The 48,661-nt window shown below is 72.7% G+C and carries 44 protein-coding genes, 1 tRNA gene and 1 pseudogene (1 of these 46 cut by a window edge); 18 read left to right on the top strand and 28 right to left on the bottom strand.

Annotated features, from left to right (window positions below):
• Positions 1-174, bottom strand: the 5' portion of a protein-coding gene (gene trpE, locus ACFOY6_RS01020; protein WP_379648406.1) for an anthranilate synthase component I. 1,347 nt of this gene lie to the left of the window's left edge; the window shows 174 of its 1,521 coding nt (coding positions 1-174); it begins with the start codon at positions 172-174; its stop codon lies off the left edge, out of view.
• Complete coding sequence (locus ACFOY6_RS01025; RefSeq protein WP_379648408.1) at positions 171-2,066, bottom strand: peptidylprolyl isomerase; 1,896 nt, start codon at positions 2,064-2,066, stop codon at positions 171-173. Before ACFOY6_RS01025 ends, trpE begins: the two co-directional genes overlap by 4 nt.
• Positions 2,067-2,214: 148 nt before the next feature.
• On the opposite strand from ACFOY6_RS01025, the gene tpiA reads away from it, so the two are divergent.
• Positions 2,215-2,949, top strand: a complete 735-nt coding sequence (gene tpiA / locus ACFOY6_RS01030) for a triose-phosphate isomerase (protein ID WP_181378247.1) — start codon at positions 2,215-2,217, stop codon at positions 2,947-2,949.
• 97 nt (positions 2,950-3,046) lie between these two features.
• Positions 3,047-4,444: a dipeptidase gene (locus ACFOY6_RS01035; protein WP_379648410.1), complete on the top strand. Its 1,398-nt coding sequence runs from the start codon at positions 3,047-3,049 to the stop codon at positions 4,442-4,444.
• Positions 4,445-4,513: 69 nt separating this feature from the next.
• On the opposite strand, the gene ACFOY6_RS01040 is transcribed toward ACFOY6_RS01035, so the two are convergent.
• The 13 genes from ACFOY6_RS01040 to hutC form a co-directional block, all read right to left on the bottom strand.
• Positions 4,514-5,578, bottom strand: a complete 1,065-nt coding sequence (locus ACFOY6_RS01040) for a threonine aldolase family protein (RefSeq protein WP_379648412.1) — start codon at positions 5,576-5,578, stop codon at positions 4,514-4,516.
• Positions 5,579-5,609: 31 nt separating this feature from the next.
• Positions 5,610-5,798 carry a hypothetical protein gene (locus ACFOY6_RS01045; RefSeq protein ID WP_379634314.1) on the bottom strand — a complete coding sequence of 63 codons (189 nt, stop codon included), beginning with the start codon at positions 5,796-5,798 and terminating at the stop codon, positions 5,610-5,612.
• A gap of 67 nt (positions 5,799-5,865) precedes the next feature.
• Entirely contained in the window at positions 5,866-6,351 is a 486-nt protein-coding gene (locus tag ACFOY6_RS01050; RefSeq protein ID WP_109518599.1) for a type II toxin-antitoxin system RatA family toxin, read from the bottom strand.
• Entirely contained in the window at positions 6,351-7,397 is a 1,047-nt protein-coding gene (gene lipA / locus ACFOY6_RS01055; protein ID WP_379648414.1) for a lipoyl synthase, read from the bottom strand. The genes ACFOY6_RS01050 and lipA overlap by 1 nt, the downstream gene beginning before the upstream one ends.
• A gap of 114 nt (positions 7,398-7,511) precedes the next feature.
• On the bottom strand, positions 7,512-8,909 hold the full coding sequence (gene lpdA, locus ACFOY6_RS01060; protein WP_379634312.1) for a dihydrolipoyl dehydrogenase: 1,398 nt from the start codon (positions 8,907-8,909) through the stop codon (positions 7,512-7,514).
• Positions 8,910-8,937: 28 nt separating this feature from the next.
• A complete protein-coding gene (locus ACFOY6_RS01065) occupies positions 8,938-9,420 on the bottom strand; it encodes a GNAT family N-acetyltransferase (RefSeq protein WP_379648415.1) in 483 nt (160 codons plus the stop codon).
• A 10-nt stretch (positions 9,421-9,430) separates the two neighbouring features.
• Positions 9,431-10,780, bottom strand: a complete 1,350-nt coding sequence (locus ACFOY6_RS01070) for a pyruvate dehydrogenase complex dihydrolipoamide acetyltransferase (RefSeq protein WP_379648417.1) — start codon at positions 10,778-10,780, stop codon at positions 9,431-9,433.
• Positions 10,781-10,796: 16 nt separating this feature from the next.
• Complete coding sequence (locus tag ACFOY6_RS01075; protein ID WP_379634306.1) at positions 10,797-12,218, bottom strand: pyruvate dehydrogenase complex E1 component subunit beta; 1,422 nt, start codon at positions 12,216-12,218, stop codon at positions 10,797-10,799.
• 3 nt (positions 12,219-12,221) lie between these two features.
• Positions 12,222-13,259 (bottom strand): pyruvate dehydrogenase (acetyl-transferring) E1 component subunit alpha, encoded by a 1,038-nt coding sequence (gene pdhA, locus ACFOY6_RS01080; RefSeq protein ID WP_109518605.1) that lies wholly within the window; start codon positions 13,257-13,259, stop codon positions 12,222-12,224.
• 300 nt (positions 13,260-13,559) lie between these two features.
• A complete protein-coding gene (gene hutI, locus ACFOY6_RS01085; protein ID WP_456316920.1) occupies positions 13,560-14,771 on the bottom strand; it encodes an imidazolonepropionase in 1,212 nt (403 codons plus the stop codon).
• A gap of 91 nt (positions 14,772-14,862) precedes the next feature.
• The gene (gene hutH / locus ACFOY6_RS01090) at positions 14,863-16,371 is read right to left on the bottom strand and encodes a histidine ammonia-lyase (protein ID WP_379648420.1); all 1,509 of its coding nucleotides are present in this window, start codon (positions 16,369-16,371) and stop codon (positions 14,863-14,865) included.
• Positions 16,368-18,047: a urocanate hydratase gene (gene hutU / locus ACFOY6_RS01095; protein WP_379648422.1), complete on the bottom strand. Its 1,680-nt coding sequence runs from the start codon at positions 18,045-18,047 to the stop codon at positions 16,368-16,370. The genes hutH and hutU overlap by 4 nt, the downstream gene beginning before the upstream one ends.
• A 25-nt stretch (positions 18,048-18,072) precedes the next feature.
• A complete protein-coding gene (hutC, locus tag ACFOY6_RS01100; RefSeq protein ID WP_379648424.1) occupies positions 18,073-18,813 on the bottom strand; it encodes a histidine utilization repressor in 741 nt (246 codons plus the stop codon).
• An 80-nt stretch (positions 18,814-18,893) separates the two neighbouring features.
• On the opposite strand from hutC, the gene ACFOY6_RS01105 reads away from it, so the two are divergent.
• Together ACFOY6_RS01105 and ACFOY6_RS01110 are read left to right on the top strand one after the other, a co-directional pair.
• Positions 18,894-20,273 carry a formimidoylglutamate deiminase gene (locus ACFOY6_RS01105; protein WP_379648426.1) on the top strand — a complete coding sequence of 460 codons (1,380 nt, stop codon included), beginning with the start codon at positions 18,894-18,896 and terminating at the stop codon, positions 20,271-20,273.
• Positions 20,270-21,112: a GNAT family N-acetyltransferase gene (locus tag ACFOY6_RS01110; RefSeq protein ID WP_379648428.1), complete on the top strand. Its 843-nt coding sequence runs from the start codon at positions 20,270-20,272 to the stop codon at positions 21,110-21,112. The genes ACFOY6_RS01105 and ACFOY6_RS01110 overlap by 4 nt, the downstream gene beginning before the upstream one ends.
• Positions 21,113-21,163: 51 nt before the next feature.
• Here ACFOY6_RS01110 and ACFOY6_RS01115 read toward each other — a convergent pair whose 3' ends face one another.
• The 4 genes from ACFOY6_RS01115 to ACFOY6_RS01130 all read right to left on the bottom strand — a co-directional run bounded on the left by ACFOY6_RS01115 (position 21,164) and on the right by ACFOY6_RS01130 (position 26,064).
• Positions 21,164-22,189, bottom strand: a complete 1,026-nt coding sequence (locus tag ACFOY6_RS01115) for a dipeptidase (RefSeq protein WP_109518611.1) — start codon at positions 22,187-22,189, stop codon at positions 21,164-21,166.
• A gap of 55 nt (positions 22,190-22,244) precedes the next feature.
• Positions 22,245-23,279, bottom strand: a complete 1,035-nt coding sequence (locus ACFOY6_RS01120; protein ID WP_379648431.1) for a peptidase C39 family protein — start codon at positions 23,277-23,279, stop codon at positions 22,245-22,247.
• Positions 23,280-23,294: 15 nt separating this feature from the next.
• Positions 23,295-24,869, bottom strand: coding sequence for an ABC transporter substrate-binding protein (locus ACFOY6_RS01125; protein WP_379648434.1), 1,575 nt, complete (start codon positions 24,867-24,869; stop codon positions 23,295-23,297).
• Between the two features lie 103 nt (positions 24,870-24,972).
• Positions 24,973-26,064, bottom strand: coding sequence for a serine hydrolase domain-containing protein (locus tag ACFOY6_RS01130; protein ID WP_379648436.1), 1,092 nt, complete (start codon positions 26,062-26,064; stop codon positions 24,973-24,975).
• 106 nt (positions 26,065-26,170) lie between these two features.
• Between ACFOY6_RS01130 and msrA the strand changes: the two genes are divergently transcribed.
• The gene (gene msrA, locus ACFOY6_RS01135; protein WP_379634284.1) at positions 26,171-26,728 is read left to right on the top strand and encodes a peptide-methionine (S)-S-oxide reductase MsrA; all 558 of its coding nucleotides are present in this window, start codon (positions 26,171-26,173) and stop codon (positions 26,726-26,728) included.
• 123 nt (positions 26,729-26,851) lie between these two features.
• On the opposite strand, the gene ACFOY6_RS01140 is transcribed toward msrA, so the two are convergent.
• Positions 26,852-26,942, bottom strand: a tRNA-Ser gene (locus ACFOY6_RS01140).
• Between the two features lie 308 nt (positions 26,943-27,250).
• On the opposite strand from ACFOY6_RS01140, the gene speD reads away from it, so the two are divergent.
• Positions 27,251-27,703 carry an adenosylmethionine decarboxylase gene (gene speD / locus ACFOY6_RS01145; RefSeq protein WP_109518615.1) on the top strand — a complete coding sequence of 151 codons (453 nt, stop codon included), beginning with the start codon at positions 27,251-27,253 and terminating at the stop codon, positions 27,701-27,703.
• Between the two features lie 83 nt (positions 27,704-27,786).
• Positions 27,787-28,656 (top strand): polyamine aminopropyltransferase, encoded by an 870-nt coding sequence (speE, locus tag ACFOY6_RS01150; protein ID WP_109518616.1) that lies wholly within the window; start codon positions 27,787-27,789, stop codon positions 28,654-28,656.
• Positions 28,657-28,710: 54 nt separating this feature from the next.
• On the opposite strand, the gene ACFOY6_RS01155 is transcribed toward speE, so the two are convergent.
• On the bottom strand, positions 28,711-28,947 hold the full coding sequence (locus ACFOY6_RS01155; protein WP_379634282.1) for a hypothetical protein: 237 nt from the start codon (positions 28,945-28,947) through the stop codon (positions 28,711-28,713).
• Positions 28,948-29,060: 113 nt separating this feature from the next.
• Here ACFOY6_RS01155 and ACFOY6_RS01160 point away from each other — a divergent pair, with 113 nt between their 5' ends.
• From ACFOY6_RS01160 to recA, 3 genes are all read left to right on the top strand, one after another.
• Entirely contained in the window at positions 29,061-29,327 is a 267-nt protein-coding gene (locus tag ACFOY6_RS01160; protein WP_379634280.1) for a hypothetical protein, read from the top strand.
• Between the two features lie 28 nt (positions 29,328-29,355).
• Positions 29,356-30,969: an ATP-binding protein gene (locus ACFOY6_RS01165; RefSeq protein ID WP_379648439.1), complete on the top strand. Its 1,614-nt coding sequence runs from the start codon at positions 29,356-29,358 to the stop codon at positions 30,967-30,969.
• A 134-nt stretch (positions 30,970-31,103) separates the two neighbouring features.
• Positions 31,104-32,144, top strand: coding sequence for a recombinase RecA (recA, locus tag ACFOY6_RS01170; RefSeq protein WP_109518620.1), 1,041 nt, complete (start codon positions 31,104-31,106; stop codon positions 32,142-32,144).
• 79 nt (positions 32,145-32,223) lie between these two features.
• Here the strand turns inward: recA and ACFOY6_RS01175 are convergent, their stop codons facing one another.
• The 3 genes and pseudogenes from ACFOY6_RS01175 to ACFOY6_RS01185 form a co-directional block, all read right to left on the bottom strand.
• Complete coding sequence (locus ACFOY6_RS01175) at positions 32,224-33,783, bottom strand: AsmA family protein (protein WP_379648465.1); 1,560 nt, start codon at positions 33,781-33,783, stop codon at positions 32,224-32,226.
• 483 nt (positions 33,784-34,266) lie between these two features.
• A pseudogene (locus ACFOY6_RS01180) lies at positions 34,267-34,794 on the bottom strand (AsmA family protein); the annotation flags it as partial.
• A gap of 4 nt (positions 34,795-34,798) precedes the next feature.
• Positions 34,799-35,776, bottom strand: coding sequence for an RluA family pseudouridine synthase (locus tag ACFOY6_RS01185; protein ID WP_109518622.1), 978 nt, complete (start codon positions 35,774-35,776; stop codon positions 34,799-34,801).
• A gap of 120 nt (positions 35,777-35,896) precedes the next feature.
• Between ACFOY6_RS01185 and ACFOY6_RS01190 the strand changes: the two genes are divergently transcribed.
• The 3 genes from ACFOY6_RS01190 (at position 35,897) to ACFOY6_RS01200 (ending at position 37,706) form a co-directional block, all read left to right on the top strand.
• The gene (locus ACFOY6_RS01190) at positions 35,897-36,115 is read left to right on the top strand and encodes a hypothetical protein (RefSeq protein ID WP_379634272.1); all 219 of its coding nucleotides are present in this window, start codon (positions 35,897-35,899) and stop codon (positions 36,113-36,115) included.
• A gap of 149 nt (positions 36,116-36,264) precedes the next feature.
• Entirely contained in the window at positions 36,265-37,218 is a 954-nt protein-coding gene (locus ACFOY6_RS01195) for an aliphatic sulfonate ABC transporter substrate-binding protein (protein WP_379634270.1), read from the top strand.
• A 125-nt stretch (positions 37,219-37,343) separates the two neighbouring features.
• A complete protein-coding gene (locus ACFOY6_RS01200) occupies positions 37,344-37,706 on the top strand; it encodes a DUF4440 domain-containing protein (protein ID WP_379648442.1) in 363 nt (120 codons plus the stop codon).
• Positions 37,707-37,759: 53 nt separating this feature from the next.
• Here ACFOY6_RS01200 and ACFOY6_RS01205 read toward each other — a convergent pair whose 3' ends face one another.
• Positions 37,760-38,164 carry a fluoride efflux transporter FluC gene (locus ACFOY6_RS01205; protein ID WP_109518626.1) on the bottom strand — a complete coding sequence of 135 codons (405 nt, stop codon included), beginning with the start codon at positions 38,162-38,164 and terminating at the stop codon, positions 37,760-37,762.
• On the bottom strand, positions 38,161-39,588 hold the full coding sequence (locus ACFOY6_RS01210; protein WP_379648445.1) for a replication-associated recombination protein A: 1,428 nt from the start codon (positions 39,586-39,588) through the stop codon (positions 38,161-38,163). The genes ACFOY6_RS01205 and ACFOY6_RS01210 overlap by 4 nt, the downstream gene beginning before the upstream one ends.
• 141 nt (positions 39,589-39,729) lie before the next feature.
• Between ACFOY6_RS01210 and alaS the strand changes: the two genes are divergently transcribed.
• The 4 genes from alaS to ACFOY6_RS01230 all read left to right on the top strand — a co-directional run bounded on the left by alaS (position 39,730) and on the right by ACFOY6_RS01230 (position 44,974).
• Entirely contained in the window at positions 39,730-42,375 is a 2,646-nt protein-coding gene (alaS, locus tag ACFOY6_RS01215) for an alanine--tRNA ligase (protein ID WP_379648447.1), read from the top strand.
• The gene (locus ACFOY6_RS01220; protein WP_379648449.1) at positions 42,372-43,481 is read left to right on the top strand and encodes a DmpA family aminopeptidase; all 1,110 of its coding nucleotides are present in this window, start codon (positions 42,372-42,374) and stop codon (positions 43,479-43,481) included. Before alaS ends, ACFOY6_RS01220 begins: the two co-directional genes overlap by 4 nt.
• Before the next feature lie 60 nt (positions 43,482-43,541).
• Positions 43,542-43,736, top strand: coding sequence for a hypothetical protein (locus tag ACFOY6_RS01225; protein ID WP_109518630.1), 195 nt, complete (start codon positions 43,542-43,544; stop codon positions 43,734-43,736).
• 194 nt (positions 43,737-43,930) lie between these two features.
• Positions 43,931-44,974: a glycosyltransferase family 2 protein gene (locus ACFOY6_RS01230; protein ID WP_379648451.1), complete on the top strand. Its 1,044-nt coding sequence runs from the start codon at positions 43,931-43,933 to the stop codon at positions 44,972-44,974.
• Here the strand turns inward: ACFOY6_RS01230 and ACFOY6_RS01235 are convergent.
• Complete coding sequence (locus ACFOY6_RS01235) at positions 44,956-46,740, bottom strand: gamma-glutamyltransferase family protein (RefSeq protein WP_379648453.1); 1,785 nt, start codon at positions 46,738-46,740, stop codon at positions 44,956-44,958. The two genes, ACFOY6_RS01230 and ACFOY6_RS01235, sit on opposite strands and share 19 nt — an antisense overlap.
• 86 nt (positions 46,741-46,826) lie before the next feature.
• On the opposite strand from ACFOY6_RS01235, the gene phnN reads away from it, so the two are divergent.
• Complete coding sequence (gene phnN, locus ACFOY6_RS01240) at positions 46,827-47,381, top strand: phosphonate metabolism protein/1,5-bisphosphokinase (PRPP-forming) PhnN (RefSeq protein ID WP_379634260.1); 555 nt, start codon at positions 46,827-46,829, stop codon at positions 47,379-47,381.
• 81 nt (positions 47,382-47,462) lie between these two features.
• Here the strand turns inward: phnN and pdxR are convergent.
• On the bottom strand, positions 47,463-48,661 hold a 1,199-nt coding region (gene pdxR / locus ACFOY6_RS01245; RefSeq protein ID WP_379648455.1), incomplete at its 5' end, for a MocR-like pyridoxine biosynthesis transcription factor PdxR.

A 48,661-nucleotide genomic window follows, 5' to 3' on the forward strand; every position in this document is an offset into this window, starting at 1 on the left:
CTCGAACAGGAAGGCGTTGGGCTGCCCCTGCACCAGCTTGAGATAGGCGCCGACCGGCGTGTCGAGGTCGGCGACCCGCTCGCGCCACAGCACCTGCCCCTGGCCGGCGCCGAGGCCGGCGGCGAAGGCGGTGAAGTCGGGGCCCTGGGTCGGGCTGGTGGAGGGAGCGTTCATCGGTTGGCGACCTGACCGAGCATGTTCTCGTTGTAGGTGACGTCGCCGCGGGCGCGCAGCGCGTCCAGATACTGCACCTCGAGATCGGCCAGCATGGCCTGCTCCACGGCGTCGCGGGTGCGGCCGAGCGCCAGCGGGTCGCTGTCCGGGTTGAAGGGCAGCACCTCCAGCACCTGCGCCACGGCGAAGCCGTTGCCCGTCTCGGCCATCGTGGCGGCGTTCGGGGCGGTGGCGAAGAGCGGCTGCACCAGCTCCGGCGGCAGGCCCGACTGCGGCTGCGGCTGCCGCCCGAAGGGGCCCACGCGGCGCGTGGCGAGCCCGGCCTCGCGCGCCGCCTCGGCCAGCGGCTTGCCGCCCTGCACGGCGGCCAGCAGCCCGGCGGCGCGGTCCTCCGCCGAGCGGCGGCGGGCATCGGCGGTCCAGGCTTCCAGCACCTGCTCGCGCACCGTCTCGAAGGGGCGCAGCGCGGCGGGGATCACCTCGCGCAGCTCGAAGGCGAAGAGGGCGGTCTGCCCGGCCTCGGCCAGGCGCGGCATCTGCCCCTGCTCGGCGGCGAAGACGGCGCGCAGCGCGATGTCCCGCGCGCCACCCTCCAGCGGCAGCGCGGCGGGCTGGCCCTCGCGGTCGCGGCCGCGGGCGTCCAGCGTCACCTCGGCCAGGGCGAGGCCGAAGCGCGGCGCCAGCTCGGCCAGGGTGGCGCCGCCGGCCAGCGCGTCCTCCACCTGGTTGGCGCGCTCATAGGCGAGGTCGGCGGCGCGCTCGCGCTTCACCTCGGCCTCCACCTGGGCGCGCACGGCGTCGAAGCCGCGGCTCTCGCCCGCCTCGATGCCGGTGACGCGCAGCACGTGCCAGCCGAAGGGGCTCTGCACGGGCGCGCTGACGCCGCCTTCCGGCAGGGCGAAGGCGGCCTCGGCCAGCGCCTCCACCGGCAGCCCGGCGCGGTCCAGCGTGCCGAGGGCGAGGGCCTGGCCGCCCGCCTCCTGCGCCGCCGCCTCGATGGCGGCGAAGTCGGCGCCCTCGCGCCAGCGCGCGGCGATCTCGGCGGCCTTGGCCTCGTCCTGCACCAGCACCTGCTCCAGGGTGCGGCGCTCCGGCACCTCGAACTGGCTGCGGCGCGCCTCGTAGGCGGCGCGCAGCTCTGCCTCGGTGGGCTGCACCTCGGCCGCCAGCGTCTCCGGCGAGAGCACGGCGATGGTGGCGCGCCGGTATTCGGGGGCGGAGAAGCGGTCCGGGTTGTTCTCGTGGTAGCGGCGCAGCTGCGCCTCCTCCGGCGCCGCCGGCTCGGGCGCGGCGGCCAGCGGCAGCAGCACCAGCTCGGCCACGCGCTGCTCGCGCTCCCAGGCCAGCAGCGGGCGGGTCAGCGCGTCCGGCGCGGCGGCACCGGCACGCACGGCGCCGACCAGCTGCTGGCGGCGCAGATCGTCGCGCAGCAGGCTCAGGAAGCCCGCCTCGGAGAGGCCGTTGTTGCGCAGGAAGCCATCCAGCAGCGGCCGGCTGAAGCGGCCATCGGCGCCGTGGAAGGCGGGGATGGAGAAGACATAGTCGCGCAGCGCGGCCTCGGGGGCCACGATGCCGAGGCGGCTGGCCTCCTGCCGCTGCACGCGCTCCATCACCAGCCCCTCCACCGCCTGGCGGGCGACGGCGGTGGCCATCGGCGGCGTCATCTCGAAGCCGGCGCCGAGCTGGCGCTGCACGCGCTGCATCTCGCGCCGCGCGGCCTCCTGGGCCTCGGGCAGCTCGATCGGCTCTCCTCCCACGCGGGCCACCGCCCGGTCGGTGCCGAAGTTCCGCACGATGTCCTCGATCCCCCAGATGGCGAAGGACAGGATGAGGAGGACGAAGAGGCCCTTGGCGAACCAGGTACCGGCAAGGCGGCGCAGTGCAGTGAGCATCGTATTCCGCGACTGATGAAGGCGGGCGGACCATAGGGAAAAGGCAGGCGGTTGCCAAACACCGGCGCCGCCTGTAGCGCGGCACGGCAACACTTTGTTCACCACGGACCGCCCGACAGGCAGAAGGAGACCGGGAATGACCCCAGGCGTGCGCCCGCTGATCGCCGGCAACTGGAAGATGCACGGCACCCTGGCCGAGGCCACCGCCCTGGCCTCCGGCGTCGCCGCCGGCGCCACGGAGAAGGCGGAACTGCTGGTCTGCCCGCCCTTCCCGCATCTGGTGCCGGTGGCCGAGGCCCTGCGCGGCAAGGCCGTGGCGCTGGGCGCGCAGGACTGCCACGCCGCCGCCAAGGGCGCCCATACCGGCGACGTGGCGGCCGCCATGCTGAAGGATCTCGGCGCGGCCTATGTCATCCTCGGCCATTCCGAGCGCCGCGCCGACCATGGCGAGAGCGACGCCGCGGTGAAGGCCAAGGCCGAGGCGGCGCTGGCCGCCGGCCTCGTGCCCGTGGTCTGCGTGGGCGAGAGCGAGGCGCAGCGCCTCTCCGGCGAGGCCGAGGCGGTGGTGGCCGGGCAGCTCGCCGGCAGCCTGCCGGAGGGCTTCGCGGCAGCCGGCGGCGTGGTGGCCTATGAGCCGGTCTGGGCCATCGGCACCGGGCGCACGCCGACGGAGGACGACATCGCCGCCATGCACGCCCGCATCCGCGCCGAGCTGGAGAAGGCGTTCGGCGAGGCCGGCAAGACGCTCCGCATCCTCTATGGCGGCTCGGTCAAGCCTTCCAACGCCAAGGGCATCCTGGCCCTGCCGCATGTGGATGGCGCGCTGGTCGGCGGCGCCAGCCTGAAGGCGGAGGATTTCCTGGGGATCGCCGCCGCCCTCTGAGGCGGGCGCTTTTTTCCGGAGGGGGGCGGACCCCGCCCCCCGTCTTTTTTGTCGGCGGGGAATTGGCGGCGGCCGCGCCCGGCGCGAGACTGCCGCCATGACCCAGGACCAGACCGCGCGGGTTCTCGCCGCGCTCGATTCCGCCCGCACCGCCACCGAGGCCAGCCTGATCGACTGGCTGCGCATCCCGAGCGTGAGCGCCCAGCCCGCCCACGCCCCGGATTGCCGCCGCGCCGCCGAGTGGCTGGCGCGGGAGCTGATCGGCCTCGGCTTCGAGGCCGGGCTGCGCGAGACGCCGGGCCACCCGGTGCTGATCGCCACCCATCCCGGCCCGGGGTCGGACGCGCCGCACATCCTCATCTACGGCCACTACGACGTGCAGCCGCCGGAGCCGCTGGAGCTGTGGGACAGCCCGCCCTTCGAGCCGCAGGTGTTGGAGGGGCCGCGCGGCCCGCGCCTCGTCGCCCGTGGCGCGGTGGACGACAAGGGGCAGGTGATGACCTGGCTGGCCGCGCTGCGCGCCTGGAACAGCGTGGCCGGCGGCCCGCCCGTGCGCGTGACGGTGCTGGTGGAGGGCGAGGAGGAGATCGGCAGCCCCAACCTGGAGGCGGTGCTGGCGGCCGAGAAGGACATCCTCTCCGCCGAGATGGTGCTGATCAGCGACACCAACATGTGGGCCCCGGGGGCGCCCTCGCTCACCGTCAGCCTGCGCGGGCTGGTCTACACCCAGATCGACCTGCGGCTGGGCGACCGGGACCTGCATTCCGGCCTGTTCGGCGGCTCGGCGGCGAATGTGCTGAACCTGCTGACGAAGATCCTGGGCGAGCTGAAGGACGAGGAGGGCCGCATCCAGATCCCCGGCTTCTACGACGGGGTGCAGGAACCCACCGCCGAGCAGCGCGCCGCCTGGGAGGCGCTGGGCTTCGACGAGGCCGCCTTCCTCGGCGCCCAGGGCCTCTCCGTGCCGGGCGGCGAGCGTGGCCGCAGCGCGCCGGAGCGCCTCTGGGCGCGCCCCACCGCCGACATCAACGGCATCTGGGGCGGCTACATGGGCGAGGGCTCCAAGACCGTCATCGCCTGCGAGGGCCATGCCAAGCTCTCCTGCCGCCTGGTGCCGGGGCAGGACCCGCAGAAGGTGATCGAGGGCATTCGGCAGTTCGTGCAGTCCCGCCTGCCGGCGGATGCGAGCTTCGAATTGCAGGTCTTCGCCGGCGGCCCGGGCATCTCGATCCCGATGGAGTCGCGCTTCGTGCAGGCGGCGCGGGAGGTGCTGGCGGAGGAGTTCGGCCGCCCGGCGGTGCTGGCGGGCGGCGGCGGCTCAATTCCGGTGGTGTCCAGCTTCAAATCCATCCTGGGGCTGGACAGCCTGCTGATGGGCTTCGGCCTGGACGACGACCAGGTGCACAGCCCGAACGAGAAGTTCGAGCTGAGCTGCCTGCATGCCGGCGCCCGCAGCCATGCCCGCCTGCTCGGCCGCTTGGCGCGGAAGGACTGAAGGCTGGGTCCGGGGTGACACTGTCACTCCGGCGGAGGGGTGTGGGGAGGCCGCGCCTCCCCACGGCGCTCAGGCGGCGAGCGCCTTGCGGGTCAGGGAGAGCGTCTCCTCGATCATCGGCGCCGTGACGCCGAGATGGGTGCAGGCGCGGATGCGCCCGCCCAGCATGGAGAGCTGCACGCCCTCCATCCGCAGCCGCTTCACCAGCTCGCCCGCCGCCAGGCCGGTGCCGGTGGGGTCGAAGAAGACGAGGTTGGTGTCCGGCTCCTCGACGGTGATGCCCTCGATCTGCCGCAGCCCGCGGGCGAGCGCCCTGGCGTTGGCGTGGTCGTCGGCCAGCCGGTCCACATGGTGGTCCAGCGCGTGGATGCAGGCGGCGGCGCAGATGCCGGCCTGGCGCATGGCGCCGCCCAGGCGCTGCTTCCAGCGCCAGGCCTCGCCGATGAACTCCTCCGAGCCCGCCAGCACGGCCCCGAGCGGCGCGCCAAGGCCCTTGGTGAAGTCCAGCCACACCGTGTCGAACCCGGCCACCATCTCGGCGGCGGGGATGCCGCTGGCCACCACCGCGTTCATCAGCCGGGCGCCGTCCATATGGGTGGCCCAGCCCTGCTCGCGCGCCACGGCCACCACCGCGTCCAGCTCCGCCTGCGGCCAGACGGCGCCGCCGCCGATATTGGCGGTCTGCTCCACCTCCAGCAGGCTCTGCGGCGGCGCGTGGCGGCTGCGGGGGCGGATGGCGGCGCGCAGCGTCTCGGCGCTGAACATGCCGCGCTCGCCCTTCAGCGGGTTGATCTGCACGCCGGCCAGCGCCGCATGGGTGCCGCCCTCGCTGCCCAGGATGTGTGCCGTCTCATGCGCCAGCACTTCCTCGCCGGGGCGGCAATGGGTGAGGATGGCGATGACGTTGCACATGGTGCCGGAGGGCAGGAACACCGCCGCCTCCTTGCCCAGCAGCGCCGCCATCCGGTCGCACAGCGCGTGGACGGTGGGGTCGTCGCCATGCTGCTCGTCGCCCATCTCTGCCTCCATCATCGCCGCCTTCATGGCGGGGGTGGGGAGGGTCTGGGTGTCCGAATAGAGGTTGATGCGGATGGGCGGCGCCCCGGCGGGCGGACGAGCGGGAGCATGCACCATGGGGCGGGACCTCGTGGATGTTGCGGGAGGATCAGTCGTTCATGTCGCGGATGGCCACGCGCAGGCGGCGCCAGCCCAGCCAGGCAAGCGGCAGGGCCGGCAGCAGGATCGACACGAGAAGCGCCTCCCGCGGCCAGTCTGCCAGCCAGCCAGGGCCCTCACGCCGCCAGAGCAGCAGCCCGATGGCGGCGCAGAGCATCAGGGCAAGGATCTTCGGCATGGCGCGGGGCAGCATGCCAGCCCGCACCGGCCGCGTCAGCCCCCCCCTTCTTGCCGGTTCCTGCCCGTCAGGCGCCCGCGGCGGGGTTGCCGGGCACGGGCTGGGCTCCGCCGGCACGTCCGTCCCGCCCATAGAGCGCCATGGCGCGGCGCTCGAAGGCGCGCACCATCAGCCGCACCGCCTCGTTGAACACGGTACCGATGACGGCCTGGAGGAGCCGCGACTTGAACTCGAAATCGACGAAGAAATCGACCTCGGTGCCGGCCTCCACGGCGGTGAAGGTCCAGTTGTTGTTGAGATAGCGGAAGGGGCCGTTCTCGTAGCGGACCCGCACCGCGTGCGGGCGCTCCAGCACCACGCGGGAGCGGAAGGTCTCGCGGAACATCTTGAAGCCGATGGTCAGGTCGGCCAGCAGCTCCGTCTCGGTCTGGGAGACGATGCGCGCGCCCACGCACCAGGGCAGGAATTCCGGGTAGCGGCGCACATCCGCCACCAGGTTGAACATCTGCTCCGGCGTGTAGCGCAGGATGCGCTTCTCGGCATGTGTCGGCATCAGGCGGCGGCGCCCGCCAGCGCACGGCCCGCCAGCCTGGCGTTGCGGGCCTCGCGCAGCGCCGCAAAGTCCCGGTCCGCATGGTAGGAGGAGCGGGTCAGCGGCGTGGCGGAGACGAGGAGAAAGCCCTTGCCGCGCGCCATCCGGGCATAGTCCTCGAACTCGGCGGGCTCCACGAAGCGGTCCACCGCCGCGTGCTTGATGGTGGGCTGCAGGTACTGGCCGATGGTGAGGAAGTCGATCTCGGCGCTGCGCATGTCGTCCATCACCTGGAGGACTTCCGGCCGCGTCTCGCCCAGACCCACCATGACGCCGGACTTGGTGAAGATCGACGGGTCGAGCTGCTTCACCCGGTCCAGCAGCCGCAGCGAGTGGTAATAGCGGGCGCCGGGGCGGATGGTGGGGTAGAGCTTCGGCACCGTCTCGAGGTTGTGGTTGAACACGTCCGGCCGGGCGGCCACCACCACCTCCAGCGCGCCATCCTTGCGCAGGAAGTCGGGCGTCAGGATCTCGATGGTGGTCTCGGGCGCGGCGGCGCGGATGGCGGCGATGACGGCGGCGAAATGCGCGGCGCCGCCATCGGCCAGGTCGTCGCGGTCCACGCTGGTGATGACGACGTGGCGCAGGCCGAGCTTGGCCACGGCCTCGGCCACGCGGCGCGGCTCATCGGCGTCGAGCGCCTTCGGCATGCCGGTGGTGATGTTGCAGAAGGCGCAGGCGCGGGTGCAGATCTCGCCCATGATCATCATGGTGGCGTGGCGCTGCGACCAGCACTCGCCGATGTTGGGGCAGGCGGCCTCCTCGCACACCGTCACCAGCTTGTTGTCGCGCATCAGGTTGCGCGTCTCCTGGTAGATCGGGTGCGTCGGCGCCTTGACGCGGATCCAGTCCGGCTTGCGCTTGATCGGGTTGTCCGGCCGGTGCGCCTTCTCGGGGTGGCGCAGCGGGGCCGCCGCCTGGGGGGGCAGGGCCACGGGCTTCACGGTGCCCTCGGCGTTGGAAACCGCGCCGCCGGCCCGGTGGTCGATCAGGATACGGGTGGCCATTCGGAACCCCGGCTGTAGGGAAGGCGGCGGCCCCACCCTGCCGGGAGCGGCCGCCGCCTGCCATGATCTATGAAGGCAGTCTTGCCCCGCAAGCCAGCGCGGGGCCTCTTGCCGCTAGATGTGGATCACCCGGCCATAGGCATCAAGCACCGACTCATGCATGGCTTCCGAGACGGTGGGGTGGGGGAAGACGGTGTGCATCAGCTCCGCCTCGGTGGTCTCGAGGGTGCGGGCGATGGTGTAGCCCTGGATCATCTCGGTCACTTCCGGGCCGACCATGTGGGCGCCGAGCAGCGCGCCCGTCTTGGCGTCGAACACCGTCTTGACGAAGCCCTCCGGCTCGCCCATCGCGATCGCCTTGCCGTTGCCGATGAAGGGGAAGCGGCCCACCCGCACCTCGTGCCCGGCCTCCTTGGCGCGCGCCTCGGTCAGCCCGACGGAGGCCACCTGCGGGCGGCAGTAGGTGCAGCCGGGGATGTTAGTGACATCCATGGCATGCGGGTGCATCCCCGCCATCGCCTCCACGGCGATGATGCCCTCGTGGCTCGCCTTGTGGGCCAGCCAGGGCGCGCCTGTGAGGTCGCCGATGGCCCAGACGCCCGGCTCGCCGGTCTGCCCATAGGGGTCGGTCACCACATGGGTGCGCTCGACCTTCACCTTGGTGCCCTCGAGGCCAATATTCTCGACATTGCCGACGATGCCCACGGCGGAGATCAGCCGGTCCGCCTGGATCTCCTGCACCTTGTTGCCGGCCTCGACGATGGCGGTGATGCCATCGGCCGATTTCCGCACGCCCTGGACGCGGGCGCCGGTGATGATCTTCATGCCCTGCTTGGCGAAGGATTTCTGCACGAAGGCGGAGACCTCGGCATCCTCCACCGGCAGGATGCGGTCCATTACCTCCACCAGGGTCACCTCGGCGCCCATGTTGAGGAAGAAGGAGGCGAACTCGCTGCCGATGGCGCCCGAGCCGATGACGATCAGCTTCTTCGGCATGATGTCCGGCGCCAGCGCCTCGCGGTAGGACCAGATCAGCTTGCCGTCCGGCTCGATGCCGGGGATGACGCGGGCGCGCGCGCCGGTGGCCAGCAGGATGTTCCTGGCCTGCAGCTCGGCGCCCGGCTTGCCGTCCTTGCCGGTGACAGTGAGCTTGCCGGGGCCTGCCAGCTTGCCGCTGCCGTCGAACACGGTGACCTTGTGCTTCTTCAGCAGGCCCTTGACGCCGGAGGAGAGCTGCGAGGCCACCTGGCGGGAGCGCTTGACCACCTTGGCGAAGTCGTAGCGCACATTGTCCGCCGCGAAGCCGTACTGGTCGAGGCTGTGCAGCAGGTGGTTGATCTCGGAGGCGCGCAGCAGCGCCTTGGTGGGGATGCAGCCCCAGTTGAGGCAGATGCCGCCCAGATGCTCGCGCTCCACCAGCGCGACCTTCATCTTGAGCTGCGCGCCACGGATGGCGGCGACGTAGCCGCCCGGGCCGCCGCCCACCACCACCAGGTCGAACTGTTCGGCCATGTTTTCCGGTCCCTTCAGGGCGGGGCCTTCAGCCGGCGAGCGCCTTCAGCGCGTCGCCGGAGAGGCGTTGATCGGTCCATTCCACGCGCCCGACCGCGCCGATCCGCCGGTAGAAGGCGATCGCCGGCTCGTTCCAGTCGAGCACGTTCCATTCCATCCAGGCATGGCCGCCCTCCACCGCCCGCTTCGCCAGGGCGCGGAAGAAGGCGAGGCCGATGCCGTGCCGCCGGCGCTCCGGCACGATGAACACATCCTCCACCCAGATCCCGGCGCGGCCGGCGAAGGTGCTGAAGGTCTCATACCAGAGGCAGATTCCCACCGCCTCGCCGTCGATCTCGGCGATCAGCCCCTGGATGCGGCGGGTGGCCAGCGCGCCGTAATAGTCCTGCGCGCTGGCGGTGACCTCGTGCTCCAGCTTCTCGTAGGCAGCGAGGCCGCGCACCAGGGCGAGCACCGCCTCGGCGTCGCGCGGCTTCGCCTCGCGCAGCGTGAAGCCGGGGCCGCCGCTCACAGCATCAGGCTCACAGCATGAGGCTCAGGGGGTCCTCGACCACCTTCTTGAAGGCGGCCATCCACTCGGCCGCCAGCGCGCCATCGACGACGCGGTGATCGACCGAGAGAGTGCAGGTCATCACCGTGGCGATGCCGAGCGCCCCATCCTTCACCACCGGCCGCTGCTGCCCGGCGCCGACGGCGAGAATGCCGCCCTGCGGCGGGTTGATGATGGCCGAGAAGCTGGTGACGCCATACATCCCCATGTTGGAGATGCTGAAGCTGCCGCCCTGGAACTCCTCCAGCTTGAGCTTGCCGGACTTGGCGCGGGCGGCCAGGTCCTTCATCTCGTTGCTGATGGCGGCGAGGCCCTTCTGGTCGGCCTTCTTCACGATCGGCGTGATCAGCCCGTCCGGGATCGACACGGCCACCGAGATGTCCACGTCGTGGTACTGGATGATCGCGTCGTCGGTCCAGGAGGCGTTGACGTTCGGGAACTGGCGCAGCACCCGCGCGGCGGCCTTGATGATGAGGTCGTTCACCGAGAGCTTGAAGGCGCCAGGGCCGTCCTTCGGCGCGCGGCCGTTGAGGTCGGCGCGCAGCTTCAGCAGCGCATCCAGCTCGATGTCCATCGAGACATAGAAGTGCGGCACTGTCGCCTTGCTCTCCGCCAGGCGCTTGGCGATGACCTTGCGCATGGAGGAGTTCGGCACCGCCGTGTGCGGGGCGGTGATGGCGGGCGCCGGCGCCTTGGCGGCGGCCGGGGCGGCGGTGGGCGCGGCGGCCTCGGCCTTCGGCGCGGCGGCCGGGGCAGGGGCCTGCTTCGGCTTGCCGGCGGCGGCCTCGATATCGGCCTTCACGATGCGCCCGTTCGGGCCGGAGCCCTGCACATCGGAAAGCTCGATGCCCGCCTGCTGCGCCATGCGGCGCGCCAGCGGCGAGGCGAAGACGCGGTCACCCTGCGCGGCCGGGGCGGGCTTCTGCTCCGCCTTGGGCGCCTCGGTGGCCGGCGGCGTGCCGGGGCGGTTCGGCGCGACCTGCTCGGGCGCCTTCTCCTTCGCCGCCTCCTGCTTCGGCGCCTCCTGCTTCGGGGCCGGCTTCGGGGCGGCGGCGCCGGCATCGTCCGGCACCGCCTCGCCCTCCTCGACCAGCACGCCGATGGGGGCGTTCACCTTCACCCCCTCGGTGCCCTCCTGCACCAGGATCTTGCCGAGGACGCCCTCATCCACGGCCTCGAATTCCATGGTGGCCTTGTCGGTCTCGATCTCGGCGATGACGTCGCCCGCCTTGACCGCGTCGCCTTCCTTCTTGAGCCAGCGCGCCAGCGTCCCCTCGGTCATGGTGGGGGACAGCGCGGGCATCAGGATGTTGGTGGCCATCGTCCCGCTTCCCCCGTTACTTCTTGTAGGTGACGCGCTTCGCCGCATCGACCACGTGGTCGATGGTCGGCAGGGCGAGCTTCTCAAGGTTGGCCGCGTAGGGCATCGGCACGTCGAGGCCGGCGACCCGCACCGGCGGCGCGTCCAGGTAGTCGAAGGCGTGCTCGATCACCTGCATCGCCACCTCGCAGCCGATGCCGCTGAAGGCCCAGCCTTCCTCGACGGTGACGAGGCGGTTGGTCTTCTTCACCGAGGCGACGATGGTCTCGGTGTCGAGCGGGCGGATGGTGCGCAGGTTGATCACCTCCGCGTCGATCCCCTGCTCGGCGAGCTTCTCGGCCGCCTGCATCGCCAGCCCGACCTCGATCGAGAAGGCGACGATGGTGACATCCTTGCCGGCGCGCTCGACCTTGGCCTTGCCGATGGGGAGGATGAAATCCTCGTCCGTCGGGCACTCGAAGGTCTGGCCGTAGAGGATCTCGTTCTCGAGGAACACGACCGGGTTCGGGTCGCGGATGGCGGCGCGCAGAAGCCCCTTGGCATCCGCCGCCGACCACGGCGCCACCACCTTGAGGCCCGGCACATGCGCGTACCAGGAGGCGTAGCACTGGCTGTGCTGGGCGGCGACGCGGGCGGCCGCGCCGTTGGGGCCGCGGAAGACGATCGGGCAGCCGAGCTGGCCGCCGGACATGTACAGCGTCTTGGCGGCGCTGTTCACGATCTGGTCGATCGCCTGCATCGAGAAGTTGAAGGTCATGAACTCGACGATCGGCTTCAGCCCGGTGAAGGCCGCGCCCACCGCCATGCCGGTGAAGCCGTGCTCGGTGATCGGCGTGTCGATGATGCGCTTCGGCCCGAACTCGTCCAGCAGCCCCTGGCTGATCTTGTAGGCGCCCTGGTACTGGGCGACTTCCTCGCCCATCAGGAACACCTTGTCGTCGCGCCGCATCTCGGCGGCCATCGCGTCGCGCAGCGCCTCGCGCACGGTGATGGGCTTGGTCTCGCCCCAGTCCTTCTCGGCCTCCTGCGCGGGGGCCTTGGGCTGCGCGTCCGTCTCCGGGCGCTGCTCGGTGCCCTTGGCGGCGACGGCGGCGTGGTCCTCCGCCTCCTTCGCCACCTCGGCGGTCTCGCCGCCGGCCTGGATGGCGTTGGAGACGGGCTCCTGCGGCCCGGAGGCCGAGGTGCCGGCGCCGCCATCCCCGCCATCGATCTCGGCGATGGGGGAGTTCACCGCCACGCCCTCGGTGCCCTCGGGCACCAGGATCCTGGTCAGCTCGCCCTCATCGACCGCCTCCACCTCCATGGTGGCCTTGTCGGTCTCGATCTCGGCGATGATGTCGCCGGCGGCGACGGTGTCGCCTTCCTTCTTCAGCCAGCGCGCCAGCTTCCCCTCGGTCATGGTGGGGGAGAGGGCGGGCATCAGGATCGTCGCACCCATGGGTCAGCGGGCCTCCAGCAGGATGTCCGTCCACAGCTCGGACTCGTCCGGCTCGGGGGAAGTCTGGGCGAATTCGGCGGAATCGGCGACGATGCGCTTCACCTCGTCGTCGATCTTCTTCAGCTCGGCCTCGGGCAGGCCGCTGTCCAGCAGCTTCTTGCGGGCGGTCTCGATGCAGTCATGCTGCTCGCGCATCTTCTGCACCTCCTCCCGCGTGCGGTACTTCGCCGGGTCGGACATGGAGTGGCCGCGGTAGCGGTAGGTCTTCATCTCCAGGATGTAGGGGCCCTTGCCCTCGCGGCAGTGCGCGACCGCGCGCTCGCCGGCGGCCTGCACGGCCTCCACGTCCATGCCGTCCACCTGCTCGCCCGGGATGCCCCAGGGGGTGCCGTCCTTCGAGCGGTCCTTCGAGGCGGAGGCGCGCTCGGCGCTGGTGCCCATGCCGTACTTGTTGTTCTCGATGATGAACACGACCGGCAGCTTGAACACGGCGGCGAGGTTGTAGCTCTCGAACACCTGGCCCTGGTTGGCCGCGCCGTCGCCATAGTAGGTCAGGCAGACATTGCCGTTGTCGTTGTACATGTTGGCAAAGGCCAGCCCGGCGCCGAGCGACACCTGGGCGCCGACGATGCCGTGGCCGCCGTAGAAGCCCTTCTCGCGGCTGAACATGTGCATCGAGCCGCCCTTGCCCTTGGAGTAGCCCCCCGAGCGTCCGGTCAGCTCCGCCATCACGCCGCGCGCCTCCATGCCGGTGGCCAGCATGTGGCCATGGTCGCGGTAGGAGGTGATGACCTGGTCGCCCGGCTGCAGGCAGAGCTGCATGCCCACCACCACGGCCTCCTGGCCGATGTAGAGGTGGCAGAAGCCGCCGATGAGCCCCATGCCGTAGAGCTGGCCCGCCTTCTCCTCGAAGCGCCGGATCAGCAGCATGTCGCGGTAGGCCTTGAGCAACTGCTCCTGCGAGAGGCCTTCCCGCCCTGCGGGTGGGGCCTTCGCCTTGCCGCGACGCTTGGTGGTGGCCGCTTCGGCGCCTTGGACCATCCGGCTGCTCCATTCTGCCCGCAACCGCTCGGAATTGGCGGCAGCGCAAGGCCGAGATACGTGGCGCAACGCCCAACTGCAAGCGCAAGGCGATAGCCAAGTCCTTGATGCTGCGGTGCAATATGGCATTTAACCGGAATGTGGTTAAAAGCCAGATCGTTCCTCAGGCGGCGCAATACCACTGCGGCATCGCGGCAGGATACAGGCCGAAGCTTTCGCTTGTCCTTCCCCTGACGAAAGCAACGGAAAGGCTGTGTGGGAGTTGCGGGCCAAGCGGCCATTCGCCCGGCCGCGCCGCATTCAGCCGGCCCGCCCCGACACCACCCGTCCGACGCAGGGATTGCCGCCGATCCAGTAGCAAAGCTCCGCGGGGCGGCCGATGCGGAAGAGGGCGAGATCGGCCCGCAGGCCGGGCCGCAGCACGCCGCGGTCGGTTATCCCAAGCGCCGCCGCGGCGTGGCGCGTCACGCCCAGCAGCGCCTCGGCCACGGTGAGGCGGAACAGGGTGCAGCCCAGGTTCAGCATCAGCAGCAGGGAGCGGGCGGGCGAGGAGCCTGGGTTCATGTCCGTGGAGAGGGCCATGCGAAGCCCGGCCGCCCGCATCGCCGCGACGTCCGGATGCTTCGATTCGCGAATGAAATAGGTGGCCCCCGGCAGCAGCACCGCCACGCTGCCGGCGGCGGCCATGGCGCGCAGCCCTTCGGCGCTGGCATATTCCAGGTGGTCGGCCGAGAGGGCGCCGAAGCGGGCGGCGAGCGCCGCGCCGCCAAGGTCGGAAAGCTGGTCGGCGTGCAGCTTCACCGGCAGGCCGGCGGCCCGCGCGGCGGCGAAGACCCGCTCCGTCTGCGCGGGCGAGAAGGCGATGCGCTCGCAGAAGGCATCCACCGCGTCGGCCAGCCCGGTGGCGGCGGCGGCGGGGATGGCCTCGCGCACCACGAAATCCGTGTAGGCCTCGGCGCCGCCCTCGTAGCCGGGCGGCACGGCATGGGCGGCGAGCAGGGAGGTCGCCACCTCCACCGGCAGCGCGGCGCCGAGGCGGCGGGCGACCCGCAGCATCTTCATCTCCGATTCGAGATCGAGCCCATAGCCGGACTTGATCTCGACGGTGGTGACACCCTCGGCCATCAGCCCTTGCAGCCGGGGCAGGGCGGCTTCCAGCAAGGCGCCTTCGCTGGCCGCGCGCGTGGCGCGGACGCTGGAGAAGATGCCACCCCCCGCGCGGGCGATCTCCTCATAGGTGGCGCCTTCCAGCCGCTGCTCGAACTCGCCCGCGCGGTTGCCGCCGAAGACGAGGTGGGTGTGGCAATCGACCAGCCCCGGCAGGACCCAGGCGCCCGCGCAATCGGTGACCGGTGCCTCATGCGCCGGCAGGTCCGCGCGCTTCCCGACCCAGGCGATGCGGCCGCCCTGCGTGGCGATGGCCCCGTCCTCGACGATTCCGAGCGGCGCTTCGGCCGGTCCGTCCATGGTGGCGAGGTGGGCATTGAGCCAGACGTGATCGAACCCGCTCATCGCGATGCTTCCCGAATGTGGGGGCTCCGGGGGAACTCAGTTCCCCCGGCGGGGCGGTCCAGGAGGGGCGGCGCCCCTCCTGGCCGGGCTTTCAGCGAAGGAGCGCCGCGAACACCCCGTGCTCGACGAGGCGCCTGGCCGCGGCGATATCCGGCGCCATGAGCCGGTCCTCATCCCAGGGCGCGGCGATGCCGCGGATTTCCGCCAGCGCCTTCTCCAGCACCTCCGAGGTGGCGAGCGGCCGATGGAAGCCGATTCCCTGCGCCGCCGCCAGGAACTCGATGGCGAGGATGCCCGCCGTGTTGTCCGCCATTTCGGCCAGGCGCAGCGCCGCGCCGGTGGCCATGGAGACATGGTCCTCCTGGTTGGCGCTGGTGGGCAGGCTGTCCACGCTGCGGGGATGGGCGAGGGACTTGTTCTCGCTGGCCAGCGCCGCCGCCGTCACCTGCGCGATCATGAAGCCCGAGTTCAGCCCGCCCTCGCGCACCAGGAAGGCGGGCAGGCCGGAGAGCACCGGATCGGTCAGCAGCGCGATGCGGCGCTCGGAGAGGGCGCCGATCTCGGCGAGCGCGAGGGCGATGGTGTCGGCCGCGAAGGCCACCGGCTCGGCGTGGAAATTGCCGCCCGAGAGCACCTCGCCCTCGGCGGTGACGAGCGGGTTGTCGGTCACCGCATTGGCCTCGCGCTCCAGCACGGCGGCGGCGTGGTCCAGCAGGTCGAGGCAGGCGCCCATCACCTGGGGCTGGCAGCGCAGGCAATAGGGGTCCTGCACGCGGCTGTCGCCGGTGCGGTGGCTCTCGCGGATGGCGCTGCCTTCCAGCAGGGCGCGCAGCGCGGCGGCGGCGCGGATCTGCCCCGGCTGGCCGCGCAGCGCGTGGATGCGCGGGTCGAAGGGCGTGTCCGAGCCGCGCGCCGCATCGACGCTCATCGCCCCCGCCACGAGCGCGCTGCGCCAGAGGGATTGGGTGGCGAACAGCCCGGCGAGCGCCAGCGCGGTGGAAACCTGCGTGCCGTTGAGCAGCGCCAGCCCCTCCTTCGGCCCAAGCTCCAGCGGCGCGAGGCCGGCGCGCTTCAGCGCCTCGGCGCCGGGCAGCACTTCCTCGCCGACGAAGGCTTCGCCCTCGCCGATCAGCACCAGCGCCATGTGGGCGAGTGGCGCGAGATCGCCCGAGGCGCCGACCGAGCCCTTGGCGGGGATGGCCGGCAGCACATCGGCGCGCAGCAGGGCGAGCAGGGCGGAGACCACCTCCGGCCGCACCGCCGAGGCGCCGCGCGCCAGGGAGAGGGCCTTCAGCGCCAGGATTAGCCGCACGACGGGGGCAGGCATGAAGGGGCCGATACCGGCGGCGTGGCTGCGCAGCAGGTTGCGCTGCAGCTTCGCCAGGTCCTCCGTGCCGATGCGCTGGCTGGCCAGCTTGCCAAAGCCGGTGTTGACGCCATAGAGCGCCTCGCCCGTGGCGATGCGCGCGGCCAGCGCCGAGACGGAGCGCGCCACCGGCGCTTCCCACCCCGCAGGCAGTTCCAGCACGGCGCCTTCGAGGATGGCGCGCAGATCGGCCAGCGTGGCGTGGCCGGGCGCCACGATGCGGGCGGCGCTCACTTCGCACCCCCGAGCATCGGTAGGTCGAGCCCCTGTTCCCGCGCGCAGTCGATGGCGATGTCGTAGCCCGCATCGGCATGGCGCATCACGCCGGTGGCCGGGTCGTTCCACAGCACGCGCTTCAGGCGGCGCGCCGCATCCTCCGTGCCGTCGGCGACGATGACCATGCCCGCGTGCTGCGAATAGCCCATGCCGACGCCGCCGCCATGGTGCAGCGAGACCCAGGTGGCACCCGAGGCGGTGTTGAGCAGCGCGTTGAGCAGAGGCCAGTCGCTCACGGCATCCGAGCCGTCCTTCATCGCTTCCGTCTCGCGGTTGGGCGAGGCGACGGAACCGGAATCGAGATGGTCGCGGCCAATGACGATGGGCGCCTTCAGCTCGCCCCGCGCCACCATCTCGTTGAAGGCGAGGCCGAGCCGGTGCCGCTGCCCGAGCCCGACCCAGCAGATGCGCGCCGGCAGGCCTTGGAACTTGATCCGCTCGCGCGCCATGTCCAGCCAGCGGTGCAGGTGCTTGTCGTCCGGGATCAGCTCGCGCACCTTGTCGTCGGTGCGGCGGATATCCTCCGGGTCGCCCGAGAGCGCGGCCCAGCGGAAGGGGCCGACGCCGCGGCAGAAGAGCGGGCGGATATAGGCCGGCACGAAACCCGGGAAGCCGAAGGCGCCTTCCAGCCCTTCATCCTTGGCCATCTGGCGGATGTTGTTTCCGTAGTCGAGCACGGCGCTGCCCATTGCCTTGAAGTCCAGCATCGCCTGCACGTGCCCGACCATCGACTTCTTGGCGGCGGCGGCGACGGATTTCGGGTCGCTCTCGCGCCGGGCTTCCCATTCCGCCAGCGTCCAGCCGGCGGGAAGATAGCCATTGGCGGGGTCGTGCGCGCTGGTCTGGTCGGTGACGATGTCGGGGACCACGCCGCGCTTCACCAGCTCGGGGAAGATCTCGGCGGCGTTGCCGAGCAGGCCGATGCTGACGGCCTTCCGCTCGGCGCAGGCCTGTTCGATCATCCGCAGCGCCTCGTCCAGCGTCTCCGCGCGGCGGTCGAGGTAGCCGGTTTCCAGCCGCTTCTCGATGCGGCTCGGCTGGCACTCCACCGCCAGCACGCAGGCGCCCGCGAAGACGCCTGCCAGCGGCTGCGCGCCGCCCATGCCGCCGAGGCCCGCCGTCAGGATCCAGCGCCCGCCAAGATCGCCGCCGAAATGTTGCCGCCCGGCTTCCACGAAGGTCTCGTAGGTGCCCTGCACGATGCCCTGGCTGCCGATATAGATCCAGGAACCCGCCGTCATCTGGCCGTACATCATCAGCCCGGCGCGATCGAGCGCGTTGAAATGCTCCCAGTTCGCCCAGGCCGGCACGAGGTTGGAGTTGGCGATGAGCACGCGCGGCGCATCCTTGTGCGTCTCGAACACGCCCACCGGCTTGCCGGACTGCACCAGCAGCGTTTGGTCTTCTTCAAGTCGCTTCAGGACGGACAGAATGGTTTCATAGCTCTGCCAGTCGCGCGCGGCGCGGCCGATGCCGCCATAGACCACCAGCTCGCCGGGGCGCTCGGCCACCTCGTCGTCGAGGTTGTTCATCAGCATCCGCATCGCCGCCTCGGTGGTCCAATGCTTGGCGGTGAGGGTGTCGCCGCGCGGGGCGCGGATGGCGGGGGCATTGCGGAACCGGGTGTGCGACATGGGTCTGTCTCGTCTCGGTCGGGGTTCAGTCCAGCGCGCCGCCAAGGCGGTAGCGCGTGCCGGGATGGGTGAGGAAGGCCCGCGTCGCCACCACGCGCCACGACCAGGTGCGGCGGTGGACCAGCAGGCAGGGCTCGTCGGGCGGGATGCCGAGGGCCGCGGCGATCTCCGGCACGGCGCGGGTGGCCTCCACCACATGCTCCACCCGCTCGGGCGGCGCGCAGGAGGTGAGGTAGCGGTAGGGCGTGATGCGGCTGAAATCCTGCTCCAGGAAGCGCGGCGCAATCACCGGGTTCACCAGCCGCTCCTCGAACTGCACGGCCACGCCATCCTCCCGGTGCACCAGCCGCGCCTGGAAGATTTCCGCCCGCTCGGGCAGGCCGAAGGCGGCGGCCATGGCCGCGTCCGCCCGCAGCCGGCCGAGAGAGAGCACCTCGGCTGCGTGCGTGCCGCCGCGCTCGGCGATCTCCTCGGCGATGTCGCGCAGCTCCAGCAGGTTCGATTGCGGCTTGGCGCCGGCGACGAAGGTGCCCACCCCCTGCACCCGCACCAGCAGCCCCGCATCGGCCAGCTCACGCAGCGCGCGGTTGACGGTGACGCGGGAGACGCCGGTCAGCTTCACCAGCTCATGCTCGGAGGGCACGCGGTCCTCCACCCCCCATTCGCCGCTGGCGACGCGGCTGAGGATGAAGGCCTTGATCTGCTGGTAGCGCGGCGTTGCCGGGCTGGGCGTCGGCAGCAGGGCAGGGGTTTCGGAGCTCGGCATGGCCGGGAGCATGGTTGTCTTGACAAGTCCAGTCAACCGGAAAGACGATGCCTCTCATCGCTGCGAGAAGGCCGCCCGGCATGACCCACTATTTCGCCCCCGCTGCCCTGCTGCCCACCGGCTGGGCGCGCGACGTGCGCATCGAGACCGATGGCGCCGGCAGCATTGCCACTGTCACGCCGGGGGGCGATCCGGCCGGAGCGGAACGCCTGCCGGGCGTGGTGATCCCCGGCCTGCCGAACCTGCATTCCCACGCCTTCCAGCGCGCCATGGCCGGCCACGCCGAGCGCCGCTCGCCCCCCGAGGCGCGCGATGCCGAGGGGGGCGAGGATTCCTTCTGGACCTGGCGGACGACGATGTACCGCTTCGTCGGCCGCTTCACGCCGGAGGATGCGGAAGCCGTGGCCGCGCAGCTCTACGCCGAATGCCTGGAATGGGGTTTCACGAGTCTCGCCGAGTTCCACTACCTGCACCACCAGGCCGACGGCACGCCCTATGCCGAGCCGGCGGAGATGGCGCTGCGGCATCTGGCGGCGGCGCGCGCCACGGGCATCGGCATCACCCTGCTGCCGAGCCTCTACCGGCATGGCGGCATCTTCGGGAAGGACCCGGTGCCGGGGCAGCGCCGCTTCCTCAACGATCTCGACGGCTTCTGGCGCATCGTGGACGGCATCCGCGCCGCCATCGCGGGCGATGCGCAGGCGGGGCTCGGCCTCGCGCCGCACTCGCTGCGCGCGGTGACGCCGGAGATGCTGCGCGAGGTCTCGCGCTTCGGCGGCCCCATCCACATCCACGCCGCCGAGCAGCTGCGGGAAGTGGAGGAATGCCGCGCCGCCACCGGCGCCCGCCCCGTGGAATGGCTGCTGGAGAACATGCCGCTCGACGCGCGCTGGTGCCTGATCCACTGCACCCACATGACGGAGGCGGAAGCCGTGGGCCTTGCCCGCAGCGGCGCCGTGGCCGGGCTCTGCCCCAGCACCGAGGCCTCGCTGGGGGACGGCATCTTCGGCCTGCCCGCCTATCGCGCGGCGGGCGGGCGGCTCGGCTTCGGCACGGACAGCCATGTCGGCACCTCGCCGCGCGACGAGATGCGGCAGCTGGAGACCAGCCAGCGCCTGGCGCAGCGCCGGCGCTCCGTGGCGACGGACGAGGCCCACCCCCACCCGGCGCGCAACCTGCTGGAAGCGTCTCTCGCCGGCGGGGCGCAGGTGAGCGCGCGGGCCATCGCCGGCATCGGCCCCGGCCAGCGCTGCGACCTGGTGGCGCTGGACGACGAACACCCCGCCCTGTGCGGCCGGGAAGGGGATGAGCTGCTCGACGCCTGGGTGTTCAGCGGCCAGGGCAACCCGGTGCGGCAGGTGGTGGCGGGCGGGCGCGTGGTGGTGCGGGAGGGGCGGCACGTTGCGGCCGAGCCCATCGCCGCCGCCTTCCGCGCCGCCATGCGGAGGCTTTCGGCATGAGCCCCGTCATCCGCCCCGCGGGCGCGGCGGAGATGCCGCTGCTGGTGGAATGGGCCGCCGCCGAGGGCTGGAACCCAGGCCTCGCCGACGCCGCCACCTTCCACGCCGCCGATGCCGAGGGCTTCCTGCTGGCCGAGGTGGCGGGCCTGCCCGTCGCCTGCCTCTCCGCCGTGCGGCAGGGGGAGGAGCATGGCTTCATCGGCTTCTACATCGTCCGCCCGGATTGGCGCGGAAAGGGGCTTGGCCTGGCCTTGTGGCGGGCGGGCATGGCGCGGCTGGAGGGGCGCGTGGTGGGGCTGGACGGCGTGGTGGCGCAGCAGGCGAACTACGCGCGCTCCGGCTTCGCCCTGGCATGGCGCAATGTCCGCTTTGGGGCCGCGGCGCCGCGCGCCGTCGGTGGGGCGGAGGGGGAGGTGGTGCCGGCGGCCTCGGTGCCCTTCGCCGCGCTCGCGGCGCTGGATGCGCGGGTGTTCCCGGCGCCACGCGAGGCGCTGCTGCGCGCCTGGCTCACGGCGCCCGGGCATCGCGCCTTGGCGGTGCGGGACGGGGCGGGGGCGGTGCGCGGCTTCGGCGTGCTGCGCCCCTGCCGGGAGGGCGCCAAGATCGGCCCCCTGACGGCCACCGGGGCGCCCTTCGCGCGCGCCCTGTTCAACGCGCTGGCCGAGGGTGCCCCCGGCCCGGTGTTCCTGGACCTGCCCGAGCCGAACGCCGCCGCCCTGGCCCTGGCCGGGGAGGCCGGCATGGCGCCCGCCTTCGAGACCGCGCGCATGTATCGCGGCCCCGCGCCCGCCCTGCCGCTGGACGAGATCTTCGGCCTGATGAGCTTCGAGCTCGGCTGACTGGCAGAAAAAAGGAGGGGTCCGGGGAATTCCTTCCCCGGCCTGCCTTTTCTACCCGGCCGCCGCCACCGCCTCCGCCGCCCGCATCACGCGCAGGAAATTGCCCGACCAGAGCAGCCCGACGGATTCGGCATCATAGCCCCGGCGCAGCAGCTCGGCGGTGAGGTTGGCGCTGTCGGCCGCATTCATCCAGCCTTCGACGCCGCCGCCGCCATCGAAGTCGGAGGAGAGGCCGACATGGGAGATGCCGATGCGCTGCACCGCGTAGTCCACATGGTCGGCGATGTCGGCCACGCGGGCGCGCACCTTGCCGTCCGCGCCCGGGCTGCGCAGGAAGCCCGGCACGGCGGTGATCTGCATCAGCCCGCCGGTGGCGCGCAGCGCGTCCATCTGCTGGTCGTCGAGGTTGCGCGGATGGTCGCGGAGCGCGCGGACGCAGGTGTGGGTGGCCACCACCGGCGCGCGGGAGATCTCCACCGCCTGCAGCATCGCGCTCTTGGCGACATGCGAGACATCGACGAGCAGGCCGAGCGCGTTCATCTCCGCCACCGCCGCGCGCCCCAACGTGGAGAGGCCGCCATGCAGCACCGGCCCGTCGCCGAGGTCGGGGCGGGGGATGGCGGAATCAGCCAGCAGGTTATGGCCATTATGCGTCAGCGTCACGTAGCAGGCGCCGAGGCCGCGCCACAGCGCCAGGCGGGAGAGATCCTCGCCCATGGCGTAGCCATTCTCCACTGCCAGCAGCACGCCGAAGCCGCCGCTGCCCCGCAGCGCCTCCAGCTCCGCGGCGCGGCTGACGATGCGGCGGTCCTCGCCGCTGGCGGTGGCGCGGATGGCGCGCAGCATCGCCTCGCAACGCTCGGCGGCGGCGGCGTGGCCCTCCGGCGTGCGCGGCCCCTGCGGCAGGTAGGCGGCGAACACCACGGCGCGCAGCCCGCCGGCGCGCATCTTCGGGAAGTCCACGCAGCGCGCCGTCTCGCCGCGCGGGTCGGGCGTCTGCGGCCAGGGGATGTCCACATGGGTGTCGAGCGTCAGGGTCGCGGCGTGGACGGCGCTGGCAGTCTGGATGTCGGTCATGTCTCGTCCTGCGGCGGTGGCTGTCGCGGGAGTCTCGGGCGGGGCCGCGCGGCCGTCAATCGCCAGCGCCATCTCCAGGCGGGGTGAGCAGCACGGCGGCGCGGTAGGGCGGCTCCCCGAACCAGGCCATGCGCTCCAGCGCCTCGGCGCGGATGGGCAGGTTGGCGGCATCCGCCGCCGTCTCGCCGCGCGGCGGATCGGGCCAGGGATCGTTCACCAGGAACCAGCCATCCCGTGCCTGGTGCAGCAGGATCCAGTGCGGCGAATGCCGGCCATGGGTCGGGTGCTGGTCGATCAGCAGCAGCACGAGGCCGCCCGCGCCGAGATGCGCGGCCAGCGGGGCGATGGCGAAGTCGCCGAGGGTGACGGGAATGCCGGCCGCGGCGCTCTGCGCCCGCAGCTCCGATTGCGCGAACTCGATCAGCTCGCGCTTCTGCGCCGTGTCGGCACGCTCGGTCAGCAGGGCGCGGTCGGTGGTGGCGAGGATGCGGGCGCCGAAGCCGCGCGCCCGGGCCGCCAGCGCCAGCCCGTGCGGGTCGCAGCCGCCGGGGCCGGCGAGGCTGACAATGGTGGTGGCCTCGCGCCAGAGGGCGATCTCCTCGCTCCGCGTGGGCGCGCGGCCGGCGAGGGCCTGGAAGCCCATCAGCAGCGAGGCGGGGCCGCAGGTGAAGGGGGTGGTCTGCGCGTAGAGCGGCAGGGCGCGGCGCGGCGCGTCGTTGCCGAGCCAGCGTTCGGCATAGGGTACCGCGAGCGGCGCGAGGCCCAGCTGGCGCAGCCCGGCGGGGTCGAGCCAGGGCGCATCCTCCGGCGCGGCACGCAGGGCGAGCAGCCCGGCCTCGTGCGCCGCCGCCTCCAGCCGCGCGGCGAGCGCCCGGGCAGTGGCCTCCGCATCCGCCGCGCCGGGCGAGATCCAGAAGGCCGCCAGGCGCAGCACCAGCCCGGTGGGCCGGCGCAGGGCCAGCGCCACGCCCTCCGCCCCCTCCCGCAGCAGCAGGGCGCCCTCGAAGCCGGAGAGCGTGTCGAGGCGGGCGCGCAGCGCCTCGGGCAGGGCGGTGTCGAGGGTGGTGTCGAGGGTGGCGGCGTCGGCCATGGCGGCTCTCCTCTCTCAGGCGGCTTTCTCGAGGTTCCAGAACAGCGCGATCGGGCTGGGCACGAAGCCCGAGAGCCTGGTGCTGTAGGCCTGCGGCGTGAAGTACTGGCCGAGCGGCAGGAAGGGCGGCTCCTCGAAGGCGATGGCCTGCATCTCGCGGGTGATGCGCTGCTGCGCGGCGGCATCCGCCGCGTCGAACCAGGCGTCGCGCAGCGTCTCCAGGCGCGGGTTGGGACGGGTGCCGTAGAGATGCAGGTGGCTGCCGGGGTTGGAGACCCACAGCCCCGCCCAGCCGGTGCAGTAGCAGTGCCAGTTGGCGCGCTCGGCGGCGCCGGCGGCATTGGCGCGGCTGATCAGCGTGCCCCAGTCCACGCTCTGGTAATCGACGTTCAGCCCGATCTCGCGCAGCATCTGCTGCGCCACGGGCGACATGGCGGCGGCGGAGCTGATGTCGGTGGCGGCCATCTGGATGATGGTCTCGCCCTGGTAGCCCGCCGCCTTCACCGCCTGCCGCGCGCGCTCGATGCTGCGCTCGCCGGTGACAGCCTCCAGCCCCACATCGCTGGCGGCGGGAGAGCCGGGCAGGAAGGCGCCGACGCCGGTGCGGTAGAGGGAGGGGTCGCCGCCCACCAGGGACTGCATGTAGTCCACCTGCCGCAGCGCCGGGAACAGGGCGCGGCGCATCGCCGGGTTGTCGAAGGGCGGCACGCTGTCGTTCAGCCGCAGCTCGGCCCAGACACCGATCGGGTCGATGGTCTTCACCTCCAGCCCCCGCCGGCCGCGCAGCAGCGGCAGCAGGTCGGCCAGGGGGCGCTCCAGCCAGTCCACCTCGCCCGTCTGCAGGGCGGAGATGGCGGTGGAGGGATCGGGCATGATGCGCCACTCGATCCGGTCGAGCTTCGCCACCTTGCCGCCGGCCCACATGTCGGGCCGCTCGTCGCGCGGCACATAGGCCTCGTTGCGGGTGAAGACGACGGAGGCGCCGGAGACCCATTCGTCGCGGCGGAAGACGAAGGGGCCGCTGCCGGTGAAGTCGGCGACGGTGGTGGTGGCCGGCGTCTGCGCCACGCGCTCGGGCATGATGTAGCAGGCGGTGGCGCCGAGGCCGTAGAGCAGCTGGTTGTAGGGCTGCTTCAGCCGGATCTCGAATTCCGTGTCGCTGGTGGCGCGCATCTCCTCCAGCTGCGCGGCGAGGCGCTTGCCGAACAGGTCGCGCTGCGACCAGCGGTTGATCGAGGCGACGCAGTCGACGGCGCGCACCGGCTCGCCGTCGTGGAAGCGCAGGCCCGCGCGCAGGCGGAACCGCCAGCGCAGGCGGTCCTCCGAAAGCTCGTGGCCCTGCGCCATCTGCGGGCGCGGCTGCAGCTTGCTGTCCAGCCCGTAGAGCTGGTCCCAGATGGCGTGCGCGGCGTTCAGCGAGATGAGGGTGCTGGATTGCAGCGCGTCGGGGGTCTGGAGGTTGGTGTGCGGCACGAAGCGCAGCGTGCGCGCCGCCGACTGCGCCAGGGCCGGGCGGCCCAGCGTGCCGGCGGCGGCGAGCCCGGCGCCCAGTTGCAGGGCGGCACGGCGGGGGAAGGCGGAGGCGGTCATGCGGTCTCTCCCTCGGCTGTCGGCTGGCGAGCCTGGGCGCGCGGGAAGGGCGGGGCAAGCGGCGAGCGGCGCCGCTCCCCCTTTCCTGATGGCGGTGGTTGCCTCAGCCGGCGCGCAGCGCGGCGGTGACGCGGGCCGTCATCTCCGGCAGCGCCGCCGGGTCGAGCCAGCGGAAGGTGGCGACGAGGCCGTTCTCGGGGTCGATCCAGATGTAGTTGCCGCCCGCGCCCTGGGCGAAGAAGCTGGCGCGGCTGGCGCCCGGGTAGCGGCCCTGGCCGTTCAGCCACCAGAGCAGGCCGTAATCGGCGTTCAGCCGGCAGGGGGTGGTGCAGGCGGCCACCCAGCCCTCGGGCAGCACGCGGCGGCCTTCCCACACGCCGTCGCCCAGCATCAGCAGGCCGATGCGCGCCTGGTCCTCGGCATGGGTGAAGACGCCGCCGCCCCAGTGCCCGCCGCCCGAGACGGACTGGATGCGCCGGCCGTCGATCTCGACGAAGCTGGTGCGGTAGCCTTCCCAGCGCCCGTCCGTGCTGCCGCCGATCGGCGCCATGATGCGCTCGGCGAAGACCTCCGGCAGCGGGCGGCGGAAGCGGTGGAGCAGGGCGAGGGAGAGCGCGTTCACCCGGACGTCGTTGTATTCCCAGTAGGTGCCGGGGGTCTTCAGCGGGCGCTCATGGCCCTTGGGGCCGCTGCCCTCGCGCTTCAGGTCGCGCCCGCGGTCGATGCGGTCGGCCTTGCCGAACAGGGTGCCTTCCCACTCGCTGGTCTGGTCCAGCAGCATCCGCCAGGTGATGGCGCCGTTGTGCGGCCCGGCGAAGGCCGGGTCGTCCACGCTGGCGGAGACGCGGGAATCGAGGCTGCCGATCAGCCCGTCGCCGAGCGCCAGGCCGGCCAGCAGCGCCAGGTAGCTCTTGGCCACGCTGAAGGTCATGTCCACCTGCCGCGTGTCGCCCCAGTGCGCGACGAGCCTGCCATGGCGCAGGACCAGCCCGTTCGGCGCGCCGCGCGGCGCGGTGTTGCCCAGCACCTCGTTGTCCGGCGCCGGCTCGAAATAGCCGGATTCCAGGTGCGCCAGGATGTCGCGCGGGAAGGGGCTCTCATGCGCCTGGGCGAAGGCCACGGCCTCGGCCAGGGCGGCGGGGTCGAACCCGGCCTGGGCCGGGTCCTGGGCGGGGAAGGGGGTGTGCGATTCCATGGCCGCGACGGTGGCCCCGCCCCGTGCGGCGCGCAAGCGGCCGGGGATGCGCGGAGCGCTCCGCGACCCCATCTCCGTGCTCGACATCCCAAGCAAGGAGAACCCCATGCCTGAGAATGCCCCGCAGGAGACCGCCATCCTGGGTGGCGGCTGCTTCTGGTGCATCGACGCCGCCTATCGCGACCTGATCGGCGTGACCGAGGTGGTCTCCGGCTATGCCGGCGGCCATGCCGAGAACCCGACCTACGAGCAGGTCTGCGGCAAGCGCACCGGCCATGCCGAGGTGGTGAAGGTGGTGTTCGACCCCGCCGCCATCTCCTACGCCGACATCCTGCGCATCTTCTTCACCCTGCACGACCCGACGACGAAGGACCGGCAGGGCGCCGATGTCGGCCCGCAATACCGCAGCATCATCCTCACCACCTCCGAGGCACAGGCCGCGACGGCGCGGCAGGTGATGGCGGAGATCGAGGCCGCGGCGCTGTGGCCGGCGCCGCTGGTGACGGAGCTGGAGCCCGCCGGCACCTTCTGGCCGGCCGAGCCGGAGCACCAGGACTACTTCGCCCGCAACCCGTGGAGCGGCTACTGCCGGATGGTGGTGGCGCCGAAGGTGGCCAAGTTCCGCAAGAGCTTCGCCGGCCGGCTGAAGACGCGCGCCGCCTGAACCGGCCCACACCGCGCGGCAAAACACCGGCCCCGCCCGCGCAAGCGCGGCGGGGCTTCTTCTTGCCTGCTGCAGTCAGCGGAATTTCGAAAGGCCCGGAGGCTGGTTCGGCCAGGACGGCCGTGGCGGATGGGGTGGGATTCGAACCCACGATACCCTTTTGAGGTATACACACTTTCCAGGCGTGCGCCTTCGACCGCTCGGCCACCCATCCAGCGCAGGGCGGCGGTATAGCAGGCTTTCCAGGCCGGGCAAGGGCCAAGATGCGGTTTTCGACGCCGGGCGGATTGTGACAGAAGATTTTCCGAGCCCTGACCCTGTCCACGGGGGGCATTTGCGGAGCGGGAGGGGGGCGGCGCGGCGAGATACGCGCTGAACGCGGGAACGACCCGCGTTTTTTTCGGCCTCAAAGTCCCGATTTCTGTTGCGGGGAGGACCCCCCATGCCCCATATGCCGCCTCGTTGACCTGATCGATCCACGATCACCCTGGTCATCTTCTGGTGGGAAGGAGCCCTCAAACCATGGACGCTCTCGTTTCTCCGCTGGGGATGGTTTCGGATTGCAGCCCGAGCGAAGCCCAGTCTGTTGATACTCACGGCGAGGCGAAGGACCACTTCGTCGAGCGTGATGGTGTGCGTTTTGCCGGCACGCATCTGATCGTCGATCTGTGGGGCGCCACGAATCTCGACGACCCCGCGCATATCGATTCCGTTCTGCGCGAGGCCGCCATCGAAACCGGCGCGACCATCCTGCACGGTCACTTCCATCACTTCGCGCCCGACGGTGTGTCCGGCGTGCTGGTGCTGGCCGAGAGCCACATCTCGATCCACACCTGGCCGGAGCGTGCCTACGCGGCGCTCGACATCTTCGTCTGCGGGATCTGCAATCCGTACAAGGCGGTGCCGATCCTGAAGAAGGGCTTCGGGCCGGAGCGCGTGCAGCTCGCCGAGCACAAGCGCGGCCTGATCGGCTGACATCAGCCTTTCACGTGACGAGGCGGGGGCGGGGTCTCAGGATCCCGCCCCCTTCTTGTGTTTCCTGACCGAGGATTTCCTCCATGCCGACCGATTCTTGGGTGAACGAGACGCTCTACGCCGAGTGGGGCCAGCGCTTCCTGGTAAAGCGCGAACTGGCCCGCGTGCAGAGCGACTTCCAGGACATCATGCTGTTCGAGAGCTACAGCCATGGGCGCGTCATGCTGCTCGACGGCGTGGTGCAGATCACCGAGAAGGACGAGTTCGTCTATCAGGAGATGCTGACGCATGTGCCGCTGCTGGCGCATGGCGACGCCAAGCGCGTGCTGATCATCGGCGCCGGCGATGGCGGCGTGCTGAAGCGCGTGCTGCAGCACCGCAACGTCGAGCGCGCCGTGATGGTCGAGATCGACGGTGAGGTGATCCGGCTCTGCAAGGAGCACATGCCCGACATCGCCGGCGACGCCTGGAACGATCCGCGCGCCGAGGTGATCGTGGGTGACGGCATCGACTACGTCCGCAAGGCCGAGGCCGGCAGCTTCGACGTGGTGATCGTCGATTCCACCGACCCGATCGGCGTCGGCGAGGTGCTGTTCACCGACGAGTTCTACGCCAACGCGGCGCGCCTGCTCTCCGACCGCGGCCTCATCGTCAACCAGTGCGGCGTGCCCGCCATGCAGGCGGAGGAGCTGGCCGAGACCAGCCTGCGCCGCGGCAAGGTGTTCGCCGACATCTGGGCCTATGTCGCCGCCGTGCCGACCTATGTCGGCGGCTTCATGACGCTGGGCTGGGCGGCGAAGGACGCCACGCTGCGCCAGGTGGACACCGCCACCATCCGCGCCCGCGCCGAGGCCGCCGGCATCCTGGGCCAGACGCAGTACTGGACGCCCGAGATCCACACCGGCGCCTTCAACCTGCCGCCCTACATCAGCAAGCATCTGCCGCAGGGCTGATGCGGCGGCGCAAGGGAAGGACACAATCCTTCCCTTGCCCGGCCGCGCGCCGCTTCAAACCAGGCGCTGCAACCGCTCCACCCGCCCGTGCAGCCGGCGCAGCGCCCACCCGGCCTCGGCCTGCTCTGCGGCGGGCAGGGAGAGGGCGGCGGCGCAGAGGGCGGTGACCTCGGCATCCAGCCCCTCCAGATCGATGGAGCGGCCGCCCGTGGCCAGCGCCTCGGCCAGCTTCAGCGTCGTCTCCAGGGAATCGAGGGCGGCCAGCAGGGCGGGCAGGGCGGTGGCGGACATGGCGGCAGGCTAGACGGGTCTTCGTTACCGAAACCTGCAGCGGCACCGTCCTAACCGAATCCTTACCAGCGCCTTCCATCCTGCTGTCCTCCCGCTGCGGAACCGGAGGCACGATGGAAATCAACGAGGCGCTCGATAGCTGCGTGGCCAGCCTGATGGCGCCATCGGAACGGCTGCTGGCCGTGGCCATGCGCCTTTCCGGCGACGTTTCCGCCACCACCCCCGCCGCCATCCCCACCGCCAGGACTGCCCCGGCCGGGCCGTTGGCGGGCCTTCCCCTGCCGGCCGGCACCGACACCCGCAACCGTACCGTGCTGGCCAATGCCCGCGCCGTGCTCAGCGAGACCCTCGGGCAGATCGGCCTGGCCAAGAAAGACTGACGTCACCAAATCGTGATGCTATGACCGCATGGCCATGCCCCTGCGCGATCTCTGGCCCCGCTGGCGTGCCTCTCTGCGGCGCAGCCCGGCGGCCTTCCAGTCCCTCCTGGCCGGCCTGCCCGAGCCCGCCCTCTGGCTCGACGGCGCCGCCAGGCTTCGCGGAGGCAACGCGGCCCTGCGCGCGGCCCTGGGACCCAGCCTGCCTCTGCGGACGGGTACGCCCATCACACTGATCTTCGCGCCCGAATCGCGCGCTGCCTTGCAGCAATGGCTGGCGGGCGGCCCGGAGCCGCCGGAGCTTCGCCTGGCCGCGCCCCTGGGGCAGCCGGGCCTGATCGTGCTGCCACGCCGCATCGCCCTGCCGCAGGGGGAGGCGGTGCTGCTGCTGACGGATGCCGCCCCCCGCAAGGCCCTGGCCGCCCAGCTCGCCGAGTCCGACCGGCTGCAGGCCCTGGGCGGGCTGGCCGGTGGCATCGCGCACGACTTCAACAACCTGCTGAGCGTGGTGCTGGGTGCTGCGGAGGAGGCGCGGCGGCATCTGGGCGAGAACCCCGATCCGGCTCTCGCCGCGGAGCTGGAGCAGGTGCGGCAGGCGGCGCAGCGGGGTGCGGGGCTGGTGCGGCAATTGCTGGCCTATGCGCGGCAGCAGGTGCTGGAGCCGCGGCTGGTGCCGCTGAACACCGCCGTCTCCGAGATGGCGCGGATGCTGCGCCCGCTGCTCGGCCGGGCCATCGCGCTGGAACTGGAGCTGGATTCGCCCGGGCGCCTGGTGCGGATCGACCCCTCCCAGCTCGACCGCGTGCTGATGAACCTGGCGATGAACGCCCGTCAGGCCATGCCGGAGGGCGGGCGCCTGACCCTGGCGACCAGCCGCGCGCTGCTGCTCCAGCCGGAGCCGGCCATGCCCGAGCCGATTCCGGCCGGGCGCTGGACGGTGCTGGAGGTGCGCGACACCGGCCACGGCATCCCGCCCGAGATCCTGCCGCGTATCTTCGAGCCGTTCTTCACCAGCCGGCCGCAGCAGGGCGGCACCGGCATGGGGCTGGCCACGGTGCATGGCATCGTGCGGCAATCGGGCGGCTATATCGCGGTGGAAAGCCGGCCGGGGCAGGGCACCCGAATCCGCATCCTGCTGCCGCGCACCGAGGCGCCGGCTGCCGGGCCACCATCGCCGCCCGCCGCCAGCCTGCCCACCGATCGCGCCCAAGCCGAGCCCGCCCCGGCCGAGGCTCCCATGGCCGCCCCGGCCGGCGGCGGGCCGCTGCTGCTGGTCGAGGACGAGGCGCCGTTGCGCCGGCTGGCCGAGCGCACCCTGCGCCGCGCCGGCTGGCCGGTGCTGGCGGCGGAGGATGCCGAGGCGGCACTGGCCCTGGCGGCCGAATCGCCGCCCGCCCTGCTGGTCAGCGACGTGATGATGCTTGGCGCCATGGACGGCCCCGCCCTGGCGCGGGCATTGCGGGCCCGCAATCCCCGCCTGCCCGTGCTTCTGGTGAGCGGATATGCACCGTCCGTGGTAGAAGAAGGGCTGTCCGACCAGGGCCTGCGCTTCCTCGCCAAGCCCTACACCGCCGCCGAACTGACGGCGGCTGTGGCTGATCTGGCGGATGTTGCGGGAGCCTCTTGCGGAACGCCGCAATCATGAACATATAGCGAACACCAGGGCGGCATGGGGACGCGACCTTTGCCCCGCTCACATGTTATTCCAGTCATACGGACCGGCTCCTCGCCGTGCCCGGTTGCGAGACGAACAGAGCCGAAGGGCTAAGAGGTTCCAGAATGGATAAGAACAAGGCGCTCGACGCCGCGCTCAGCCAGATTGAACGGGCCTTCGGCAAGGGCTCGATCATGCGCATGGGCGCGAAGCAGCAATCCGACGAGGTCGAGGTGATCTCCACGGGCTCGCTGGGCCTCGACCTGGCGCTCGGGATCGGTGGCCTGCCGAAGGGCCGCATCGTCGAGATCTACGGGCCGGAAAGCTCGGGCAAGACCACGCTGGCGCTGCATGCCATCGCCCAAGCGCAGAAGCAGGGCGGCACCTGCGCCTTCCTCGACGCCGAGCACGCGCTCGACCCCGGCTATGCCCGCAAGCTGGGCGTGGACGTGGACAACCTGCTGATCAGCCAGCCCGACGCCGGCGAGCAGGCGCTCGAGATCGCTGACACGCTGGTGCGCTCCGGCGCCGTCGACGTGCTGGTGGTCGACAGCGTCGCCGCCCTCGTGCCGCGCGCCGAGCTGGAAGGCGAGATGGGCGACAGCCATGTCGGCCTGCATGCCCGGCTGATGAGCCAGGCGCTGCGCAAGCTCACCGGCTCCGTCTCGCGCTCCAACACGCTGCTGATCTTCCTGAACCAGATCCGGCTCAAGATCGGCGTCATGTTCGGCAACCCGGAGACGACGACGGGCGGCAACGCGCTGAAGTTCTATGCCTCCTGCCGTCTCGACATCCGCCGCATCGGCCAGATCAAGGACCGTGACGAGGTCGTCGGCAACCAGACCCGCGTCAAGGTGGTGAAGAACAAGATGGCCCCGCCGTTCCGGCAGGTCGAGTTCGACATCATGTACGGCGAGGGCATCTCGAAGGTGGGCGAGCTGCTCGACCTCGGCGTGAAGGCCGGTGTCGTCGAGAAGTCCGGCGCCTGGTTCAGCTGCGACAGCCAGCGCATCGGCCAGGGGCGGGAGAACGCCAAGCAGTACCTGCGCGACAACCCTGCCATGGCGGACAGCGTCGAGCAGCGCATCCGTGCTCAGTCCGGCATCGTCGCCAACAGCCTGATGGTGGCCGGGCCCGACCCGGACGATGCCGCCGCGGCCGAGTAAGGCAGCAAGGCGAAACAGGAACGGCGCGGGGAGCGGAGAACGCCCCCGCGCTTTTTTCGTGCCCGGGCCTCAGGCCCGCTCAGCGGCCGAGCAGGCCGCGCAGCAGGTCCACCGGGCTGGCGGGGCGTTCCTGCCCCTGGGAGGCAGGGCGTGGCGCCGGCACGGGGCCGCTGCGCCCGCCGCGTGCCACGGCCAGTTGCTGGGCGCAGTCGGGCAGGGCATTGCCGCGTCCGGCGAGCTGCTGGGCCAGCTGGCCGAGGACGGAGTCCTGGTTCTCCATCTGCCGCGCTACCAGATCGCCCACGATGCCGGCGGTGGCCTCGGCCACGCCGGCCGGGTCCAGCCGGTAGCTCGGCGCGGCCAGCGTTCCGCCTACCAGCACCGGTGCCGTCAGCCCCAGCCCGCCCAGCCGCACCTGCGGCAGCAGGCGCAGCGCCAGGGTCTCCTGGCCGAGGTCGATGCGGCCGCTGCCCACCACATCGGCCAGCCCCGTCTCGAGCAGCATCGCCTGGGGTCGCGCCACGCCCTCGCGCAGGTTCAGCCGCAGGGCGAGGCAGCGCAGCGGCGTGCCGCCTTCGGTGGGCGCGTTGGGCACCAGCATGCGGCGCAGATCGCCGCCCAGCCGGTCCAGCAGGCGGTTGTCGATCTGCCCATTGGCCAGGGCGAGGCCAAGATGCCCGCCCAGGCTGCCCGCCAGCGCCCGCAGGTCGGCGCCCGTGCCGGAGAGGTCCGCCTCCAGCTCCAGCCGGCCGCTGGCTTGGCCGGGCAGGCCATAGGCCTGGAGCAGCGGCCGCAGGTCCAGCCCGGCGCCCTCATGCCGCAGCGCCAGGGTCAGGCGCTGCGCGGGGCCGGTGCCGTCGGCGCCGAGGCGGCCACTGAGGCGGCCGCCGGGCAGCGTCACCGCCAGCGGCGCCACCGCCAGCCGGCCATCGGCCAGCTTCGCCGTGCCACGCAGGTCGCGATAGGTGATGCCCTGCACCAGCAGCTCCGCCACGGCGAGCTGGATGTCGCCGTCCAGCCCGCGCGGCGCCAGATTCGGCAGCGGCAGGGCGGGGATCACCCGGCGCGGCCCTTCGGCGGTGGCGGCGGGTGCGGGCGGCGCCGGCGGCACGGGCGGCGTGGCGGGGGCAGCGCTTGGCGCCGGGGCGGCGGAAGGCGCGGCGGCGGGCGTGGCGGGCAGGGGGGCCAGCAACGCATCCAGGTCCAGCCGTGGCGCGGTCAGCCGCGCGGTCAGGGCCGGGCGCGGGCCGCCGAAGGCCAGCAGCGCCTCGCCTTCCAGCGTCGCCTCGCGGGCGCGCAGGCGCAGCCCTTCCAGCGCCGCGCCGCCGGCCGGCAGCAGCAGGCGGCCTTCCAGCCGTGCCTCGGTCAGGCGGGGTCCGGGCAGTCCCAGGGCCGAGAGCAGCGGCGCCGTGTCCGGTGCGGCGAGGCTCAGCGCCACATTGGCGCCCTCCAGCCGTGGCCCCGGCAACTCGGCCTGCGCCTCGGCGGTGGCGCCGGCGCCGCGCAGGGTCAGGCGCAGCGGCCAGGGCCCGTCGCCGAGCAGCGCGGCCGGGGCGGGGAGCTGCCCCTCGGCCTGCACCGGCAGGCCGCGCAGGGAGAGGTCGGCGTTGAGCTGCCCCGGCTGCTCCGGGCCGGGCATCCGCAGCGTGGCGGCGCCCAGCGCCAGCCCTGGCACCCAGGCGCCGAGATCGCCGCCCTCGGTATGCGCCACCAGCCGGTCCAGGCGCGGCGGGCGGCCGGCGCCGGCATCGGCCAGCTCGGCGTCCAGCTCCAGCCCGCGCAGCGGGGGCAGGCCGGCGCGCGGCAGGAAGGGAGCAAGGCGCGCGGTACTCTCGGCCGTGGCCTTCAGGGCCAGCTGCCAGCCGGCGGCGGCCTCGGGGCGCGTCGCGCTGCCATCGGCCACCAGCTGCAGCCCCGGTGCCGCCAGCGCAACATGCAGCGGCCAGGCGGCGGGCTCGGCGCTGGTGCCGAGCAGCCGCGCCAGCGGCCCGGCATGCCCCTCCAGCGCCACGGCCACGCCGCGCAGGCCAAGCGCGCCCTGGAAGTCGATCGGCGCCGCCGGGGTCTCGGCGCGCAGGGCGAGGCTGCGGATGTCCAGCACCTCCCGCCGCCCGGTGCGGGCATCGTGCCAGGTGAGGCGCCCGCCCTCGATGTCCACCGCGGCGATGGAGAGCGCCAGCCGCCCCTCGGCCGCGCCGCCGGGTGCCGCTTCCGGCCGGCCCGTGGCGGGCGAGGGGGCGGGGGAGAGGCGCCAGTTGCCCTGGCCCTCCGCATCCACCTCCAGCAGCAGGTCCGGCTCGATCAGCGTCAGCCGCTCGAAGGCGATGCGGCGCGAGAGCAGCGGCAGCAGCGCGAGCCGCGCCTCCACGCGGCTGGCCGTCAGCATCTCGGCGCGGCTGCCGCCGGGGGCGTTGGCCAGGGCCACGCCCTCCAGCGTCACCGTCGGCACCAGGGAGAGCTTGATGCCGACCGGGCCCGAGAGGGTCAGCGCACGCCCCGTCGCCTGCTCCACGGCGGCGATGACGCGCGGGCGCAGCACGGAATCGCGCAGCACCAGGTTCAGCCCGCCCCAGGCCAGCACCGGCACGGCCACGAGCACGGCGGCGCCGGCCAGCAGGGTGCGGCGGCGGCGGCGGCGGGGCGGGGCCATGGCCTCAGCCCACCCGGCGCGGCTGCGGCGTGCGCGGCACCTCGAAGCCGAGGGTGCGGAAGCTCTCCACCATGTGCGGCGGCGGCGGCGCGCTCACCTCCAGCGTGCCGCCCTCCGGGTGCGGCACCTGCAGCGCGCGGGCGTGCAGGTGCAGCGCGTGCGACATCCCCTCGAGATGCGCCGCCTGCCCGCCATACTTGCCATCGCCCAGGATCGGGCATTCGAGCGCCGAGGCGCAGTGCACGCGCAGCTGGTGGGTACGGCCGGTCAGCGGCCGCATCTCCAGCCAGGTGGCGTGGCGGCGCGCCACATCGACCGTGCTGTACTCGGTGACGGCGAAGAGGCCCTCGCGGCCCTCCACGGGGGCGGTGCGCTCGCCCTGGCCGGTGCCGACGCGCCCCAGCTTCATGTCGATCCGCCCCGCCTCGTATTGCGGCTGCCCGACCACCAGCGCCCAGTAGGTCTTCTTGGCATCCCGCCCGCGGAAGGCGCTGGCCAGCCGGCGCGCCGCCAGCGCGTCCCGCGCCAGCAGGATCACGCCCGAGGTGTCGCGGTCCAGCCGGTGGACGAGGCGCGGCCGCTCCTCATGGCCGAAGCGCAGCGCGTCCAGCATCCCGTCCAGGTGCTTCTTGATGTTCGGGCCGCCCTGCACCGGCAGGCCGTGCGGCTTGTTCAGGGCGATGACGCTGTCGTCGCGGTAGAGGACCAGCTTCTCCAGCGCGCGCGCATCCTCGTCGCTCACCTCGCGGTCGCGGCGCTCGGGCTCCGGCGCCGGCCCCTCGGGCAGGGGCGGGATGCGGATCTCCTGGCCGCGCATCAGCCGCGTGTTGGCCTCGGCGCGCTTGCCGTCGACACGGATCTGCCCGGTGCGCAGCATCTTCTGCAGCGCGCCCTGCGTCACCTGGGGGAAGTGGCGGCGGAACCAGCGGTCGAGGCGGGATTCCTCGTCGGCCGGATGGACGGTGCGATGCTGGATGGTCATGCGCGGGGAGGTAGCTCCGGCGACGCGCCGCGTCGAGCGAAAACGGGGGCGATTCCGCTTGCGTGGAAGGAATATATTCCTTACTTCCTTACCATCTTACTGCCTTACCGGAGGCCCCGCATGAAAACCCCGAGCAACCCGCCCCGGCTGGCCAAGCTGACGAGCAAGAACCAGCTGACCCTGCCGCGCGCCGTGGTGGAGGCGCTGGGCTGCCCGAGCCACTTCCGGGTGCAGGTGCATGACGGGGCGCTGGTGCTGTGGCCGGGTCGGGTGGTGACGGTGCTGGACAGGCCGGAGCCGATGATGCCGCAGCCTAGGGCGAGGAACCGGGCGGAGTAAAGGTATATATTCTTATCAGAGTGGCGGGGGCGGGGAGAAGAAAGTCACTGCTCGGCCTTCGCCGCATGGCATAACCTTCTCTTTTTGCTGCGGAATTTGCCAAACTTCGCTCTTTTCCGCACGCTCCGGCGGCGGCCATGCTCGCCGCCATGACCGAGACCCTCCGCACCACCCGCCGCCGCCTCGGCCTCGCCGCCGCCGGCCTGCTCGCCATGCCCGCCCTGGCCCGTGCCCAGGGCGGCCGCCCCACCCTGCGCGTGGGCAACCAGAAGGGCGGGCTGCGCTCGCTGCTGGAAGCCTCCGCGCAGGGCGAGGCGCCGCCCTACGACATCGCCTGGAGCGAGTTCCCCGCCGCCGCGCCGCTGCTGGAGGCGCTCGCGGCCGATGCGCTGGACGCCGGCACCATGGGCGACCTCGCCTTCCTCAGCGTCTTCGCCGCCGGGGCGCCGCTGCGCGCCTTCGCCGCCACGCGCGCCGAGCCGCGCTCCCAGGCCATCCTGGTGCCGGAGCATTCCCGGGCCAGGAGCCTCGCCGACCTGCGGGGGAAGAAGCTCGCCGGCAACCGCGGCGGCTGGGGCCATTTCCTGCTGCGCGCGGCGCTGAAGCGCGCCGGCCTGGCGCCGGAGGCGGTGGAGCTGGTCTGGCTCGGCCCGGCCGACGCGGCGCTGGCCTTCCGCTCCGGCGCCGTCGATGCCTGGGCGATCTGGGAGCCCTATGTGGCGATCGAGCGCACCCTGTTCGGCGCCCGCGTGCTGGAGGACGGCACCGGGCTGACCCCCACCGTCAGCTTCCTCGCCGCGCATGAAAATGCGCTGCGCCAGCGCCGGCCGCTGCTGGCCGACCTGGCCCGCCGCCAGCGGCGCGGCTGGGACTGGGCCGCCGGCCGGCTGGAGGCCTATGCCGCCGCCAATGCCCGCCTGACCCGCCTGCCGGAGCCGGCGGTGCGGCAGGCCTTCGCCAGCCAGCGCACCCGCGCCGTGCCGCTCGACGCCGCGCTGCTGGAGGAGCTGCAGGCGGCGGCCGATGCGGCGCTGGAATTCGGCCTGCTGCGGCGGCGCGTGGCGGTGGCGGAGGCCGTCGCCGCCGGGGTGGAGGAAGGCTGAGGCCCCGTCGGGCCTTGTTGTCAGGCATTGTTGACCGCGTGCCGGGCGGCGCGGACGCGCATCGCGGCTGAACGATCCGCCGCGCCCGGCGTTCTCCACCCGACCGCAACGGGAGAACAGGATTTATGGACGACGGACGGGTGTGGGCCTTCGAGGAGAGCCTCTGGACGGGCGATGCGGAGCACTACCGCGCGCTGATCGACGATGAGTGCCTGATGGTGCTGCCGCACCCCCCCTTCGTGATGGGCGGGGCCGAGGCGGTGGCGGCGGTGGCGGACACGCCGCGCTGGAGCACGGTGGAGATCTCCGAGAAGCAGGTCTCGCGCCCGCAGGAGGGGCTGATCGTCATCGCCTACAAGGCGGCGGCGCGGGGCGATGGCAAGGCGCCCTACGAGGCGCATTGCACCTCCGTCTACCGGCGGCTGGCGCATGACGAGTGGCGCGTGGTGCAACACCAGCAGACGCCGCCGCTCACCGTGACGCCGTGACGCGCGCCCCGCCGTGCCGCGCCCCGTGGGGGATGCGGCGCGGCGGGGCAGCCTCAGCCCAGGGCGCGGCCGAGCAGGCGGCCCAGGGCGAAGGCGGCGGCGAAGGCGCCGAGCCCGCCCGCCAGCGTCAGGCCGAGATAGAGCGCGGCAAGCGACGGGCTGCGCAGGAACAGCGTGCCCGTGTCCAGCGAGAAGGCGGAGAAGGTGGTGAAGCCGCCGAGCAGCCCGGTGACGGCCAGCAGCCGCGCCTCCTGCGGGAAGGCCAGGCCGCCCAGCATGGCGCCGCCGAGCAGGCCGATGACGGCGCTGCCGATGACGTTCACCGCCAGCGTGCCCCAGGGCAGGTGGGTGCCGAACCAGCCCGCGCACCAGATTCCCACCGCGTAGCGCAGCACCGAGCCCGCCGCGCCCCCCGCCGCCACCAGCCCGAGCAGGGCGGGGGAGAAGGCGCCGCTCATGGCTGGCTACCGCCACGGGGGCGGCGGGGCGGGGTAGCCTCGGCGCGGGCGCGCTCCTCGCGCAGGCCGGCCCAGTGCTCCAGCCGTTGCAGGATGCGCGCCTCGGCGCCGCGCCCGGCGGGGCGGTAGAAGGGCTGCCGCGCCATCCCGTCGGGGAAGTAGTTCTGGCCGCTGAAGCCTTCCGCCTCGTCGTGGTCGTAGGCATAGCCGGCGCCGTAGCCGAGGCTCTTCATCAGCTTGGTCGGCGCGTTCAGGATATGGGCGGGGGGCATCAGGCTGCCGGTCTCCTTGGCGGCGCGGCGCGCCTCCTTGTAGGCGACATAGACGGCGTTCGACTTCGGCGCGGTGCCGAGATGCACCACGAGCTGCGCCAGTGCCAGCTCCCCCTCCGGGCTGCCGAGGCGCTCATAGGTCTCCCAGGCGGCGATGGCGGCGGGCAGGGCGGTGGGGTCGGCCATGCCCACATCCTCGGCGGCAAAGCGCGTCAGGCGGCGGGCGATGTAGCGCGGGTCCTCGCCGCCCTCCAGCATGCGGGAGAACCAGTAGAGCGCCGCATCGGCGTCCGAGCCGCGCAGCGATTTGTGCAGTGCCGAGATGAGGTTGTAGTGTTCCTCGCGGTCCTTGTCGTAGAGCGCGGCGCGTTTCGCCAGCAGCGCCGAGAGGCCGGCGGGGTCGAGCGGTGCGGTGCCGGCGGGCAGGGCCAGGAGCTGCTCGGCCATGTTGAGGATGTAGCGGCCATCGCCATCGGCCATGGCGCGCAGCACGCCGCGCGCCGCCTCGTCCAGCGGCAGGGGGCGCTCCGACAGTTCCTCGGCGCGGGCGAGCAGGCGCTCCAGCGCCGCATCGTCCAGCCGCTTCAGCACCATCACCTGGCAGCGGGAGAGGATGGCGCCGTTCAGCGCGAAGGAAGGGTTCTCCGTGGTGGCCCCCACCAGGGTGACGGTGCCGTCCTCCACCACGGGCAAGAAACCGTCCTGCTGGGCGCGGTTGAAGCGGTGGATCTCGTCGACGAACAGGAGCGTGCCTTGCCCGGAGGTGCGGCGGGCGCGGGCCTCGTCGAAGGCGCGCTTGAGGTCCGCGACGCCGGAGAACACCGCCGAGAGCGCGGCGAAGCGCAGCCCGGCGGCCTCGGCCAGCAGGCGGGCGATGGTGGTCTTGCCGACGCCGGGCGGCCCCCACAGGATCAGCGAGGCCAGCGCGCCGCGCTCCAGCATGCGGCTGATGCTGCCCTGCGGGCCGAGCAGGTGCTCCTGGCCCACCACCTCCTCCAGCCGGCGCGGGCGGAGCCGGTCGGCGAGCGGCCGGGCGGTGTCGGCGGCCTGCGCCTCCGCCGCCTCGGGGCCGGGCGGGGCGGGCGGGCCGCCGAACAGGTCCTCGGCGGGGGCGGGGGCGGCGGCGGGGCTCGGGGGGCGGCGTGGCGGCATGAGGGGCTTATAACGCCGGGGGCGGGGCGCTGGCTGCCCCGGCCAGGGCATGTCGGCGCTTTTCACCCTCGCCGCGCCGCGCTACGTCAGCGGCCACGGAATCTCACGCCCATGGCCAGAGCGAAGGCGACAGAGCGGAATATGACCAGCAGCAACGACATCCGGGCCACCTTCCTCGATTATTTCGCCCGCAATGGCCACACGGTGGTGGAATCCTCGCCCCTGGTGCCGCGCAACGACCCGACGCTGATGTTCACCAACAGCGGCATGGTGCAGTTCAAGAACGTCTTCACCGGGCAGGAGAAGCGGCCCTATTCCCGCGCCACCACCGCCCAGAAGTCGGTGCGCGCCGGCGGCAAGCACAACGACCTGGACAATGTCGGCTACACCGCCCGGCACCACACCTTCTTCGAGATGCTGGGCAATTTCTCCTTCGGCGACTACTTCAAGGAGCAGGCGATCACCCACGCCTGGACGCTCCTGACGAAGGATTTCTCCCTGCCGAAGGAGAAGCTGCTGGTCACGGTGTTCTCGGAGGACGAGGACGCCGCCGCGCTGTGGCGCAAGATCGCCGGCCTGCCGGATGAGCGGATCATCCGCATCCCCACCTCCGACAATTTCTGGCGGATGGGCGACACCGGCCCCTGCGGCCCGTGCTCCGAGATCTTCTACGACCATGGCGAGGGCATCCCCGGCGGCCCGCCCGGCAGCCCGGACGAGGATGGGGACCGGTTCATCGAGATCTGGAACCTCGTGTTCATGCAGTATCTCGAGGAGCCGGCGGGCACCCGCAACCCGCTGCCGCGCCCCTCGATCGACACCGGCATGGGGCTGGAGCGCTTCGCCGCCATCCTGCAGGGCAAGCACGACAACTACGACATCGACACCTTCCGCGCGCTGATCCTGGCCTCGGCCGAGGCGACGGGGCAGGCGGCGGACGGGCCGTTCAAGGTGAGCCACCGCGTGGTGGCGGACCATCTCCGCTCCGGCGCCTTCCTGATCGCCGATGGCGTGATGCCCTCCAATGAGGGGCGCGGCTACGTGCTGCGCCGCATCCTGCGCCGCGCCATGCGCCACGCCCACATGATGGGCGCCAAGGAGCCGCTGCTCTACCGCCTGCTGCCCACCCTGGTGCGCCAGATGGGCGCCGCCTATCCCGAGCTGGTGCGCGCCGAGAGCCTGATCTCCGAGACGCTGAAGCTGGAGGAGAACCGCTTCCGCAGCCTGCTGGAGCGCGGCCTCGGCCTGCTGGCGGAGGAGAGCGACAAGCTCGGCGACAAGGGCACGCTGCCCGGCGATGTCGCCTTCAAGCTCTACGACACCTACGGCTTCCCGCTCGACCTGACGCAGGACGCGCTGCGCGGCGAGGGCAAGGCGGTGGACGTGGCCGGCTTCGAGGACGCCATGGCCGAGCAGAAGAAGCGCGCCCGCGCCGCCTGGGCCGGCTCCGGCGAGGCCGCCACCGAGACGCTGTGGTTCGACCTGAAGGACCGCCTCGGCGCCACCGAGTTCCTCGGCTACTCGACCGAGAGCGCGGAGGGCGAGATCCTCGCCGTGGTCGCCAACGGGGCGGTGGCGGAAAAGGCGGGGCCGGGCACCGAGGTGGCCGTGCTGCTGAACCAGACCCCCTTCTACGCCGAGAGCGGCGGCCAGGTGGGCGACACCGGCACCATCACGGCGGGCGATGGCCTGCGCATCGCGGTGCGGGACACGCAGAAGAAGCTCGGCCTGTTCGTGCATCTCGGCACGGTCGAGGCGGGCGATGCGGCGCCGGGCAAGGCGGTGGTGGCGGAGCTGGACCACACCCGCCGCGGTGCCATCCGCGCCCACCACTCGGCCACCCACCTGCTGCACGAGGCGCTGCGCCGCCGGCTCGGCACCCATGTGGCGCAGAAGGGCTCGCTGAACGCGCCGGACCGTCTGCGCTTCGACGTCTCCCAGCCGACGCCGATGCAGGCCGATGACCTCGCCTGGGTCGAGGCCGAGGTGAATGCCCGCATCCGCGAGAACGCCGAGGTGGTGACGCGGCTGATGACGCCGGAGGCCGCCGTCGAGGCCGGCGCCATGGCGCTGTTCGGCGAGAAGTATGGCGACGAGGTGCGCGTCGTCGGTATGGGGCATGACCCGGCGGCCACGGAGAAGCACGGCGTCTATTCGCTGGAGCTGTGCGGCGGCACGCATGTGAAGCGCACCGGCGATATCGGCCTGTTCAAGATCGTGGGGGAGAGCGCCGTCTCGGCCGGCGTGCGGCGGGTGGAGGCGGTGACCGGGGCTGCCGCGCTCGCCGTCATCGAGGCGGAGCAGCGCATGCTGCGCGAGGCCGCCGCCGCGCTGAAGATCGCCCCCGCCGAGCTGCCGGCGCGCATCGCCGCCCTGGTGGAGGAGCGCCGCAAGCTGGAGCGCGACGTGGCCGAGCTGCGCAAGAAGCTCGCCACCGGCGGCTCGGACGCCGCCATCGAGGAGGTGGGCGGGCTGCGCTTCTCCGGCCGCGACCTCGGCGAGGTGCCGCCGCGCGACCTGAAGGGGCTGGCCGAGGCGATCCTGAAGTCCGGCGTCACCGACGTGGTGGCGCTGCTCTCCACCGCCGAGGGCAAGGCCAGCATCGTCGTCGGCGTGGCCGAGGGCGCCAAGGGCCGCGCCGATGCCGTAGCGCTGGTGCGCGCCGGCAGCGCCGCCGTGGGCGGCAAGGGCGGCGGCGGCCGGCCGGACATGGCCCAGGCCGGCGGCCCGGAGGCCGGCAAGGCCGCCGAGGCGCTGGCCGCCATCAAGGCCGCGCTGGCCGGATGAGCGCGGAGGCGCAGGGCGTGGCGCGGGGCGTGGCGCGGGGCGTGGCGCGCTGCCGCGCCCGCGACCTCGGCCTGCGCCCGGGGATCTTCCCGCCCGGGGCGCTGAACGCCATCACCGACGTGGCGGGCGTGCTGGTGGGGCAGGTGACGCGGATCGAGGGGGAGTTCATCCGCACCGGCGTCACCGCCATTCGCCCGCATGGTGGCAACCTCTTTCGCGAGCGGGTGCCGGCGGGGTTGGCCACGATCAACGGCTTCGGCAAGCTGGCCGGTGCCACCCAATTGCAGGAGCTGGGTGAGCTGGAATCGCCGCTCGTGCTGGTCAACACCCTGTCGGTCGGCCGCGCCGTCGAGGCTGTGGTGGACTGGACGCTGGCGCAGCCCGGCAACGAGGCGGTGCTCTCGGTCAACGCCGTGGTGGGCGAGACCAATGACGGGCGGCTGAACGACATCCGCGCACGTGGCCTGGAGGCCGCGGACGTGCGGGCGGCGCTGGAGCAGGCGGCGCCCGGCCCGGTGGCGGAGGGCAGCGTCGGCGCCGGCACCGGCACCATGTCCTTCGGCTGGAAGGGCGGCATCGGCACGGCCTCGCGGGTGCTGCCGGCGGCGCTGGGCGGCTTCACCCTCGGCGCGCTGGTGCAGAGCAACTATGGCGGCGCGCTGCTGATGGACGGCCACCGCGTCGGCGAGGCACTGGGCCGCTTCTACCTGCGCGAACATGCCGATCAGGGCGACGCCGACGGTTCGGTGATGGTGGCGATCGCCACCGATGCGCCGCTTTCGGACCGCAACCTGGAGCGCCTCGCGCTGCGCGCCATGGCCGGGCTGGCCCGCACCGGCGCCGCCTTTTCGGACGGCTCGGGCGACTACGCCATCGCCTTCTCCACCCATCCCGGCGTGCGGCGGCCCCAGCCGCGCTACGAGGACTGGCCGAACGAGCGCATGTCCTCGCTTTTCGTGGCCGCCATCGAGGCGGTGGAGGAGGCGGTGCTGAACTCCCTCACCATGGCCACCACGGTGGAGAGCCGCGACCCGCTGACGCGGCGGAAACGCAAGGGCGAGGCAATCGACCTCGACGCCGTGCGGGCGGTGCTGGCGCGCGGCTGAGCGGCGCAACCCGGCGGGGCCGGCCCGGTTGCCTCCTGCTCACGGAACTGGAGGCACGCCATGCTCACCCGCACCGTCGACTGCCCTGTCGCCCTGCGCGCCGACCCCAGCCTGGCGCAGAGCTACAAGGGCCGGGATGTCACCATCACCGTGGCCAAGGGGCAGCCGCCCAGGCTTGTCATCACGGCACCGGACGAGGCGGCACTCGACCAGGTGGAGGTCTGGCTGGCGCAGATGGACACGCCGGCCGACTGAAGCCGAAAGGGCCCAGGGGGGAAAAATCCTCCCTGGGCCACGCCCTCCGCGCATTCCGGTAACAGGCCGGATCAAAAACAAGAATCTGCGGGGAAAACCCATCCGAGGATCGGGGATCGGACACGCAATCGGCATTTGACGCTGCGCCGGAGCCTTCGCAGTAAGTCCGGCAGTTGCAGCAGACAAGGCGGTTCATGTCCTCCGATCGTCCCCTCGCCGCCCTCCCGCTCGTCGCCATCGCCGTGCCCGTGCTGAACGAGGAGCACTACATCGCCGACTGCCTGGCCTCGCTGCTGACGCAGGGCGATGGCTACCGGCTGGAGGTCCTGGTGCTCGATGGCGGCAGCACCGACCGCACGCGGGAAATCGTGGCCGGCATCCAGCTCCGCCACCCCGAGGTGCGGCTGCTGCACAACCCCGCCCGGCTGCAATCCGCCGCGGTGAACCAGGCGGCGCGCGAGGCCAGCCCCGAGGCGCGCATCCTGCTGCGGGCCGATGCCCATGCCTGGTATCCGCCGGGCTTCGTCACCCGCGTCTGCCAGTGCCTCGAGGCGCGGACCGGCCCCTCCGCCGGCGCCACCTCCGTGGTGGTGCCGATGAAGACGGAAGGCCATGCCGGGATGCAGCGGGCCATCGCGCTGGCGCAGAACAGCAAGCTCGGCAATGGCGGCTCGGCGCACCGCGCGGGCGGCGTCTCGGGCTGGGTGGACCATGGCCACCACGCCGCCTTCAACCGCGACTTCTTCCGCTCCATCGGCGGCTATGACGAGGCCTTCACCCACAACGAGGACGCCGAGCTGGACCACCGCGCCCACCTCGCGGGCGGCAAGGTGTGGATGTGCCGGGAGGCGCCCGTCACCTACTACCCGCGCAAGGACCTGCCCTCTCTGGCGCGGCAGTACATGAAGCACGGGGCGGGGCGCGCCCGCACCCTGATGAAGCACGGGCTGCGCCCCCGCCCGCGCCAGATGGCGCCGGTTGCGGCGCTGCTGGGCTGCGCCGGCGCCGTGCTGCTGGCGCCGTTCTGGCCGCCCTTCCTGTTCATCCCGCTGGCCTATGCGCTGCTCTGCCTGGGCTGGGGCGCGGCGCAGGCGGCGAAGGCGCGCGACCTCTCGCTGCTGCCCGTGGGGCTGGCGGTGATGACCATGCACCTGGCCTGGGGCTTCGGCTTCCTGCGCGGCGCGTGGCGCCACCGCCGCGACAGGATGCCGCCCCAGCCTCAGCGCCCGACCGCGTAGCCCTGCATGCCGCGCGGGTTGGCGCCCGCGAAGATCTGCCCGTCCGGCTCCTGCCGGACGGCGGAGAGGCGGCCTTCCGACCAGTCGCCGCCCAGCTCGGCGCGGTGGCCGCGCGCCAGCAGGTCCTGCAGCACCTCGGGGGCGTAGCGGCCTTCCAGCACCACCTTGCCCGGGCGCGCCACGCGCGGCCAGAAGCTGGAGGGCCAGTGCTCCGTGTGGAAGGCCGGCGCGTCGATCGCCTGCTGGATGTTCAGCCCGTGGTTCAGCATCCGCGCCAGCATGATGGGCTGCCACTGGTCCTGCTGCTCGCCGCCCGGCGTGCCGAAGGCCATCCAGGGGCGGCCGTCGCGCAGCGCCATGCCGGGGGAGAGGGTGGTGCGCGGCCGCTTGCCGGGCTTCAGCCCGTTCGGCAGGCTCTCGTCCAGCCAGAACATCTGGCCGCGCGTGCCAAGGCAGAAGCCGAGCCCCGGAATGGCCGGCGAGGATTGCAGCCAGCCGCCCGAGGGCGTGGCCGAGACCATGTTGCCCCACTTGTCGATGACATCGACATGGCAGGTGTCGGCGCCCGAGACGCCGAGGCGGGAGACGGTGGGCTCCCCCGCGCCGGCAGCGGCGCCCAGCAGGGCGGCGCGCGATTCGGCCGCATGGTCCACCCAGCCCGCATGGCCGGGGATGCTGCCGGGGCGCAGCTCCATCTGCGCGTCCGGCGTCAGCAGCGCGCGGCGCCCGGCGGTGTAGGCCTCGGAGAGCAGCGTCTCCATCGGCACGTCGGTGAAATCCGGGTCGCCGTAGAAGGCCTCGCGGTCGGCGAAGGCGAGCTTCATCGCCTCCACCACATGGTGCGCGAACTCTGCGCCCACCGGGTCCATGGCGGCGAGGTCGAAGCCGGCGAGGATCGCCATGGTCTGCAGCATGGCCGGGCCCTGGCTCCAGGGGCCGCATTTCAGCAGGGTGGTGCCGCGGTAGTCATAGGCCAGCGGCGCCTCGACGGGGGCGCGCCAGCGCGCCATGTCGTCGCCCGTCAGCACGCCGCGGTGGCGGCGGCCGGAGGCGTCCAGCGCCTCGGTGCCGCGGCAGAAGCGGTCGATCGCCTCGGCGACGAAGCCCTCGTACCAGGCGCGGCGCGCGGCATCGATCTGCGCCACGCGGTCCGGCCCGGCGGCGGCGGCCTCGCGCAGCACGCGGGCATAGGTGGCGGCCAGCTCCGGGTTGCGCCACAGCTTGCCGGCGCGCGGGCCGCCATCGCGCAGCCACAGCGCGGCGGAGGTCGGCCATTCCTGCTCGAAGAGCGGCCGCACGCTCTCCACCGTGGCGGCGATGCGCGGCACGTAGTGGATGCCGCGCTCGGCATAGCCGATGGCGAATTCCAGAACGTCGGCCAGGGTCCAGGTGCCCCAGTCGCGCAGCATGGTGGCCCAGGCGTCGAAGGCGCCGGGCACCATGGCGGGCAGCAGACCGGTGCCGGGGATCAGGTCGAGCCCCAGCCCCTCCTTCACATGCGCCACCGTCAGCCCGGCCGGCGCCGGCCCCTGGCCGCAGATGACGTGCTGCGTGCCGGCCCTGGCGTCATGGATGATGATGGGGCAGTCGCCCAGCGGGCCGTTCAGGTGCGGCTCGGCCACCTGGAGGGTGAAGCCGGCGGCGGCGGCGGCGTCGAAGGCGTTGCCGCCGCGCTCCAGCACCGCCATGGCCACCTGGCTGGCGATCCAGTGGGTGCTGCCGACCGCCCCGAAGGTGGCGGCGATCTCGGGGCGGGTCGTGAACATTTCATGGCCTCCGGGCGGGGGTGCTTGCGCCCTGCTGATTGCGCGCCGAAAAGCGTCGGGTCAACCGGGGGAGGCAGGGCAGCGCGATGGCGGGCAGTCTGGTGACGGTGGTGGGCGCCTCGGGCGCGGGGAAGGACACGCTGCTCGGCGCCGCGCGGGCGGCGCTGTCGGCCGATCCGCGCTTCGTCTTCGCGCGGCGGGTCATCACCCGCCCGGCCGAGGCGCAGGACCATCCGGGCGCCGAGGACCACCGGCCGATGAGCGAGGCCGAGTTCGGGGCGGCGCGGGCCAGCGGCGCCTTCGCGCTGCACTGGCAGGCGCACGGGCTGCACTACGGCATCCCCCGCATCGTCGAGCGCGACCTGGCGCAGGGGCGGGTGGTGGTGGCCAACCTCTCCCGCACCGTGCTGGCCGAGGCCGCCGCGCGCTACCGCCTGCGCGTGCTGCTGGTGACGGCGCCGCCCGCCGTGCTGGCGGCGCGGCTGGCCGGGCGCGGGCGGGAGGGCGCGGCCGAGATCGCGCTGCGCCTCAGCCGCGCCGCGCCGCTGCCCGAGGGGCTCGACGTGGTGGAGGTGGCGAACGACACCACCCCGGAGGAAGGCGCGGCGCGGCTGCTGGCGGCGCTGCGCGCGACGGCCTGAGGGCGGGGGCCTGAGGGCGGGGGCCTGAGAGCGAGGGCCTGAGAGCGGGGGCCTGAGAGCAGAGGCCTGAGGGCAGGGGCCTCAGCGGCGCATCGCCTCCAGCACCGCGCGCAGCCGGCGCACCCCCTCGGCGATCTCGGCCTCGCCCAGCGCGGCGTAGCCGATCACCAGCCCCGCCTTGTCCGGCCGCGCACCGCCCGGGTGGTAGAGGGCGCCGACCGGGTAGAGGCCAAGCCCGGCGGCGCCGGCCCGCGCCACCAGCACCGGTTCCAGCGCGGCGGGCAACTCCTCCAGCCACAGCACCACATGCAGCCCGGCCTCCTCTCCCGCCACGGTGGCGCGGGGGCCGAAGGCGGCGCGCAGCGCGGCCACCCGCGCGGCGCGCCGTGCCGCGTGGCCGCGCCGGGCGCGGCGCTCATGCCGGACATAGGCGCCGCTCTCGATCAGCCGCGCCAGCGCCGCCTGCTCCAGCCCGGAGGCGTGCCGGTCGGTCAGCCGCTTGGCCGTGGCGAAGGGCGCCACCAGCGCCGGCGGCAGCACCAGGTAGCCCAGCCGCAGGGCGGGCGAGAGCGTCTTGGAGACGGTGCCGAGGTAGAGCACGCGCTCCGCCCCCTCCTGCTCCATCGCCTGCAGGGGCGGGATGGGGGCGACGCCGAAGCGGAACTCGCCATCATAGTCGTCCTCCAGCACCCAGGCGCCCTCGCGCCGCGCCCAGGCCAGCAATGCCTGCCGCCGCGCCGCGGACAGCACGGCGCCGAGCGGGAACTGGTGGGAGGGGGTCACATAGGCCAGCCGGGCGGCGCCGAGCGCGGCGGTGCGCAGCCCCTCGCGGTCCACCGGATGCGGCTCCGGCACGGCGCCGGCGGCCAGGAAGGCGTGCCGCGCCAGGCTGTAGGCCGGGTCCTCGATGGCGACGCGGTCGCCGGGGTCGAGCAGCAGCCGGGCGCAGAGGTCGATGCCCTGCTGCGAGCCGCCCACCACGACGATCTGCTCCGGCGCGCAGCGCAGGCCGCGCGCGCGCCAGAGATAGCCGGTCGGCGCCGCGCGCAGCGGCGGGTCGCCGGCCGGGTCGCCGTAGCGCAGGCGGCGCGGCGGGCGGCGCGCGCCCTCCGCCAGGGCGCGGCGCCAGGGCAGGGCGGGGAAGTCGGCCGGCGCCAGCTCACCATGGCGGAAATCGACGGCCAGCGCGTCCGAGCCCGGCGGCGGCAGCGGCGGCAGCGCCGCCAGCCGGGCGCCATAGCCGGAGAGGGCGGGCGGGGCCGCGGCGGGCGGCGGCGCGG

Origin of the sequence: Teichococcus aestuarii (assembly GCF_042651065.1) — a bacterium.
GTDB lineage: Bacteria > Pseudomonadota > Alphaproteobacteria > Acetobacterales > Acetobacteraceae > Pseudoroseomonas > Pseudoroseomonas aestuarii.

What these genes read in the sequence shown, in the direction of transcription:
- pdhA (WP_109518605.1), bottom strand. Translation starts at nt 13,259, where the DNA reads ATGGTCCAAGGCGCCGAAGCGGCCACCACCAAGCGTCGCGGCAAGGCG.
- alaS (WP_379648447.1), top strand. Translation starts at nt 39,730, where the DNA reads ATGACCAGCAGCAACGACATCCGGGCCACCTTCCTCGATTATTTCGCC.
- ACFOY6_RS01070 (WP_379648417.1), bottom strand. Translation starts at nt 10,780, where the DNA reads ATGGCCACCAACATCCTGATGCCCGCGCTGTCCCCCACCATGACCGAG.
- hutC (WP_379648424.1), bottom strand. Translation starts at nt 18,813, where the DNA reads ATGCCGAGCTCCGAAACCCCTGCCCTGCTGCCGACGCCCAGCCCGGCA.
- ACFOY6_RS01045 (WP_379634314.1), bottom strand. Translation starts at nt 5,798, where the DNA reads ATGCCGAAGATCCTTGCCCTGATGCTCTGCGCCGCCATCGGGCTGCTG.
- ACFOY6_RS01220 (WP_379648449.1), top strand. Translation starts at nt 42,372, where the DNA reads ATGAGCGCGGAGGCGCAGGGCGTGGCGCGGGGCGTGGCGCGGGGCGTG.
- ACFOY6_RS01230 (WP_379648451.1), top strand. Translation starts at nt 43,931, where the DNA reads ATGTCCTCCGATCGTCCCCTCGCCGCCCTCCCGCTCGTCGCCATCGCC.
- lipA (WP_379648414.1), bottom strand. Translation starts at nt 7,397, where the DNA reads ATGGCCACCCGTATCCTGATCGACCACCGGGCCGGCGGCGCGGTTTCC.
- ACFOY6_RS01175 (WP_379648465.1), bottom strand. Translation starts at nt 33,783, where the DNA reads ATGCCCGGCCCGGAGCAGCCGGGGCAGCTCAACGCCGACCTCTCCCTG.
- ACFOY6_RS01105 (WP_379648426.1), top strand. Translation starts at nt 18,894, where the DNA reads ATGACCCACTATTTCGCCCCCGCTGCCCTGCTGCCCACCGGCTGGGCG.
- msrA (WP_379634284.1), top strand. Translation starts at nt 26,171, where the DNA reads ATGCCTGAGAATGCCCCGCAGGAGACCGCCATCCTGGGTGGCGGCTGC.
- ACFOY6_RS01160 (WP_379634280.1), top strand. Translation starts at nt 29,061, where the DNA reads ATGGAAATCAACGAGGCGCTCGATAGCTGCGTGGCCAGCCTGATGGCG.
- ACFOY6_RS01130 (WP_379648436.1), bottom strand. Translation starts at nt 26,064, where the DNA reads ATGGAATCGCACACCCCCTTCCCCGCCCAGGACCCGGCCCAGGCCGGG.
- ACFOY6_RS01075 (WP_379634306.1), bottom strand. Translation starts at nt 12,218, where the DNA reads ATGGGTGCGACGATCCTGATGCCCGCCCTCTCCCCCACCATGACCGAG.
- ACFOY6_RS01205 (WP_109518626.1), bottom strand. Translation starts at nt 38,164, where the DNA reads ATGAGCGGCGCCTTCTCCCCCGCCCTGCTCGGGCTGGTGGCGGCGGGG.
- ACFOY6_RS01235 (WP_379648453.1), bottom strand. Translation starts at nt 46,740, where the DNA reads ATGTTCACGACCCGCCCCGAGATCGCCGCCACCTTCGGGGCGGTCGGC.
- ACFOY6_RS01040 (WP_379648412.1), bottom strand. Translation starts at nt 5,578, where the DNA reads ATGGTGCATGCTCCCGCTCGTCCGCCCGCCGGGGCGCCGCCCATCCGC.
- recA (WP_109518620.1), top strand. Translation starts at nt 31,104, where the DNA reads ATGGATAAGAACAAGGCGCTCGACGCCGCGCTCAGCCAGATTGAACGG.
- hutI (WP_456316920.1), bottom strand. Translation starts at nt 14,771, where the DNA reads ATGAGCGGGTTCGATCACGTCTGGCTCAATGCCCACCTCGCCACCATG.
- ACFOY6_RS01200 (WP_379648442.1), top strand. Translation starts at nt 37,344, where the DNA reads ATGGACGACGGACGGGTGTGGGCCTTCGAGGAGAGCCTCTGGACGGGC.
- ACFOY6_RS01120 (WP_379648431.1), bottom strand. Translation starts at nt 23,279, where the DNA reads ATGGCCGACGCCGCCACCCTCGACACCACCCTCGACACCGCCCTGCCC.
- ACFOY6_RS01110 (WP_379648428.1), top strand. Translation starts at nt 20,270, where the DNA reads ATGAGCCCCGTCATCCGCCCCGCGGGCGCGGCGGAGATGCCGCTGCTG.
- speE (WP_109518616.1), top strand. Translation starts at nt 27,787, where the DNA reads ATGCCGACCGATTCTTGGGTGAACGAGACGCTCTACGCCGAGTGGGGC.
- ACFOY6_RS01190 (WP_379634272.1), top strand. Translation starts at nt 35,897, where the DNA reads ATGAAAACCCCGAGCAACCCGCCCCGGCTGGCCAAGCTGACGAGCAAG.
- ACFOY6_RS01035 (WP_379648410.1), top strand. Translation starts at nt 3,047, where the DNA reads ATGACCCAGGACCAGACCGCGCGGGTTCTCGCCGCGCTCGATTCCGCC.
- ACFOY6_RS01210 (WP_379648445.1), bottom strand. Translation starts at nt 39,588, where the DNA reads ATGCCGCCACGCCGCCCCCCGAGCCCCGCCGCCGCCCCCGCCCCCGCC.
- ACFOY6_RS01125 (WP_379648434.1), bottom strand. Translation starts at nt 24,869, where the DNA reads ATGACCGCCTCCGCCTTCCCCCGCCGTGCCGCCCTGCAACTGGGCGCC.
- ACFOY6_RS01050 (WP_109518599.1), bottom strand. Translation starts at nt 6,351, where the DNA reads ATGCCGACACATGCCGAGAAGCGCATCCTGCGCTACACGCCGGAGCAG.
- ACFOY6_RS01165 (WP_379648439.1), top strand. Translation starts at nt 29,356, where the DNA reads ATGGCCATGCCCCTGCGCGATCTCTGGCCCCGCTGGCGTGCCTCTCTG.
- ACFOY6_RS01025 (WP_379648408.1), bottom strand. Translation starts at nt 2,066, where the DNA reads ATGCTCACTGCACTGCGCCGCCTTGCCGGTACCTGGTTCGCCAAGGGC.
- phnN (WP_379634260.1), top strand. Translation starts at nt 46,827, where the DNA reads ATGGCGGGCAGTCTGGTGACGGTGGTGGGCGCCTCGGGCGCGGGGAAG.
- speD (WP_109518615.1), top strand. Translation starts at nt 27,251, where the DNA reads ATGGACGCTCTCGTTTCTCCGCTGGGGATGGTTTCGGATTGCAGCCCG.
- ACFOY6_RS01185 (WP_109518622.1), bottom strand. Translation starts at nt 35,776, where the DNA reads ATGACCATCCAGCATCGCACCGTCCATCCGGCCGACGAGGAATCCCGC.
- ACFOY6_RS01155 (WP_379634282.1), bottom strand. Translation starts at nt 28,947, where the DNA reads ATGTCCGCCACCGCCCTGCCCGCCCTGCTGGCCGCCCTCGATTCCCTG.
- ACFOY6_RS01115 (WP_109518611.1), bottom strand. Translation starts at nt 22,189, where the DNA reads ATGACCGACATCCAGACTGCCAGCGCCGTCCACGCCGCGACCCTGACG.
- ACFOY6_RS01195 (WP_379634270.1), top strand. Translation starts at nt 36,265, where the DNA reads ATGACCGAGACCCTCCGCACCACCCGCCGCCGCCTCGGCCTCGCCGCC.
- hutU (WP_379648422.1), bottom strand. Translation starts at nt 18,047, where the DNA reads ATGTCGCACACCCGGTTCCGCAATGCCCCCGCCATCCGCGCCCCGCGC.
- ACFOY6_RS01225 (WP_109518630.1), top strand. Translation starts at nt 43,542, where the DNA reads ATGCTCACCCGCACCGTCGACTGCCCTGTCGCCCTGCGCGCCGACCCC.
- lpdA (WP_379634312.1), bottom strand. Translation starts at nt 8,909, where the DNA reads ATGGCCGAACAGTTCGACCTGGTGGTGGTGGGCGGCGGCCCGGGCGGC.